We start from the raw sequence: 55879 nt of genomic DNA, 5'->3' as shown, positions 1-55879 counted from the left end.
TTCATCATCAACAACTCCATCGGCCTGGTGACGCCGCCGGTCGGCACGGTGCTCAACGTCGTGGCGGGCGTGGGCCGGATGAAGATGGACGACGTCACGCGCGGCGTGATGCCCTTCATGGCCGTGCAGTTCGTCGTGATGTTCCTGATGGTGCTGTTCCCCCAAATTGTGATGTGGCCGGCCCGCCTGCTGTACTGAACCTGCCAACTCTGCTGAACCTGTTTTTCGAGGCGGGGCGTGTGTGGTACGCCATGTCCTGCATCCCATCAATTTGCGTACTGTGTCATTTCAGGAGACAACCATGAAACGTTTGATGATCAAGACTCTGTTGGCCGCTGCCGCGCTGGCCGCCTTCGGCATGGCCGGCGCACAGGACATCAAGGAGCACGCGTTCAAGTTCGCGCTCAACGGACCGGAAGGCCACCCAGCCGTCGCCGGCATGAAGAAATTCGCCGAAGTCGTCGCGGCCAAGTCTGGCGGCAAGATCAAGGTCAACCTGTTTTACAGCGGCACGCTGGGCAGCGACCAGGCCGTGGTGTCGTCCATGAAGGGCGGCACGATCGAAATGTCGGTCATGAACAGCGGCATCCTGGCCAGCGAAGCCAAGGAACTGGCGATTTTTGACTTCCCCTTCCTGTTCGCCAACGAGAAGGAATCGGACGCCATCGTCGATGGCCCGGTCGGCAAGAAGATGCATGCCCTGCTGGAGCAAAAAGGTCTTGTGGGTCTCGCCTACTGGGAACTTGGCTACCGCCAGATCACCAATAGCAAGCGCCCGCTGAACAAGGTCGAAGACATTGACGGCCTGAAGCTGCGCGTGATTCCGAACCCGATCAACGTCGCATGGGTCAAGGCCCTGGGCGCCAACCCGACACCCATGCCTTTCCCAGAGGTCTATGGCGGCCTGGAGCAAAAAGCCATTGACGGCCAGGAAAACCCGGTCAGCGTGATTGCCGCCAACAAATTCTGGGAAGTGCAAAAGTACATCGCCCTGACCAACCACCAGTACAACCCGCAATCGGTGATCTTCAGCAAAAAGGTCTGGGACACCCTGACACCGGCCGAGAAGAAGATCATCGGCGATGCCGCCAGCGAGGCTGCAGTTGTCCAGCGTGCCGAAGCCCGCGCCGCCGTGGCGAGCAACCTTGAGCTGCTCAAGAAGAACGGCATGACCGTGACGCAGTTCCCGCCCACCGAGGTGGCCAAGCTGCGCGACAAGATGAAACCGGTGATTACCCAGTTCAGCGCCAGCGTCGGCGAAGCCACCGTCAATGAAGTGACGGCCGAGCTGGTCAAGATGCGTAAGTAACTGCACCCCAGGCACGCACTGGCGGTTTTTTGCCGCCAGGGCGAACCCACTCCCGTTTTGATCGATTGATTCCGATGACCGACAGATGACCGACAGATGACCAAAACCCGCATTGCCGTCGCCGGTGCCGGCTACATCGGCCAGGCCCACATGGGTGTGGCGCAAAACAGCCCCACCTGCGCACTCTCCGCCATCGTCGATCCCTCGCCCGCAGCCGTGGAGCTGGCTGCCGGGGCCGGCGTGCCCCTGTATACGTCCATTGAGGAGTTGCTGGCCAGGGACCGGCCCGACGGATTGGTCCTGGCGACACCCAACCAGCTGCACGTACCGCAAGCGCTGCAGTGCATCGCTGCCGGCCTGCCCATTCTGCTGGAAAAGCCGATTGCCACCACCGTGGCGGAGGGCGAACAGCTACTCAAGGTGGTGGATGAAACCGGAGCCAAGGTGCTGATTGGCCACCACCGCGCGCACAGCCCCATCATGGCCAAGGCCAAAGAGGTGGTGGACTCCGGCAAACTGGGCAAGCTGGTGGCGGTGATGGGCAGTGCCACCTTTTTCAAACCCGACCAGTACTATGCCGACGCAACGTGGCGCCGCGAGATCGGCGGCGGCCCCATCCTGCTGAACATGATCCACGAGGTGCACAACCTGCGCATGCTGTGCGGCGACATCGTCGCCGTGCAGGCCTTTGCTTCCAGCGCCACCCGCAGCTTCACGGTGGAAGACACCGTGGCGATCAACCTGCGCTTTGCCAGCGGGGCGCTGGGCACCTTCATGCTGTCCGATACCGCCGCCTGCCCGCGCAGCTGGGAGCAGACCAGCCAGGAAAACAAGGCTTACCCGACCTACGACGACGAGGACTGCTACGTCATTTCCGGCACCAACGGCAGCCTGTCGGTGCCCACGATGCGCCTGAAAACCTACCCGAGGCCGGAAGACCGGTCCTGGTGGAAAGAATTCGAAGTCGGCGTGGTGGGCATGGTGCGAGACGACCCGCTGAAGCACCAGATCGAACACTTCGGTGCCGTGATCCGGCGCGAGGCCGAGCCGCTGGTCAGCGCGCGTGATGGCCTCTTGAACCTGCGCATCACCGAAGCCATTGCCGAAGCGGCCAGGACGGGCCAGATCGTCCATCTGACAAACTAGCAGCCTGACAGTTTCCTAATTTCCTAAATTTTCCAACCACACAAGGATCTCCCATGAAAGTTCTCATGCTTCACGGCATCAATCACAACATGTTCGGCAAACGCGACCCCAAGCAGTACGGCACCATCACGCTCGACGAGATCAATGCCAGCCTGACCACCCTGGGCAAGGAGCTGGGTACGGAAGTGGAGTGCTTTCAGACCAACAGCGAAGGCGAGATGTGCGAGCGCATCCACCAGGGCTACCGGGACGGCGTCGATGCCGTGCTGATCAACGCCGGCGCCTGGACCCACTACAGCTACGGCATCCGCGATGCGCTGGCCATCCTGACCTGCCCGGTGGTCGAGTTGCACATGTCCAACATCCACGCCCGCGAGGCTTTCCGTCACGTGTCGGTGTTTGCCGAGATCGTGAAGGGGCAGATTTGCGGTTTTGGCGTCGACAGCTACCTGCTGGGCCTGCGTGCCGCCGTCTCGGCCGCCCAGTCCGCCCCGAAGGCCTGACCTCCTGACCTTCTGACCTATTCCGCCGAGTTGCCCATGCGCCGTTCCATCGCCACGGTTTCTCTCTCTGGCATGCTGCGCGAGAAGCTGCAGGCTGCGGCTGCGGCGCACTTTGACGGCGTGGAAATCTTCGAGAACGACTTGCTGCAGTTCCCGGGGTCGCCGCGCGAGGTGCGCCTCATGGCCGAAGACGTCGGGCTGAGCATCGACATGTTCCAGCCCTTCCGCGACTTTGACGGCACCACGCCCGCGCAACTGGCGCGCAACCTGGAACGCGCCGAACGCAAGTTCGACGTGATGCAGGAGCTTGGGACCCAGCTGATCCTGGTGTGTTCCAACGTGCAGCCCGACGCACTGAGTGATGTCGACCGGCTTGCCGAGCAGTTCCAGCAGCTGGCCGAACATGCCGGGCGGCGCGGCATGCGCATTGCCTACGAGGCGCTGGCCTGGGGCAGCAAGGTCAGGCTCTGGTCGCAGGCCTGGGCCGTGGTCCAGCGGGTCAACCACCCGCACATGGGCCTGGCGCTTGACAGCTTTCACACGCTGTCGCTGCGCGATGACCCGAGCGGCATTGCGCAACTGCCGGGCGAGAAAATCTTTTTCGTCCAGCTGGCCGATGCCCCCTGGGTCAACACCGACGTGTTGACGCACAGCCGGCATTACCGCTGCTTTCCCGGCCAGGGCGAATTCGAGATGGCGAAGTTCACCGCCGCCGTGCTTGATGCCGGTTACTCCGGCCCACTGTCGCTGGAAATCTTCAACGACGAATTCCGCGCCGCACCGGCCCGGGCGAACGCTGTCGATGCCATGCGTTCGCTGCTGTGGCTGGAGGAGCAGGTACAGCGGGGCCGCGCCGCGGACGCCAAGCCCTACAAGGTGCCCTTGTTCGCGCCGCCGCCTCCGCCAGTACTCACCGGATGGTCGTTCGTCGAGTTCGCCGTCGACCCGGCCGCGGGCGCGCGTCTGGCCGCATGGCTTGAGGCGAGCGGCTTTCAGCGCATCGGCCATCACCGTTCCAAGACCGTTGATTTGTACGGCCAGGGAGAGGTTCGCATCCTTGTCAACCTGGAAGAGGATTCCTTCGCCCGCAGCCATTTCGAGTTGCACGGCACCTCGGCCTGCGCCGTGGCGCTGGCCACGCCGGATGTTGCCGGTGCGCTGGCGCGTGCCGAGGCGCTGCAGTGCCCGCGCGTGCTCGGCCGCGTGGGGCAGCACGAGATGACCATCCCGGCGGTGCGCGCGCCGGACGGCAGCCTCGTTTATTTCTGCGAGACGGCTCAGGGTGGCCGCTACCCGTTCGAGGCCGATTTTGTGATGGATGAAGCCGCGCTGCACGGCGGGGCGCTTGGTGACTCAGCGTGCATCGACCACCTGGTGCAGGCCGTGCCGGCCGGTCAGGTCGAGCCCTGGGTGCTGTTTCACCGCGCCGTGCTGGGCCTGGTGCCGGAGCGCAACGTGGTGCTGCACGACCCCTACGGCGTGATCAGGAGCCGCGAGATTGAATCGGCCGACCGGGCGGTGCGCGTGTCCCTCACTGTCTCCGAGCGCGACAACACCTCGGTGTCTCGCGCCGTGTCCAGCTTTCGGGGCGCTGGCGTGCAGCAGATTGCGCTGGCCGTGGCCGATCTGATTGCCACGGCGCGCGCGCTCAAGGCATCGGGTGCGCCGCTGCTGCCCGTACCGGCCAATTACTACGACGACCTGGCCGCCAAATACGGCATTGACGACATCGACGCCGCAGAGTTGGCCGCGATGCGCGAGCTGGGCATCCTGTACGACCGCGAAGCCGGCGGCGGCGAGTTCCTGCACCTGTACCTCACGCCGTTCGACGACCGTTTCCATTTCGAGCTGGTCGAGCGGCGCAGCGGTTACGCCGGCTACGGTGCGCCCAACGCCCCGGCGCGCCTGGCAGCGATGGCGCTGTGGCGCCAGACACAGGGCGAGTCCCAGGATCGGCCCTGACCACCGCAACACGAACCATCGAACGGTTGTCGCCAACCCAACCCTGACTCCAATTCGACCCCGACCCGACAACGACAACGACGCCAACGGCGTACACCTCATCAGGACATGAACATGATCAACGGCAACACAGAACTCATTGCCCACATCGGCTACCCCACGCATTCGTTCAAGGCGCCGATGATCTACAACCCCTACTTTGACCACATCGGCGTCAACGCCCGGGTGATGCCCATGGGCTGCCAGAGCGCAGACTACCCGGCCTTCCTGCGCGCCGTGTTCACGCTCACCAACATTCGCGGTGCCCTGATCACCATGCCGCACAAGGTCACCACGGTGGGCCTGCTCGACCGCGCCACGCCCACCGTGTCGGTGGCGGGCTCCTGCAACGCCGTGCGGCGCGCCGCCGATGGCAAGCTCGAAGGCGACATGTTCGACGGCGAAGGCTTTGTGCGCGGCGTGCAGCGCAAGGGCTTGACGCTGGACGGCGCCCGCGTGCTGGTGGTCGGCAGCGGCGGCGTGGGGTCGGCCATTGCCGCATCGCTGGCGGCGGCCGGCATTGGTGCCATCAGCCTGCATGACGTGAACACGGCGTCCTGCGAAGGCCTGGGCGCGCGGCTGAGAAAGCACTACCCCAAGCTGCAGGTCAGCACCATGTCCAATGACCCGGCCGGGCACGACCTGGTGGTCAATGCCACACCCATGGGCATGAACGAGGGCGACCCGATGCCCATGGATATTGCGCGCATCGCGCCGACAGCCTTTGTCGGCGAAGTCGTGATGAAAACAGAGATGACCGCATTCCTGAATGCCGCGGAGGCACGCGGCTGCCGCATCCAGGTGGGCTCGGACATGCTGTTCGAGCAGATCCCGGCTTACCTTGAGTTTTTTGGCTTCCCGACCACCACGCCCGAGGTGCTGCGCTCGGTGGCCCGCCTGAGCTACTGATGCTCCGACCCAGCCGGCGACCGCCTCGGCGATCGTGGCAACGGTGGGCGACTTCAGACAGTTCAGTAACGGCGCGCAGTTCGGCGCCTGGATCGGCCTGACGCCACGGCAAAACTCCAGTGATGCCAAAAGCAGTCTGGGCAAGATCACCAAGCGGGGCGACAGCTACTTGCTCACACTGCTGATCCAGGGAGCCAAATCGACTGTGATGACAGCACACAAACGTGACGACCCGATCTCCAGGTGGGTGCATCAGTTACGCGAAAAATCAGTGGTTGGTTTCCTTGCAAGGCGTGAATCCGAAGATGCATTGAACAGTCAGATCGGCGGCGGGCAAGCTCGGCTAACCCTTTGTTGCATTCGATTGGTAGTGACCACGGGATAGGAATGGAGCCCCGCCGAGCGGCTCGTATCTGGGTCCACGCTGAAAAATCAGTGCAACAAGGCCGACAGTAGATGTCTGTTCCTCGTTTCACCGCCGCTTCACTTCACGCCAACGCAGGAAATACCGTTATCAAGGAAAAGCTATCGCGTACCGTTGCTTGACTTCGTGGGAAGTCCCAGTAAAGAGTTAGACGTCATAGCTTACCCAGCTCGACTACCAGCGCTTCTGGTGGGTCATATAGGGTTGAGCGAGAAATTCGGCCTTGAAATCCAAGTTCCACTTTTAGGTGTCGGGAGTACACCTCTACTAGAGATGACGTCGCTCGGGAGTCTATAAGGACGCCTTGCACCATTTCGTGCGGATCGATCTTCAGGTGAACTAGTCCAGCTTTGGCACGGTTGTGTCTGTCTACGACGAGAGCTCTCACCTCCGATTCATGCGAGAAGGAGTTGCGCTTGAACAGGAGACTTTGCGCGGCCGCTGTCTCGGTTTGATCGTCCAGCATTTTCCTTGCCAAGTCTCGCGCCCTGCCCACTATGTCCTTCTGCGGCAGATAAGTCACTCGTCCAACAAACCATTTTGAACGTGGTGTACGCGAAAGCGCTCCGTCGAGCGCCTGCCCGAGGAGCCTTGGTGTTGTTTTGATCCTTACCGCGTTTTTCTCGGGCGAGTAGATGCGCCAGAGAGCATCGGACACGGACTTCCGTGTCCAGCATTGACCGTGAATTACGTGGCGGTGGGCTCTGTCAAGTATGACGTTGCCCCTCTTGAAGTTTGCGCCAATGACATGGGTCTCAAAAGGATCGCCCCACTTGGTAGGGTGCGCCAGAACGAGCTTCTGGGTCCGGAACAGGTCTACAAGTCTCTCGAAAGAGATGATCCGATAGATCGGACGATCGAGTTCGGAGGTCTTAATGTTGAGAAACTGTGATGACATGCAAAGCAGCGTTGTGGGGGAGTCCATATACGACATGTTAGGCTGCGCCGTCACGGCAGTGCCTTTTCGGCGTCGACAAGGAATACGATCGCCGACGCCGTGAGATGCAGGACGTATCCAACGAGAAACCCTGGCACTTCAGTGATCGTTCCCCCCTGACCATGCCCACCAAGACGATTCCGTGCAGTTGGAACACCACTTTCAAGCGTGCTTCGCAGGGCCGAGAAGTGTTGCTCCCAGAACGACGGGATTAGTCCGTTCTGGAAGAGGACTTGGAGCAGTTGTCTACTCGTTGCGTTCGGATCGTGAGTCCATTGGCGCTTGGCACAGATAACCTTTATCACACTCTCAAGTGCCTTGAGCGATTCAGTCAGCGCCTCTTTGGAATTCCCATGTCTGTAGTGCTCATGTGCCTTCAAGAATTCCGCCTGTGCTCCCGCAAAGAGCTTCCCATTCAGGAGACTTAGAGCTGGCTTGACGACCTCCGCATGAATCAGCTGAGAATCGACTCGGATGATCTCGCCGTCGGCAAACTGGAAACCGATTCCGTGCTCCTTAAACCGGTCGTTCAACTCTTCAATCGCATCATCCGCGGTCTTCGAAGCATTCTGTTTGTGCCGGTACTCATGCCTGCGCGTCATTCGATCGATATACCTGAATGAAAGCTCGACCGCATCCAGAACTCTTTCGGCGCCCTCTTCTTGCAGCAGGAAGTTTGCCAACTCTCCTAGATAGTTGCGGTCGCCATAGCTCTTGGAAGTCGTAGGAAGCGCGAAAAGGCCGTACTCACGACAAAGCGTGTCCACAATGAACTTGTATGCTCGCCCGGTTCCAAGGTAACTGTCGCGATACTCGTTCTCATCACCAAGGGCATCCTTCCAAATGTGGATGATCTGCACTTTCAGGGGCTGCGGAATGCTGTCATAGGTATAGACGTCCGGAACCTCGCCACGCAATTGCTTCTGGCGCTTGGAGAAAAGGTCGAAGATGCTCATGTGCGCTCCGTAGCAGCCTAACGTGATACAGAAGTGAAAACCGTACGAACAAGGCCGTCGTGCATCTGGTGTCCCTCCCGTAAAAATTTGTAAGTGCTTGATTTATATCAGAAGGCGCCGTACGGCTACCCGCGCCACTGCCACGAAAATCCCCGCAAGCCCTGCAAACCTGCTGACGAACAAGGTTCGGTCAGCAAAAAGAGTAGAAGCCGTGGTGGCTATTGCGGCCAGCTTAAAAGTGCGAATTGTTGGAATCGCTGTCAAAAAGTAGTCGATTCGGAACATTTGTATACATAATGTGGGATGGACAAACTCAAGCAACTGGAATCTTTTGTGGCGGTGGTGGCGCGCGGCAGCTTGACGGCGGCGGCCAAGGCGGAGGGGGTGGCCCCGGCGATCATGGGGCGACGGCTGGATGCGCTGGAGGAGCGGCTGGGGGTGAAGCTGCTGGTGCGCACCACGCGGCGCATCACGCTCACCCACGAAGGCAGTGCTTTCCTCGAGGATTGCCAGCGCCTGCTGGCCGACCTGGCCAACGCGGAGGCCAGCGTATCGGCGGGTGGCGTCAAGGCCAGCGGCCATTTGCGCATCACGGCGCCTGCCGGTTTTGGCCGGCGCCATGTGGCGCCGCTGGTGACGAAGTTTCGCGAGCAGCATCTGGACGTGACGATTTCGCTGAACCTGAGCGACCGCGTGGTGGACCTGGCGGGCGAGGGCTTTGACTGCGCGGTGCGTGTCGGCGACCTGCCCGATTCCTCGCTGGTCAGCGTGCGCATGGCCGACAACCGGCGCCTGTGCGTGGCAACACCGCGCTACCTCCAGCGCCACGGCACGCCGCAGCACCCCAGTGAGCTGGCCCGGTTTGACTGCCTCACCCTGTCCAGCGATGCATCCCAAACCCGTGGCTGGGCCTTCCAGATCGACGGCGAGCTGGTGCACCTGAAACCCGGTGGGCCATTGGACTGCTCGGACGGGCAGGTGCTGCACGACTGGTGCCTGGCCGCCTACGGCATTGCCTGGCGCAGCACTTGGGAAGTCGAATCGGAAATCGCCAGCGGCCACCTGGTGGCTGTGCTGGAAGCGTTTGCGGCGCCGCCCAACGGCATTTACGCCGTGTTTCCGCAACGCAAGCATTTGCCGCTGCGCGTGCGCCTCTGGATAGACTTCCTGAAGCACCATTACAGCCAGCCGGATTTTTGGCGCTCGGCGGCGGCTTCACCGGCTTAGTCCGCTTGGCCGCTTTATGTTCGCCACCCTAGAGCAGGCCGAGCAGCAGCCAGCCGGCCGTGCCCCACATCGTCAACGCCACCAGGCCATCGAGCGCGCGCCAGATGCGCGATGAGTTGAGTCGCTGGCCCAGCCACCACATCGCCAGGCCGAGCGCCGTGAACCACAGCAGCGAGCCCGCGGCCGCACCCAGGCCAAACAGCGCGTTGTCGGGCTGCGCGTAGGCCAGCGAGGCGGAGCCAATCAATACGGCGGTGTCCAGCCAGGCGTGCGGGTTGAGCCACGACAGGGCAAGCGCCAGCGTGACCGCCCGGCCGCGTGACACACCTTCGCCAGCGGGCAGGCGCGGCAACGGGTCTGGCTTGGCCGTGGTGGCTGCCGGTTCGGGGTGGAGGAAGCGGCGCATGGCCTGGCCTCCGTAGGCCAGCAGCACTGCCGCGCCCGCGCCCACCATGGCGCCCTGCAGTTTGTCTGACAGGCCGCCGAGCTGCGCCAGTCCCAGCACGCCGACCGCAATCAGTGTCACGTCGGTCATGACGCAGACCGCAATGGTCAGCCACAGATGCTGGCGCAGCAGGCCCATGCGCATCACATGCGCGTTTTGCGGGCCGATGGCCATGATCAGCGACAGGCTGAGCGCCAGTCCGGCGGCGAAAGCCGGAGCCGGGAAGATAAGGGTGAGGGTGGGGGTGAGGGTCGGGAAGGCGGGCATGGTGATTTTCTGTTCTCTTCGGGGGAACGATGCACGGAGTGTTCCGGAAAATCGCCTTGAGTTAAATGAATTTAAGTTAAATTGGTGTTGGTCAATAAATACTTGATAAAACGCAATCAAGAAACACCCTGCGATGCTGGATGCCCGCCAACTCGATGCCCTTGCGGCCGTGATCGAACACGGCAGTTTTGGCGCGGCCGCCAAGGTGCTGAGCGTGACGCTGGCCGCCGTGTCGCTGCGCATCAAGTCGCTGGAGGACGCTTTGGGCCAGCGCCTGCTGGTGCGCGGCAAGCAGCTGCATCCCACGCCGGCCGGCCAGGCGCTGCTGGGGCATGTGAAACAGCTCAGGCTGCAGGAGGCGGACCTGCTGGCGAACCTGCAAGGAGGGCGCCGTGCGGGCTCAAAGGCCGTGCCGCTGCAAAGCCTGAGCGTGGCCGTCAATGCCGATTCGCTGACCGGCTGGTTCCTGGCCGGCGTGGCTCCGGCGCTTGAAAAACACCGGCTGCTGCTCGACATCGTGGTGGACGACCAGGACCACACGCACGATGCGCTTAAAAATGGCGATGTGAGCGGCTGCGTGACGACGCTGGCGCAGTCGATGCGGGGCTGTGTGGCCGAGCCGCTGGGCGTCATGCGCTACCACTGTGTGGCGGCCCCGGCGCTGGTGGCCAAGTGGCGCGCCGGCAAGGGCGCCGTGGCAGCGCAGCGCCTGCTGGCCAGCCCGGCCGTCATCTTCAACCGCAAGGATGCGCTGCAGGATGCCTTCCTGGCGCAGCATTTCAATTTGCGCGACGCGCTGTATCCGCGTCACTTTGTACCCGCCGTCGATGCCTTTGAACTGGCGCTGGAGTTGGGCCTGGGCTGGGGCATGGTGCCCGAGCAGCATCTGGCAGCCCGTACGCACCGCCCGCCGCTGGCCGAGGTGATGCCCGGCAAAACGGTAGACGTGGCGCTGTACTGGCAGCACTGGGCTCGCGAGCCCGTGCTGGCCCAGCGCCTCACGCAGGCGGTGAAAGACGCCGCCCGCGCTTTGCTGATCTAGGGCCCGCGCTGGCGCGACGATCTGCGCTATCCCGAATTTTCGATTCGAAACGGATCGTCGCCTGCTGGCCAGCGTTGGCGGAAAATATCTGGCAACGCTGCTGAAGAAGCAACAGCGCATCCGGCAACAGAACACAAGGGGGATGAGACATGGCAAAACAGTTGCGCATCGCCGGTCTGGTGCAGGGCATCGGCTACCGTGCGGCCTTCGCGGAGCAAGCCCACGCACTCAGGCTCTCCGGCTGGGTGCGCAACCGCCTGGATGGCTCCGTGGAGGCCACCGTAGCCGGCGAAGCCCAGGCAGTCCAGAACATCATCGATTGGGCGGGGCGCGGACCGGCCGGCGCGCAGGTGCGCAGCGTGTCGGTGGTCGAAGTGGATGACGCGCTGGTGACGGACGGGAAATTTCACATCCGGCCGACGGCCTAGCAGGCTGCTGCTGATTGGCAGGGCCAGTGGCGCCGTGCGAATTTCAACAGCCTGCCAGTCGCTGGCGCCGCCCGCGCCAATCGGATGGCAGCGAATCCCGCCAACTCGACCGATTTAGCCGATTTAGCCGATTTAGCCGATTTAGCCGATTTATGCCTGTGTTGCGGGCCGGCCCAATGACACCCGTTTGCGCTCAGGCACCTGGCCGGTGAAGGCAAAGTCCACCTGGGGTGCGCGTCCGCTGACGATGTCGGCAATCGCCGCGCCCGACCCGCAGGAGTGCGTCCAGCCCAGCGTGCCGTGGCCGGTGTTGAGGAACAGGTTGCGGGTTTTGGAGGCGCCGATGTAGGGCACGTTGGACGGCGTGGCCGGGCGCAGGCCGGTCCAGTATTGCGCATCGCGCCCGTCGGTCATGTCGGGGAAGAGTTGGCGCACGCGCCGCACAATCGCCTCGCAGCGCACCAGGTTCAAGTCGGTGCTGTAGCCGTTCAATTCAGCCGTTCCCGCAATGCGCAGGCGGTTGCCCAGGCGCGAGAACACCAGCTTGTACTCGTCGTCGGTGAGCGATACGTTGTAGGACGCGGCTTCGTTGATGACCGGCAGCGTCACTGAATAACCCTTGGCCGGGTAAATCCGCAAGGTCTGGCCCAGCAGTTTGGCCCACTGCGGGCTGTAGGCGCCCAGGCACATCACATAGGCGTCGGACTTCAGCTCGCTCACCACCCCTTCGGCGCTGGCAATCTGCACCGCCGTCAGCGTGTCGCCTTCTTTGCGTGCACCCACGATGCGGGTGTTGTACAAAAAATTCACGCCCGCGTCGGCGCACAGGGCTGCCAGCTGGCGGGTGAAGGCATGCGCATCACCCGATTCGTCGCTGGGCGTCATGCTGCCGCCGACGATTTGCGAGCGGCTGCCCGCCAGCGCGGGCTCGATGGCCACGCATTCATCGGGCGTTTTCATGTCCAGTTCGCAGCCGTACTCGCGCATCACCGTGGCCGGGCCCTGCGCATCGGCGTATTCCTGCTCGCTGGTGTAGAAGTGCAGGATGCCTTCGGTCTTTTGCTGGTAATTGATGCCGGTGTCGGCGCGCAGCTTTTGCAGCGTGGCCCGGCTGTACAGGCCCAGGTTGACCATCTGCTTGATGTTGTGCCGGGTGCGGCCCGGCGTGCACTGGCGCAAAAAGTCCAGGCCCCAGAGCCACTGGTTCAGGTCGGGGCGCAGGCGAAACAGCAGCGGCGCGTCTTCCCGCATCAGCCACTTCAGCACCTTCAGGGGCGCGCCCGGGTTGGCCCAGGGTTCGGCATGGCTGACCGAAATCTGCCCGCCGTTGGCAAAGCTGGTTTCCAACCCGGCGCCCGGCTGGCGGTCGACCACGGTGACCTCGTGGCCAGCCTGGCGCAAAAACCAGGCGGAGGTGATGCCGGTCACGCCGGCGCCCAAAACGGTAACTTTCATGATGAAATTCCCAAGGAAAACAAGGCAACAGGCCAGCACGGATGCGCGCAGGCAGCTATGAAATTGATCGTGAATTTCAGGGCGGCAGCGTGCACCAGTGCTGGTGCCGCTCCCACTGTCCTTGGTACCTGAGAGATTCAGCCCGGCATCAGCGGGGCTGACGGCCAGGATTTGCTCCTTCGGTGGCGGCAGCGTTGCGCTGCAGCTCTCTCCAGATTCGGCATGTTTCATTCAATACGGGGACCTGAGCGATCATGGGAGATTGCGCCTTCGGCGGCCGTTGCAGGGCAACAGCGCTCTCTTGAATGAGCCCCGATTCTGCCATGGGCGGTTTGAGCGGGTCAAGTCAGGGAAATATCAGCGCCTTGAGGGCATTTTCCGCTGGGCCGCCCCAAGGAAAATACGGCCCCCTTGGGGGGCAGCGCATTACACGCAGTGAAAAGCGTGGGGGCCACACCTTTAAAATCTCTCCATGCTTCAAATCAAACAAGACTTGCTGGACGCCCTGGGCCAGGCCCTCAAAACCATGGCGCCTGACAATACCGTGGCGGCAGCCTTCGAGTCGCCCAAGGTGGCGGCCCATGGCGATTTTGCCTCCACCGCGGCCATGCAGCTGGCCAAACCGCTCAAGCTCAACCCGCGCCAGGTGGCGGAAAACCTGCGCGGGCTGCTGCTCCAGGCGCCCGCGTTTGCGCGCTGGGTGGACGCAGTTGAAATCGCCGGCCCCGGTTTTCTCAATATCCGGCTCAAGCCCGAAGCCAAGCAGCAGGTGGTGCGGGAAGTGTTGCAGGGTGCAGACCAGTACGGCATGCAGTTGGCCGACAGCCCGCATCGCATGATTGTGGAGTTCGTCTCGGCCAACCCGACCGGGCCGCTGCATGTGGGCCATGGCCGCCAGGCGGCGCTGGGCGATGCGATTTGCAACCTGTTCGACACGCAGGGCTGGGATGTGTGGCGCGAGTTTTATTACAACGACGCCGGCGTGCAGATCCAGACCCTGGCCACCAGCACGCAGGCGCGCGCCAAAGGCCTCAAGCCGGGCGATGCCGGCTGGCCCGAGCCCGCGTACAACGGTGACTACATTGGCGACATCGCCAATGACTTTCTGGCCAAAAAGACCGTCAAGTCCGACGACCGGGAGTTCACCGCCAGCGGTGACGTCGAAGACCTGGACTCGATCCGGCAGTTTGCCGTGGCCTATTTGCGCCATGAGCAGGACCTGGACCTGCGGGCCTTCTCGGTCAGGTTTGACAACTACTACCTCGAGTCCAGCCTGTACAGCTCGGGCCGTGTCGACAGTGCGGTGCAAAAGCTCAAGGACGCCGGCAAAACCTACGAACAGGACGGCGCCCTGTGGCTCAAGTCGACCGATTACGGTGACGACAAAGACCGCGTGATGAAAAAGGGCGACGGCAGCTACACCTACTTTGTGCCTGACGTGGCCTACCACCTGGCCAAATGGGAGCGCGGTTTCAGCAAGGCCATCAACATCCAGGGCATGGACCACCACGGCACGATTGCCCGCGTGCGCGCCGGGCTGCAGGCCGCCAGCGCCGGCATTCCGCAGGGCTACCCCGACTACGTGCTGCACACCATGGTGCGCGTCGTGCGCCATGGCGAAGAGGTGAAGATCTCCAAGCGCGCCGGCAGCTATGTCACGCTGCGCGACCTGATCGAATGGACCAGCGCGGATGCCGTGCGCTTCTTTTTGCTCAGCCGCAAACCCGACACCGAGTACGTCTTTGACATCGACCTGGCCCTGGCCAAGAACAATGAAAACCCGGTGTACTACGTGCAATACGCCCATGCGCGCATATGCTCGATTCTCGGCACTTGGGCCGCGCAGAGCGGCGATCAGAGCCAGCTGAAAAGCGTGGACCTGTCGGCCCTGGTCAGCCCGCAAGCCCAGGCCCTGATGCTGCTGCTGGCCAAGTACCCCGACATGCTTAGCAATGCGGCCGCCGGTTTGGCGCCGCACGACGTGGCCTTTTACCTGCGCGAGCTGGCCGCCTGCTACCACAGCTATTACGACGTCGAGCGGATTCTGGTGGACGACGAAGCCGTGAAGCTGGCGCGCCTGGCGCTGGTCGCCGCGACGGCGCAGGTATTGCACAATGGCCTCAAGGTGCTGGGCGTCAGTGCGCCCCACAAAATGTAGGCAACCATGAAGCACACACAGCGGAATGCAGAGCGAAATTCAGAGCAGGATTCAGAGGCAGGCAAGAAAATTGGGCAAGGTATGAGAAAACAACGAGGCGGAACCCTGCTGGGTCTGGTGATTGGCGCGCTGATCGGCCTGGGCGCTGCGCTGGCCGTGGCGGTCTACATCACCAAGGTGCCGGTGCCTTTCATGAACAAGAGCCAGTCGCGCAATCCCGACAGCGACGCAGCGGAAGCCAAAAAGAACCGGGACTGGAACCCGAATGCCCCGCTGGCGGGAAAAACGCCTGTGAAGCCGCTCCCTTCTGCTTCCAGCGCTTCCGGCGAACCCGGCACTGTGCCGGCCCCCGCCACGGCGACCGCGCCCAAGGCGGCTCCCGCGCCCCCGGCGAAGCCCGCCCCCTCCGCGGATCCGCTGGGCGATCTCGCCAAGGCCAAGGCGGACGCCGCGCCCGCCGTCTCGGGCGTTGACCCGTTCAGTTATTTTGTCCAGGCCGGTGCATTCCGTACGCCAGAAGACGCGGAGCAGCAGCGCGCCAAGCTCATGCTGCTGGGCGTGCAGGCCAAGGTGAGTGAGCGCGAGCAGTCGGGCCGAACGGTGTACCGCGTGCGCGTTGGCCCCTTTGATAAAAAAGAAGACGCCGACAAGGTCAAGGAGCGGCTGGACGGCAACTCGATAGAAACAGCCCTCGTCAGGGTGCAGCGCTAACCGGGGTGAACTTTTATGGGCGGGGGCGTACCAACCCCTGTACGAAACGGCCGGCCGGCTTGTTTTTTTCACTGAATAAGTAAGTGGCCGCTTTGCAAAATACCCCCACACAGACCCACAGACCAGGAAACCAGGAGAAAAATTGATGCAACGACGTGAGTTTTCGCTTTCAGCCGCTACCGTGGCAGCCGCCGCCACTTGGGGAGGCGTTGCGCTGCCCACAGCCGCGCAGGCTCAGGCCCGCGCCTTCAAGGAGGGAACGGATTATTTGACGCTGGGCAAACCCGCTCCCACCGACGTGCCTGCCGGCCAGGTCGAAGTGGTGGAATTCTTCTGGTACAGCTGCCCGCATTGCAACGCCTTTGAGCCGCAACTCGAGGCCTGGATCCAGAAAGCGCCCAAAGACGTGACCGTCAGGCGCGTGCCGGTAGCCTTTCGTCCCGATTTTGAGCCGCAGCAGCGTCTTTTTTATGTGCTGGAAGCCATGGACAAGCTCAATGAGCTGCACAAAAAGGTGTTCAATGCGATCCATATCGAGCGTCAGGCGCTGAACACGGCGGATCAGGTGGCGGCCTGGGCGGAGAAGCAGGGCCTGAACAAGGCCAAGTTTGTCGAGCTGTACAACTCGTTTTCCGTCAGCACCAAGGCGCGCAAGGCCACCCAGTTGCAGGACACCTACGCGGTCGACGGCGTGCCGGCCCTGGGCGTCGGCGGGCGTTACTACACGTCTGGCCAGCTGGCCCAGAACATGGACAGGGCCCTGCAGGTCACCGATTACCTGATCGCGCAATCGCGCAAGGCCAAATAAGCGCGCGGCAAGTCGGCAAGTCACACGCCGGCGCCCGGCGTTGGCCCGAAAACCCGCCCACCCGTGGCGGGTTTTTTTATGGGCCCAATTTGGCCCTGGCCGCCATTCCCGGAGCTGGCATGGCTACAATCACTCAAAACAAGCAGCAAGATTCGTGCCTTTATGAAACACCCCATTTTTCCCTTGATCGTGCTGGCCGCACTGGCGGCCGGGGCCGTGTTTCCCGCCGCGGCCGAGCGGGCTGACCGCGACAAGCCGATGAATGCGGAGGCCGATGCCCTGCGTTACGACGACCTGAAACAAACCAGCGTGTTCACCGGCAATGTGGTGATCACCAAGGGCACCACCATTGTCCGGGGCGAACGGGTGGATGTCAGCCAGGATCCCCAGGGCTACCAGCAGGCCCTGGCCGTGGCGGCGCCGGGCAAGCTGGCCTTTTACCGGAAAAAGCGCGATGGCGTGGACGAGTACATCGAAGGGGAAGGCGAGCGGATCGAATACGACAGCCGTGCCGACACCGTCAAATTCATCAAGCAGGCCGTGGTGCGGCGCTACAACGGCGCGACCCTGGTCGATGAAACGACCGGCTCCCTGATTGTTTATGACAACAACACCGATGTGTTCACTGTGGATGGGGGCGCGCAAAACCGCACGGCCACCAATCCCACGGGGCGGATTCGCGCCATGCTGTCGCCGCGCGGCGCCGCATCGGCACCGCAGCCGCCGGCCGGACCCGCGCTCCGTTTGCGTCCCGGCACCACGCTGGGGCCATGACGGAAAGCCGAAAAATGGACAGAACGGACAATCAACCCGCGGATGCGGTGACTGACACATCGTCGGTCAATACCCCGGCAGCCAATACTCCGGCGGCCAGCACCGCACCGCCGAGCCGTCTGGTGGCCCAGGGGCTGCAGAAATCCTATGGCAGCCGCAAGGTGGTGCAGGATGTCTCGCTGTCCGTGCAAAAAGGCGAGGTGGTGGGCCTGCTGGGCCCCAATGGCGCGGGAAAAACCACGTCGTTTTACATGATCGTGGGGTTGGTGCGTGCCGATGCGGGCGAGATCTCCATCGACGGCCAGTCGGTCGAGCACATGCCGATTCACCTGCGCGCGCGCCTCGGGCTGAGCTACCTGCCGCAGGAAGCGTCGATTTTTCGCAAGCTCACCGTGGAAGAGAATGTGCGCGCCGTGCTGGAGTTGCAGCTGGACGCCAGCGGCAAGCCGCTGGGCCGCGCAGACCTTGAAAAGCGGCTCGAAGCGCTGCTGCAGGATTTGCGGGTCGATCATTTGCGCGACTCGCCGGCGCCGGCGCTGTCGGGCGGTGAGCGCCGCCGCGTCGAGATTGCGCGCGCCCTGGCGACGCAGCCGCGGTTCATCCTGCTCGACGAGCCTTTTGCCGGTATTGATCCGATCGCCGTGATCGAAATCCAGCGCATCATCGGTTTCCTGAAGTCGCGCGGCATTGGCGTGCTGATCACCGACCACAATGTCCGCGAAACGCTGGGCATTTGCGACCATGCCTACATCATCAGTGACGGCCATGTGCTGGCGACCGGCACCCCTTCCGAGATTGTGAACAATGCCGATGTACGCCGCGTTTACCTCGGTGAACACTTCAGAATGTGATGGCTCCCCCCCGTTGTCGCTCACTGCGTGTAGCTCCCTCCCCCCTGCAGGGGGCGGCGCCTGCGCCCCGGCAAAGCCGGTTGCACGGCCCCCGCTTGGTTAATACATCCCAATTCGTTTTGTCGTGCGCTTAGGGATGCCATGAAACAAGGCCTTTCCCTCAGGGTCTCGCAGCATCTGGCGCTCACGCCGCAACTGCAGCAGTCGATCCGCCTGTTGCAGCTGTCCACCCTTGAGCTGAGCCAGGAAGTCGAGCAGATGCTCGATGAAAATCCGTTCCTGGAAGTGTCGGAAGAAGCCGCGCCGCGCGAGGAGTTTGGCCTGGAGAATGCCGATACGCCGGTCAGCCAGGACAGCCGGGAGTTTGAGTTTGCTGGTGATTCAGTAGCAGGAAGCCCTGATGAACCAAGGGTTGCAAGCCAAAACGATGTAGATACAGGGCCCGAGATCAGCTCCGAGGCCAAGCTGGAAGAAAGCTGGGAGGGCGACGGCACGGTGGAGTCGGCGCCGGACGACAGCGAATGGGGCGGCGACGCGCCTGCCCGCAAGAACAATGTGGATGACAGCGAGGCCGAGGCTTCCGACCTGGCCCGCAGCCATGAGTCGCTGCAGGACCATTTGCACCGTCAGTCGCTCGGCCTGCGCCTGTCGGAGGAAGACCAGGCGGCGCTGCATTTCCTGATCGAGTCGCTCAATGACGACGGCTACCTCGAAGACAGTCTCGCGTCACTGGCCGCCGGCCTGGCGGGCGACGACCTTGAGCAGGCGGAAGAGCTGGAGCAGCACTTTGCCATGGCCCTGAAGCTGCTGCAGCACATGGAGCCCGCCGGCGTCGGTGCCCGCAACCTGGCCGAGTGTCTCGGCCTGCAACTGCTCGACTGCAAGGACTGCGACGAGACCCGCGCAGCGATCGCCATGTGCAAGCAGCCCATGGAGCTGCTGGCCAAGCGGGATATGAAGCGCCTGTCCTACCTGTGCGGATTTCCGGAGAGCGTGATCCGGGGCGCCATCGCCGTGATCGGCCGGCTGGACCCCAAGCCCGGGCGGCGGTTTGTCAACGTCGAGCGCAACCTCATCGTGCCCGACGTGATCGTCGTCAAGTCGGGCCGCGGCTTCAAGGTCTCCCTCAACAGCGAGGTCATGCCCCGCCTGCGCGTGCACGACATCTATGCCAATGCGCTGAAGCAGCACAAGGGCCAGAATGGGCAGGCCCTGCAGCAGCGCTTGCAGGAGGCACGCTGGTTCATCAAGAACATCCAGCAGCGCTTTGACACCATCCTGCGCGTGAGCAGTGCGATTGTGGAGCGACAAAAGAATTTCTTCACACACGGCGAGCTGGCCATGCGTCCGCTGGTGCTGCGCGAAATTGCCGACGAACTGGGCCTGCACGAGTCCACCATCTCGCGCGTCACCACGGCCAAGTACATGAGCACGCCGTTCGGCACCTTCGAGCTCAAGTACTTTTTCGGCTCCGCGCTGGGCACCGAGACCGGCGGCAACGCCTCCAGCACGGCGGTGCGCGCCCTCATCAAGCAGTTTGTCTCGTCCGAGAGCCTGAAAAAGCCGCTCAGCGACAACCAGATTTCCGAAATGCTCAAGGAGCAGGGCATTGAATGCGCGCGCCGCACCGTGGCCAAGTACCGCGAGGCTTTGCGCATCGCGCCTGCCAACCTGCGCAAATCGCTTTGAAAGAGCCCCTTGAGGCCCTACTTATGAACCAACTTCAACTCTTTTTACCCTGCGCCGCCGGCGTCGAGGCCTTGCTGGCCAGCGAGGTCAAACGCATCACCGGCATCGAGGGCAAGGCCTGGCGCGCCGGTGTGCAGTTGCAGGGCTCCTGGCGCGATGCCCTGCAGCTCAACCTGCACAGCCGCCTGGCCCAGCGTGTGCTGATCGAGCTGCAGCACAACCAGTACCGCAGCGAGCAGGACCTCTACAACGCGGCAGCCAGCGTCGCATGGGAGATCTGGTTCACGCCCAAGCAGACCTTCAAGGTCGAGATCACCGCGCAGCACAGCCCGCTGACCAGCCTGAACTTTGCAGCGCTCAAGGTCAAGGACGCCATTGCCGACCGCTTCCGTGCCAAGTACGAGGTGCGCCCCGATGTGGACACGCGCTGGCCCGACGTGCGCGTGTATGTGCACCTGACGACCGACACGGCGACCATCTACATCGACACCTCGGGCGAGCCGCTCTTCAAGCGCGGCTGGCGCGAAGACAAGGGAGACGCTCCCCTGAAGGAAACACTGGCCGCCGCCATGATTGCCGCCAGCGGCTGGGACCAGCAGTGCAAAGAGGGTGTGCCACTGTACGACCCGTGCTGCGGCTCCGGCACCATCGTGATTGAGGCGGCGCAGATTGCCTGCAATATCGCGCCCGGCATCAACCGCCGCTTTGCCTTTCAGAAGTATTTGCCCTTCCAGGCCCATGTGTGGGAGGGGCTGCTCGACCAGGCCGAGGCCGCCATCACGGAGCCGACGGCACCGGTGTTTGGCAGCGATGTGTCGTTCCGCATGGTGGATTTTGCCGAGCGCAATGCCGAGCGCGCGGGCGTGGCCAACGCCGTGCAGCTGCGCGGCGGTGATGCGCTGCAGCGCATGCCGCCCGCGCCGTCCGGCGTGATGCTGGTGAACCCCCCCTATGGCGAGCGCATTGACGTGGCCGGCGTGGCCGGCATCACCGGCGTGCAGGGACGCGACCAGCGGCGCCAGCAGGGCCATGGCGTCAGCGGCTCCTGGGACGGCACCCAGGCCATCGACGAGTTTGGCCAGCCGCTGCCGCGTGATGCATCCGAAGCCGGCCAGGCCGACGCTCCGCGCGACCGCTCGGCCAACCCGGGGCGCGAGCAGGCACAGACGGAAACCGGCGAAGAAGCCTCCGACTTCTTTCCCCGGCTGGCCACGCACTGGAAGAAGAACTACGCCGGCTGGACGGCTCATGTGCTCACGCCCGACCTGAAGCTGCCCGGCAAGATGCGCCTGAAGGAGTCGCGCCGCGTGCCCATGTGGAACGGCCCGATCGAATGCCGGCTGTTCCGCTTTGATATGGTGGCCGGCTCGGCGCGCGGCAAGCCCGCACCTGCATCTACATCCACTCCTGGTCTGGCTCCCTCTCCCACCGGGGGAGGGCAGGGGTGAGGGTGGTGCATCACCGGCTTGCCTGCAGGCACGCCATGGCCTTCAGCGCATGAGCACTCAATCCATCGTCCTGGACACCAACATCGTTCTCGATGTGTTTGTCTTCAACGACGCGGCGGCGCTTCCGGTCAGGCAGGCGCTCGAAGCCGGCGAGCTGGACTGGCTGGCCACGCAAGCCATGCGCGACGAGCTGGCGCGTGTGCTGGCCTACCCGCAAATCGTGCCGCGCCTGGCGTTTTACCAATTGAGTGCCGACGACGTGCTCGCCGCCTTTGACCGGCATGCGCGGCTGCAGGAAGTCGCCGGCAAAGCCGGTGTGACCTGCAGCGACCCGGACGACCAGAAATTCATCGACCTCGCGGTGGCCAGCCAGGCCCTGCTGCTGAGCAAGGACCGGGCTGTTATTTCCATGGCAAAAAGGCTTTTGGCCCATGGAGTACGGGCGCAAGCAGCTATTTAATTCATGGTGGGCCGGCCAGCTGCAAGAGACCTGCAAACTCAGGCCAGGCACAACACGGCAGATACACTTTGGGTCACCAGCGCCCATCCCGTTCAGGATTTTTCATGAAGACCCCCTCCGCACCCCCTCCCTCCACAACGCCTGATGCCTCGTCGCCCGCCACGCCCTGGCTGGAAACCGAGGCGTTTGACGAACTCGACACCATCCTGGACGAGCTGCGCACCCGCTATGACGAAACACCGCAGTGGGAGTTTTGTGAAGGTTTCATGGCCGCGGTGATTTGCTCGCGCCGCCCGATTGCCGCCGATGAATACCTGCCGGTGTTGCTGGCCACGCCGGCCGAGGGCGAAGCGCCCGACGCCGAAGGCGGCTCATTTGCCAGCGAGGCGCAACGCGAACGCTTTCTCACGCTCTGGAACCAGCGCTGGAACGAAGTGGCCACGGCGCTTGATTCGGAAGTGGACTCGCTGGAAGACGACAACTGCTACCACCCTGAAGTGATGGACGTTCGGGGTGCCGTGGCTGACATGCCGCCCGAGGAGCGAGCCGCCTTCAAGGGCGAAGACCTGCCCGCTTTTGCCCAGGTGTGGGCGCTGGGTTTCATGTTTGCCGTGGAAAGCTGGCCCGAGGAATGGGCCGCACCGCGCGACAAGGACGCCGCCAAATGGCTGGACGGCGCCCTGCAGGCCGTGGTGGCCATGACCGAAGACGACGAGGCCGCGCCCGAAGTGTCACCCCTGAGCGAAGACGGCGCGCCCAGCACCAGCATTGCCCGGCTCAATGCGTTTGGCGAGGCGATCTGGGCGGTGTATGACCTGCGTGAACTGTGGAAGACCTTGGGCCCCAAGGTGGAGACGGTGCGCAAGGAAGTCACGCCTGGACGCAATGATCTTTGTTATTGCGGCAGTGGCAAGAAATACAAGAAGTGCCACGGGGCGGGGTGAGTGCCGAAGGACCTGGAGATCGGGCCTGATTGCTTCTGATTTGGTAGCGGCTGGCGCCTGTATCTAAAGGGTTGGAGGGCGATTTGATGGGCAAAAGAGCTCTTTCACCTCTACAGCAGGGCAGCTTCGATTAACGGTGAAGTTTAGAGGCCGCAGCAGGCGGTCCAATGGAATAGGTTAGCTCACGGAGCGTTTTTTTATGAGTGCGGCCTTACTAGCGTTTATGAGTAAGGCTGTGCTCATGTCCTCGGTCTTGACGATGATGTCGCGAACGTTTCGTACGACATGCTCACCCAGGCGATAGCCTCTGCCTTCCCAAGCGACAACACCAGGACGCCCGATCACTACGATGGGCAAGCATCCGTTTCTGCAGGTGTAGACGGTCTCGCCCTCGTCTAGCGAAACTGCGGCCTCTGACAGCAGTTGATCCGTCCCGCACGCTGGGCATGCAGTTTTCATGTCACTGTCCTTGATCGGTCTACCGCCCTTTGGCCCGATGCCCTGCTTGGCAAAGACATCTTCGACCCTTACAAGGTCGTAGGTAATGTCGTGAGCCTTGTTGTAGTTGCGCACCTTCTGGATTACGGCGTCGACAATCTTCTCCTCTGTAGTCTTTCGGTAGTCCAAGAAGCCGACGGTATCCAAAATGCCATCGACCGGAGCATCGTCGAGTCGCAACGGAAGGATGTATTCGCTGTTCTCTACGAAAGCGCGCGCCTGGGCTGCCCGGCGTTCATGGTTCGTCCACTGCTTCTTCGCGTAATGCTCTGAAACGAGCATCAAACAATACTTTGCTTCGTCCTTGTATATCTTTGAGAGATGAACGTACAGGTCTTTGCCCCAAAGGTTGGCTTGCTCGTACTCATCGTAGAAAACGTTCAATCCTTTTGTGACAAGGAATGAAGCTAGCTTCTCTGCCACAGGCCGGTCTTCGCCGGCAAACGATATCGCGATGTCATAAGTTGGCATGAACACAATTCCCTCTGTTATGAGCTAACGTTCATTATTAACGCAGGAACCTGTCGAAGCCTTCTTTGATTTGAACGCCATCTACTCAACGAGCATGCCGGGTCTCGCCCCGGCGGGCGACTCACTTTCTCTTGCGTCGCTGTATGGACCGGAGACATGGGAAAGTAAGCAAAGAGAAGGCGACCCGCAGTCTGGGTCCTTACGCTTCGCTTCAGGCAACCTGCGCTGCTCGACTCCGGCGGGGGTCCGCAGAACTCGCTTCGCTTGTATGTTCTGGGTGTCGGGGTGGACAAAAATTCAAAAACCACCGAACACACCGATGCCTTACTCCCTCCCCCGCTGGGGGAGGGTTGGGGTGGGGGCTGACCCCGAACCCATTCCCTTCTGTCTGCGCCGAGGAGCACAGGGCCAGGCGGATCAAGGATCGCGATTGTCTGAGCTGCAGGCGAGTTGAGCGAGACCCCGCCTGGCCCGAGCACCGCAGGCTGCCCGTAGCGCAGCGAAGGGACGCAGACAGCAGGGTCGCCTTTTCTTTTGCTTACTTTTCTTTTGGCGAAGCAAAAGAAAAGTGAGTAGCCGCCGGGCTACCCCCGGCTTGGTCGCGAAGGGCACCCGCTCTTCCTTCAAAAAAAGGCAGGCCCGTTGGCTCTGTCTCTCAGAAGTTCAAGCGGGTTTCATCAGCTAGCAAATCACACGCTGCTAGCCCCCATCCCGGCCTTCCCCCAATGGGTGAAGGGGCAAATCGGGCTAACCGGCTAACCGGGGTAGACCGGCTCGCAGCGCACCTCGGTCTTGACCGAGTTGGCAATGAAGCAGGCCTCGTGCGCCTCGTGGTGCAGCTTGTCCAGTTCTTCGCGCGTGGGCAGGCGCTCGCCCGAAAACGCCACATCGGGCTTCAGCGTGACGACGGTCATGGCCATTTTTCCGTCGGCATTTCTTTCCATGACGCCGGTGGCCGCGTCGAAGTAGCGGTCGACGCAAAACTTTCGTTTCGCGGCAATCGACAAAAACCAGAGCATGTGGCAGCTGGACAGCGACGCCACAAAGGCTTCCTCGGGATCCAGCGCTGACGCATCCGACATCGGCAGCGGCACCACATGCGGCGACGAGGAGCCCGGCACCTGCAGGCCGCCGTCAAACAGCAGCAAATGGCGGCGGCTGTAGTGGTTGCCCAGAAAGTCGCCGTCGTTGCGCAGCCATAAAACTTCTGCGGTGTAGCGAGCCATGTTCAAACCCGATCCAGCTCAGGCAAAGCAAAGAACTCCAGCAGGGCCTGCGCCACCGCCTGGGGCTGCTCTTCGGGAATGAAATGCCCCGCCGGCATGGTATGCCCCGCCACGATGCCGCTGCATTGTTCCTGCCACAGTGCCATCGGGTTGAAGAGCCGGTGCACCACGCCGCGCTCACCGCTGAGCACCAGCATGTCGCAGCCCACCTTGAGGCCATGCGCGCGGCTTTCACGGTCGTGCTCCAGGTCGATGCGGGCGCTCGCGCGGTAGTCTTCGCAGGCCGTGTGCAGTGCTTCGGCATTGCAGAAGCACCGTTCGTACTCGGCCAGCGCCTGCGGCTCTATGTAGCCGAGTCCGGAACTGCCCCAGCCGCCCAGTTTGGCGTGCAGATAGGCTTTGGCCGTCTCCAGGTGGTTGGCGCCCATCATGATTTCCGGCAGCGGGGCCGGCTGCAGCATGTGAAACCAGTGGTAGTAGGCCTGGGCAAACGCCATGTAGGGCTCGGTCATGCCGCGGCCTTCGTACATGTCCAGCGTCGGGGCAACGTCGATAACGCAGAGTTTTATCACGCGGGCTGCATGGTCCAGCGCCAGCCGGTGTGACACCCGCGCGCCGCGGTCGTGGCCGCACAGAAAAAAGCGGTCCACACCGAGGGCGCTCATCACCGCCACCATGTCGTGGGCCATGTTGCGCTTGCTGTAGTTGCTGTGGTCTGGCAGGCCCGGTGATTTGGACGAGTCGCCATAGCCACGCAGGTCGGGCATCACCAGGAAGTAGTGCTGGGCGAGGCGCTCCGCGACCCGGTGCCACATCACATGCGACTGCGGGAAGCCGTGGATCAGCAGCAGGGCCGGGCGCGGCGCGTCGCCGAGCGCCACTTTGGAGAAGCGTGTTTGGATGGAGGCCCCATTGACCTCGAAGCTGCGCGACTCAAAGCCGTCAAACCAGGTCATTATTCAACTCCCGTGTGATGTCAGGTATTTTTGCAGATTTGCCGCCGCCTGCGCCCTGACTTTTTGTCGCAGAAACGGTGTCCAGCCCAGCAGCAGGCCGGGCAGGCCCAGGGCCTGGCGCGACCAGGCCCAGAAATCAAAGCGGTCGCGGTGACGGGTGATCAGGCCCTGCTCATTGAATTCAAATACCCCGTCGATCATGTTGTGCACCATACGCCCCGTTGCGCTGAAACGGTAGTCCGCCTCCCAGTGGGCCTTGCCGCTGCGCGCATCGGCTTCAATGCCACTGTACGCCAGCTTCCAGACATCTGCCCCCTTGGCCCGGGTCACGTCACAGAGCATGCGCCACATGCCGGTGACCTGTGGGTGGCCGCGCAGGGAAAACACTTCGTCGTCAAATTGCGCATCCGGCGCATAACAGGCGGCCATGGCCTCCGCGTCGAGGCGGGCAAAGGCTGCGTAGAAGCTTTCAAGCTGGCGCTGGTTCGGGTGCATGCGACTCCTTGGATGGCTGACGGGTTTTTGGTCGTTCTCTTGGCCGCACCGGGCCTGCACTGGAGCGCGCCCGCCACCGCCTCGGCGTTGCCCGCGAGTTGTGTCCCTCTGCGCCTCGCCTGTCAGGGGGGAGCTTGCAATAATTCCACCAGACGCTGCAGTGCGTGCCGTACCGTGGCTGCCCGCACGGCGGCCCGGTCACCGTCAAAACGCCGGACTTCTGAAACCACCTGGCCCGGCAGCGCAAAACCAAACCATACCGTACCCACGGGTTTGGCCGCACTACCGCCCGTCGGACCGGCCACGCCGGTGACGGCAACCGACACCTGCGCCGGTGAACGGCTCAGCGCCCCCGTGGCCATGGCGCGCACCACTGCCTCGCTGACGGCGCCGTGTTTCTTGATCAGCGCCGCATCCACCCCCAGCAACTCGGTTTTGGACTCGTCCGAATAGGTCACAAAGCCGCGTTCAAACCAGTTGCTGGAGCCGGAAAGATCCGTGCAGGCGGCGGAAATCATGCCGCCGGTGCAGCTTTCGGCGGTGGCCATCATCCATTGTTTTTTCAGCAGTAAATCGGCCACCAGCCCAACAAGTGCCAGGGTAGACGGCTCATCTTTTGATGGCAATTCACTGCTCACAAGATTCTCCAGAGGGCGATCACCAGCAGCGTGCAGAACGCGGCGACGATATCGTCGAACAGAATGCCAAAGCCGCCACGCGCATCGAAGCCCTTGAAGTGCCGGTCGGCCCAGGCCACCGGGCCCGGCTTGACCGCATCAAAAAACCGGAACAGGGCAAAGGCCACCAGCTGGCCCCAGAAACCCGCAGGCATCACCAGCCACAGCACCAGCCAGAAGGCCACCACTTCGTCCCAGACGATGCTGCCGGGGTCCAGCACCCGCATGTTTTTGGCGGTCACGGTACAGGCCCACCAGCCCACCAGCGCAGAGGCGGCAATCAGCCAGCCCATCTCCACCGGCGCCAGCCAGTTCTGCAGCACCAGAAATGACAGCCAGGCCCACAGGGTGCCGGCCGTGCCGGGCGCCACCGGGCTGAGGCCAGAGCCAAAACCCAGGGCGATGAAATGCGCCGGATGCGCCAGCAGAAACCGGGCGTTGGGCCGGGTTCCGGGCGGGTTGAGGGGCTCTGGCGGAGGGGGGGAGTCGCTCATGGTGGTCATGGGGTGGTTCTGGTTTTTTCAAACCATTCGGTCCAGTGGTCGATGCAGGCCCTGATCTTGGGCAGGCGGTGGCGGCTCGTAAGCGTAACCGCGTAAACGGGGCGGGGCTGGTCATCGACGAAGTCCGCCAGCACCGGCACCAGCAGGCCCTGGCGCACCAGCGGCTCGGCCACCAGGGTGGCCATGCGCGAGATACCCAGGCCGTGCAGGGCGAGCTTGGTGGTGATGCCCGTGCTGTCCGAGCGCCAGCAGGCTTCGGCCGCGATCATGCTGGATTGGCCTTTGCTCTGGAACGGCCAGCGGTTGAGCATGGGCACGGCGCTGTTCGTGATCAGCTTGTGGCGGCGCAGCTCGTCGGGATGCCTGGGCGTGCCATGCGCCTGCAGGTAGCCCGGCGTGGCATACAGCCTGCGGCCCAGCGCGCCGATTTGCCGCGCTACCACGGTGTCAGTGGGTGGCACACCGGTGCGGATGGCGATATCGATGCCATCGTGCGCCATGTCCACCAGCCGGTCCTCCACCTGGAATTCCACGCACAGCCGCGGGTGGCACTGGTGCAGGCTTGCGAGGCTGGGCACCAGCAGGTATTCGGCGATCACGGTGCTGGCGGCCACGCGCACCCAGCCGCTGGCTTGCCGGGTCTGCTGGGCAAATTCGCCTTCCAGCTCGTCGAGCGTGCCCATCATGCGGCGGCAGTATTGCAAAAAGGTTTCACCCTCGGCCGTGGGCGCCAGACCGTGGGTGGAGCGGTGGATCAGCCGCGCGCCGCAGGCTTTTTCAATGCGCGCCAAGGTGCGCGAGATCTGGCTGACTGGCACGTCGCGCTCGCGCGCGACGGCCGAGAGCGTGCCCAGCTCGGCCACGCGGGCGAACAGGTGCATGTCGTCGAAGTCGAGGTGGCGCATGGGCCAATGGTAACCAGCACGCCTCCAGCGGCTTTGCAGTGGATGCAAAACCCATTTGCGCCACCTGCCGTTTCCCGGGGGGCAGCCCTTGCCTAGAGTGGCTTCATCCCCATCGCAACGAAAGGAAGCGTCATGAACAGCAAGATCAATCCAGCCGAATACGGCCGCCTGATGGATGCGGCCAAACTTCAGGCTCAGCAGTTGCGGCGCCAGGCGAGCGAGGAATTCTGGAGCGGGACAGGCCGGGTCGCCGTGCGAGTGCTGCAAGCTGCGCGCCGTAGCGCCTGGTGGCTGCTGCGTCGCGTCGCGCCCGAGCACCGGCCAGAGGCCTGAAAGACCGACCGACCAGGCGTGATGCTGGTTGCCCTTTTGTCATACCGGTTTCACACAGACCCGGCACAGTCCAGCCACTAAATGGAGGATGAGCATGTCGGTGTTGAAACAAATGAATGCGTTGACCATTGCGGCCGCCTGTGCACTGTGCCTGGCCTCGGGCGGCAGCCGTGCCGAGCTAGCGCCGGTGCCAGCGGTGGAGGCCGTCCTGGCGGGCCATGCCACCCTCCTCGCCACCGGCGCCGTGAAGGCACCGGGCGATGCCGGTGCTTTTTTTGCGACGGCAGGCAAATTCGCCAATGCCAGGCGCCAGCGCAACGAGCAACTGGGCAGTGAAGCTGCCAACACCTTTGTGGGGGATGCCAAATACCCGCGCGCTTCGGGCGGCACGCTGCCGATGAAAGGCCAGTCGGTGCAGGGCTTTTCCGGCATCGTGTCGGTGGGGAAGGGCGAATTTCTGGTGCTGACCGACAACGGTTTTGGCAACAAGGTCAATTCGCAGGATGCGCTGCTGATGGTGCATCAGATGTCGGTGAACTGGGGCAAGGGTCAAGTGGTGCGCCGCGGCACCATCTTTTTGAGCGACCCTCACAAACGCGTGCCTTTTCACATCCAGAATGAAAACACGCAGCGCCGCTACCTCACCGGCATCGATTTCGATCCCGAGTCGATCCAGGTGGTGGGCAATGAATGGTGGATTGGCGACGAGTTCGGCCCTTACATCCTGCGCACCGACTTTCAGGGCCGCGTGCTGGGCGTGATCGAGACGGTCGTCAATGGCAAGCTGCTGGCCTCCCCTGATCACTACATGCAGGGCCGCCTACCCAACCTGCCCGATCAGCTCGGAATGGCATTGTTTGAAGTGCGTCGCTCCAATGGGTTTGAAGCCATGGCCAAGTCGCCCGATGGCAGCAAGCTCTACCCGATGTTTGAAGGCCCGCTGTTCGATGCGGCGGCCAAAAGCGTGGAGAAGCTGGGCGACAAAACCTATGTACGCATCAATGAAGTCGATGTGGCCTCGCGCCGCTACACCGGCAAGCAGTGGAAATACCTGCTGGAAGAAGTGGGCAACGTCGCCGCTGATTTCCAGATGCTGGACGCCACGACCGGCCTGGTGATTGAGCGCGACGATGCCACCGAAGGCCAGGCGCCGGCTTGCCCCAACGAAGCGCGCGCCGACTGCTTCACCCGCCCGGCGCGTTTCAAGCGTGTTTACAAGATTGATTTGTCGGCTGTGGATGCCGACGGCTTGGTGCGCAAGGTCGCCTACATTGACCTGACCCGTATCGCCAACCCGAATCGGCTTGCCCGCCTGGGTCCGAACGAGGCCAATTTTGTGCTGCCGCACCTGGGCCCCGAAGGGCTGGCGATTGTCGATGCCACGCACATTGTGCTGGTCAACGACAACAACTTCCCGTACTCGTCAGGCCGTGTGATCGGCAAGCCCGATGACAACGAGCTGACCCTGCTGGACATTCGTGCGCTGGTGGATGCGAAGTAATTGCGAGGCGGGGGCGCGGTAGCATTTGCTTGCGGCCCCGGAGAGTCTGGCGGGGCAGCTATTTGGGCGCAAATAATGGCTGCTGCCGTGTCAGGCAAAGTGGTCAAATGACGAGAACCCGCCGGGCATGAGCCGCCCCTGGGCATCGACCAGCCGCAGGCCGGTCTCGCTCTCGATACTGCCAATGCGTATGACCGGCGTTTGCGCCAGCTGCGAGGCGGCCCGCACGGCATCACGGGCGGACATGGGCGCCGTGAAGGCCAGCTCGTAATCGTCGCCGCCCGAGAGCACGAATTCAAGCTGTTTTTCTTGGGAAATAGCGGCCCCCTCCACGGCCAAACGTGAGCCGGCAGCGGCCAAATCCATAGCGAATTCGGTGCGGATGGTGGCGCCGACGCGGGAGGCCGTGAGGATATGGCGCAGGTCGCCCAGCAGCCCGTCGCTCACGTCGATTGCGGCGCTGGCGACGCCGCGCAAGGCCTGGCCCAGCGCCACCCGGGGCGTGGGCTGCTCCAGGCGGGTGCGGGCTTGCGCCAGTGCCTCGGCGGGCAGCTGCAGCGCGCCGCGCAGGGCCTCCAGCGCCAGCCGCGCATCGCCCAGCGTGCCGCTCACATACAGGTCATCGCCCGCCCGCGCGCCCGAGCGCAGCAGGGCCTGGCTTTTGCCGCCCACCACAGGTACCTCGCCGAACACGGTGATGCAGATATTGAGCGGCCCCTGCGTCGTATCGCCGCCGACCAGCTCACAGCCGTGCGCATCGGCCAGGTGCAGCAGGCCGCGCGAGAAGGGCTCCAGCCAGGCCTTGTCGGCGCGCGGCAGGGCGAGCGCCAGCGTGAAGGCCAGCGGTGTCGCGCCGCAGGCGGCCAGGTCGCTCAGGTTGACCGCCAACGCCTTGTGGCCCAGCGCGAAAGGATCGACATCCGGAAAAAAATGCCGTCCCTCGACCAGCATGTCGCTGGAAATGGCCAGCTGCGTGCCCGGCGTCGGCTGCAGCAGCGCGCAGTCGTCGCCCACGCCGAGCACGGCACGGCGTGCAGGACGTGTGAAGTAGCGCGCGATCAGATCAAACTCACCCATGCGCCAAGCATACAGGCAGTGCGCCTGCCCGGTCAGGGCAGCTGGGTATGCGTCACGCCGCCGCGAAAGCGTTGCGCCGCCTGCCGGATGACTTCGGCCAGCAGGCGCTCCTCGCCCTGCTTCTCGCGCAGCCAGCGGGCGTCGTTGTCGCCCCGCTCCACGCTGGTCTGCAGCAGGTGCAGCGAGGCGCCGGCGCCCACCGCGCCCGCATGGCGAGCAATCTGCTCCATGGTCATCAGGATGTGCTCGCGCAGCGGCATGTGGCCGCCGGTGGCCGGGTCCACATAGACGGCGTCGAGGCCGAAGCGGCAGGCCTGGAAGCGGTTGTAGGTGTAGACGAGGTAGTCGTCTTCCGTCGGCATGAAGGGCTGCTCGTTCATGAACCACGAGGCCAGCGACTGCACGAAGCCCGCCAGCGCCGTGGCACGCTCCACCGTGAGCGGTGTGTCGAACACCCGGATCTCGATGGTGCCGAATTCCGGTTTGGGCCGGATGTCCCAGTAAAAGTCCTTCATGCTCTTGACCACACCGGTGCGCGTCATCTTGTCGAAGTACACGGTGAAGTCGTCCCAGGTCAGCGCAAACGGGGCGCGGCCCGACAGCGGGAAGGCAAACACCGAGTTGAGCCGCGCCGAGTCAAATGCCGTGTCCTGGCCCTGCACATAGGGCGACGAGGCCGACAGCGCGATGAAATGGGGGATGTAGCGTGACATGCGGTGCAGCGTGAGCAGTGCGCTGTCTGCATTCGGGCAGCCCACATGCACATGCTGGCCGAAAACCGTGAACTGCTTGGAGAGGTAGCCGTAGAGCTCGGACAGTTCGCGAAAACGCGGCTTGTCGTAAATGCGGCGTTCGTGCCATTGCTGGAACGGGTGCGTGCCGCCGCCGACCACGGCAATATTGAGTTTGTCGGCGCTTTTCACGAGCGCATCGCGAATCTGCGAGAGCTGGCCCAGGACTTCCGACGACGAGTTGCAGACCCCGGTGGAGATTTCAATCATGCTCGAGGTCATCTCGGGCACCACGCTGCCGGGCAGCGGCGTCTTGTGCATCAGGCGCAGCATGTCCTCGGCATAGGGGGCCAGGTCGTAGTCGTGGGTGTTCACGAGTTGCAGCTCAAGCTCCACGCCCAATGACAGGGCGGCAGATTTATGGAAGGTTTCAAGACTCATGCGGGGCTCCTGCAGGGGCGCTGCGCCTGAGCGGCGGCCAAGGGGTAGAGGTTTCACCCGAGCGGTAAATGGCCACGGTGGCCAAAATCGCGCCCAGCACCTCCATCAGCAAAATGGCCGGCAAGGCCACCCCGGCGATCTGCCGCCCCAGCGCGCCAGAAGCGGCCACAAACTGCGACACCAGCAGCAGCGCCACCGATGACATCGGGGACATCGCGCAGCCGACCCACAAGGCCTGCTTCCAGCTGGCACCACTGCCGACATTGCCCAGCGCCACGCCGAGAATCTTGGCCAGCATGCGCGCCACCACCAGTGCCAGCACCAGGCCCGTCACCGGGCCGCTCCAGTCGGCCCGGGCTGCCACCACCGACACCAGCACAAACATCAGCATGGTGAGCATGGATGAGGCCGTGCCCATTTGCCGCGGCCAGGACCAGGGGCGCGGATTGAGCTGCTTGAGCAGCATGCCGCCCAGCAGTGCCGCCAGCGGCGCGGAACCGCCAAAGTTGGCGGCCAGCGCGGCGCCGGCCGCAATCAGCGCGAGCAGCAAGATGGCCGTGTTCTCACTGGTGGGGCTCATCACGCGCAGTGCGGTGCGCAGCGTGAGCGCCAGCACGGCGCCGACCACCACCGACAGCCCGAGCACCACCAACACCGGATAGAGCGAGTTCGTCAGCTCGGCTTCGCCTCGCGGCATCATCCCCGCGCGGGCGCTGCAAAGCGTCAGGGCATACAAGGTGCTGAGGGTGGACAGCACCTGCGCCCGCTCGGTGACCGGGCCCGCCGCCCGCGTGTCGATGGCCACGCGAGCCAGCACGGCGGGCGATGCGGCGATGGCCAGCAGGGCCAGGGATTCGGCGACGACTTCGCGCATGCCCATATAGTCCAGCGCCCAGCGCACCAGGAAGAAGGTCAGCGTGGATTCGGCCAGGCTTTGCACCAGCACCATGGGGTTGTGGCGAAACCAGCGCAGCGGAATGCGGCCGCCCGCCTCAAACAGCACGACCGCGACGCCCAGCTCCAGCAGGAAGAGCCCGATACCCTGCAACGGCCAGGCGGCGCCCGTGAATCCGGCCAGACCGGCAATTGTGCCGAGGGCCGAATAGCCGATGACCTTGGGCAGGCCGGTGTAACGGTTCACCAGATGGCCGGAAGCGGCTGCCAGGGCTAGCAGGATGGACCACTGCACCGTAGGCAACCCTGCCGATGGCTTGATCCACTCGGCCCAGATGGCCAGGATTTCATTCATGCGGGAGGCTCTCCACTCTGGTCAGGACTCTGCAGCCACGCCTGCCGCGGGGGAGGGGCAAAGGCGGGTGCGCTTGGGTTGGCCAGCAGTTATAGCTTGAAGCCCGGCCGTCACTCGGGAAGCGACGATGCGTTGCACTAATTTACAGGTGTCGTGGCGCCCGTCCTGTAGGACAAGAACTGAAACCGCCTGATGTGGCCGCCGGTTCGCCTTGACGGCGCTACGCCGGCATGAAGAAGCTGCGTGCATGGGTGCGCCAGCGGGCCCAGATGGCCGCGCGAATGCGGGCGCGGTCCACCCCGCTGACGTTGTGGGCCTGCAGGGCCAAACGAAACGCGAGGTAAAAACTCACACCCAGGTTCAGCGCGCCAATCAGCGGAATCGCGGCCATGCACCACCAGATCGTCGGGTACCGGAAGGCCTCAAGACCGAGCGAGGCGCCGGCCGCAGCGAGCTGCCCTGTCGACAGCGTGACGTGGCGCGCTTCGAGTTCGACGCCGAAAAAGCCGGTGAACGCCGGGATCAGGCCCAGCATGAAGCCCAGGGCGATGTTGGAGGCAAAGCCGGAAATGTTTTCGCGCATGAAGGCTGACCAGCGCGCCGCCCGTTCACTGCCCAGGGCGCTGGTAAAGCGCGGGTTGTAGCGCATGGCCGAATCAAGGCGGTGCAGCACAAACCAGTTCTCGGCCCACCCGGCGATCATGCTGGCGGAAAACAGCAGAACGCCGGTGAAGGCTGCCCAGAGCAGCGTCGGGCCCAGCAGCGTCAGCGTGGCCAGGATATGGCGGGCTTCCTCGTGGCTGATCATCGGATGGCCCAGCAGCAGCAGGATCAGCGCGTTGATCAGCAGCACGGCCGGCACGACCATGAACACGTTGCCGAACACGGCCGCTACCTGCGAGCGCACCAGGTGCGTCACCTCATCGACAAAATCCTCCACGGCATTCGTGGCCTCGGCCGATCCGATGTCCTTGAGCTTGGCCGCCATGGCGGGCGCCGTCATCGCCGGTTGCTTGGTGGCCAGCGTGAAATGCAGCAGCTGGATCATGACGAAGGTGCCGGCGTAGGCCACGCTGGCCCAGAAGCCGCTCCAGAAAGCCGACAGTCCGATGCCCACCACCATGAATTTGAGCAGCGTGGTGAAGGCCGTGACCGCACCGCCGCCCATGGCCTTGCCCAGCATGTCGCGGTATTCCTCGCGGTTGCGGGTGATGTAGCGCTCGCCGGTTTCAGCGCTGCGCTCGGCCATCTTGGCCGACAGCAGGGTGGAGTTGGCGCTGATCAGCGCGCCGATACTTTTACTATCGTGCCCGATGACCACCCGCCGCACCAGCAGCTTGAGCGCGGCCATGGCCGGTTTGGGTGAGAGCAGGGCGTCCAGCAGTTCCCGCACGCGCATCATGCGCTCGCGCAACTGGCGCAGGCGGAACACCATGCCGACCGAAATGCCGTTTTCCTCGATGTGCGCGTAGACGCTGTTGACCGCCTGGCGACAGGCGTCAAGCCGCCCGCGGTACTGCGTGACGGCGGCCTGAAGCTGCGCCTCGTCACGTTCTGGGTTGAAAAAAATGCTGCGAAGTTCTTCGATGTCGGAAGGCAGGGCGTGAAATGCCCGCGCGTGGGGCGTGGCCCGGTCCATGCGCAGCCGCAACTCGGGCGCGAAACCGGTGGCACGGATTTGGGCCGTGCAGTAGGTCAGTGCGTCCACCAGGCTGTACTGCCAGTGCAGGGTGTCCAGCTGGCCATGGGGTGACAGCAGGCAGGCCAGCTGGTCGATCTGCGGCTCTTCCAGGGCGCCCATCCATTGGGCATCGAAACGCCTCGGCGCCACCAGCGGGAACAACTCCGACGCATCGGTGGTTTCGGGCGTGCCCGGCAGCATCTTGCGACGCAGGCGCTCGCCGAGTTCGCTGACAAAAGCCGTGCGGGGTGCAAAGCCAAAGTCCGCCAGCAAGGTGGTGATGTCGACCGTCTGTATCAGCTGCTGCCACCAGGCCTGCAGGCGCCGCTGAACGTCCGGCTGCGCCTCGGCGGCCTCCAGGAAAGCCTGCACCCGCGCCACGGCGGCCTGGACCGAGGTCTGGTCGCCGCGAATCCAAGCGAACAACCGGATCAGCCAGACGTGGCGCCCGGTCAGGTCGGCATCGGGGTTCAGCGCCCGGAGCAGGGTGGGCAGGTCTTTCATCGGCCGGGTCAATGCAGGACGCGGCCGGCCGGATTGCCCCCCTGGTGCGCCTCGAGCACAAACATCGGGATGGCCACTTCGAAGCGCGTGCCGTCTTCCGCCACACAAAAATAACTGCCGTGCATGGTGCCGGTCGGCGTGCGCAGGCGCGAGCCGCTGGTGTACTGGAAGGACTCGCCCGGCTTGAGCAGCGGCTGGTGGCCCACCACACCCAGCCCCTTGACTTCTTCGGTGTGGCCGTTCGCGTCACTGATGATCCAGTGGCGGGAGATCAGCTGGGCGGCCACATCCCCGGTGTTGGTGAGTGTGACGGTATAGGAAAACCCGTAAATCAGGTCTTCGGGCGCTGACTGGTCAGGCTGGTACTGGGGGACGACTTCGCAGGAAAAATGGTATTTGGACATGGCTGGAAAAACTGTGGGCGTCCATATTAACCGCCTCAACCCGTGCCGGTGTAACGGCCCCCCGGCAGCGGGGGGCGGCTTGCTGCGACAATCGCCCCATGAGTAAAACCACGCCGCCCACCTACCGGATTGCTCCGTCCATTTTGTCCGCCGACTTCGCCCGCCTCGGTGCGGAACTTGAGGCCGTCATAGCGGCGGGGGCCGACTGGATCCACTTTGATGTGATGGACAACCACTACGTGCCCAACCTGACTTTCGGGCCCATGATTTGCCAGGCGCTGAAACCCCACGCCAAAAAAGCCGATGGCTCGGCGGTACCGATTGATGTGCACCTGATGGTGCAGCCGGTCGATGCGCTGGCCGCCGCGTTTGCCGATGCGGGCGCCGACCTGATCAGCTTCCATCCCGAGGCGTCCGGCCACGTGCACCGCAGCGTGCAAGCCATCAAGGCCAAGGGATGCAAGGCCGGGCTGGTGTTCAATCCGGCCTCGTCCATGGAGGTGCTGGACTGGGTCATAGACGACATAGACCTGATCCTGATCATGAGCGTCAACCCCGGCTTTGGCGGGCAGAGCTTCATCGACTCGGCGCTGCGCAAGATCGAGCAGGCGCGAAAACGCATTGACGCCTCGGGCAAGGATATTCGCCTGGAAGTCGACGGCGGCATCAAGACCGACAACATCGCGCGTGTGGCCGCCGCCGGCGCGGATACCTTTGTGGCAGGCAGCGCCATTTTTGGCAAACCCGACTACAAGGCGGTGATTGACGCGATGCGGGCCGCATTGGCGAACTGAGGCGGCGCGCCGGGGCGCAAAAAAGTGCCTCTGGTTTTAATGGAGGAGCCGGACCATGCATAACGTAGCGAGGCCGGGAGCGGGCGAGCTGCTCCATCCGGGTGCTGGTGCCATGACTGCCCCGGTGCAGCCGCACCGGCCCCGCGTTCTGGTGATTGACGATACGGCGGATATCCGCTATTTCCTCGAGGCCTTGCTGCGGGAGCGATACGAGGTGCTGGTGGCTGGCGATGGCGAGGCCGGCCTGCAGCTGGCAAAGGGCGACCCGCGCCCCGGGCTCATCCTGCTGGACGTCATGATGCCCGTCATGGATGGCTATGAGGTCATGCGCCGGCTGGCAAGGGACCCGCGCACCGCCGATATCCCGGTCATTTTCCTCACCGCCCTTGGCAGCGTGGCGGATGAACAAAAAGGGCTGGATCTGGGCGCCACGGACTACATCACCAAGCCGATCAGCCCGCCCATTTTGCTGGCCCGTGTCAGGCTTCATCTGGAACGCAGCGCCAATGCCAAACGCCTGAAGGATTTGTCCGAGCAGCTGTCGCGCTACCTGGCGCCACAGGTCTACCAGTCGCTGTTCGACGGTTCCCGCCACGCCGAAATTCAGACGCAGCGCAAGCGGCTGACCGTGTTTTTCTCCGACATCAAGGATTTCACCGCCTTGACGGCGCAATGGCAACCCGAAGAAGTCACGCTGCTGTTGAACAGCTATTTCGCGGAGATGTCGCAGATCGCGGCGGAATACGGCGCAACGCTGGACAAGTTCATCGGCGACGCCATCGTCATATTTTTCGGCGATCCCCACAGCCTGGGGCCGCGCCAGGATGCCTTGCAGTGCGTGAGGATGGCGATGGCGATGCAAAAGCGCATGCAGGATTTGCAGCGGCGCTGGCGCAGCATGGGCATCAGCAAGACGTTCGAGATACGTGTCGGTATCAATTCCGGCTTCTGCGATGTGGGCAATTTCGGCAGTGCGCTGCGCATGGAATACACCATCATCGGGCGTGAGGTGAATCTCGCTGCCAGGCTTGAGCAGGCAGCCGAGCCCGGCGGGATCCTGATCTCCAGCGAAACCCATGCCCTGGTGCAGGGCGAGATCCTCGCTGATGCGCGGGACCCCCTGCTGGCCAAGGGCTTCTCCGAGCCCATCGCCATCTATGCCGTCCGTAACACGGCCCTCGCCCCGGCAGGCGATGCCGGCATCATCCAGAGTGACAAGCCGGGACTGCGCATGGACATCGACCTGGGCCGGCTGACGGATGCGGAGCGGGCGCAAGCCGCTGCCCAGCTTCGCAAGGCGCTTGAGAGCCTGGAGGCGCCGGCGGCTGCCACCGCCGTGCCTGTCACTGAAGCTGCCGCGGCCTCCGGGGCCGGGGCGGGGGAGGTAGATTCAGTCAATGCTTTATTGCCCGACCACGTGGTGGGTCTGGACCTGGCGTTGGGACTGTCTCGCGCGATGGGGCTCAACCCGCTGTACGTCTCGATGCTCCGCCGCTTCCAGCAAAGCCACCAGGAAACGATCGCGCGCATCCGCCAGGCCCTGGAAGAAGGCGAGCTGAAAACGGCTGAGATGCTGAGCCATTCCTTGCGGGGTATCGCGGGGCAGATTGGTGCAACGCGTGTGCCACATGACGCAGAAACGCTTGAACTGGCCCTCGGTGAAAGCCTGCCGCGTGAGGCCCTTGACGGGCGGCTGGCGGCGCTGGAGGTGTCCCTGGGCGAACTGATGGGCGCGCTGGATGCCGGCTTGCCGCCCGAAGCCGCTGCGTCTCGATCATTCTGACGCCGGGGTCGAGGTAATATGCAGAGGCTGGTACGCCAGAATCTGCGGGTGTATGGGGGGAGTCGCTTGCGAATGAGCCGGCCCTCAACCTCAAGCACCAGAATTTGACAGCACCCAGGCGCATGTCACGCCGCATGTCATGAGAGGAGCCAATACCTTGGACTACACCGATGTTTACGGGGTTACTTCGAACGGTGAACAGGAGTTGCGCGGTTCGGTCACCACCATTTCACCGCTCGAGGTCGAATTGCTGGTGCGACTTGATGGTGTTTTGACGCTGGCGCAGATTCGGCAGAGCATGAGTGCGGCGGCTCTCGAAACATTCGATGAGACGCTCCGGAATCTGGTCTTCAAGAACCTTGCGGCGGTGGTCCATCCGGATTCCTTTGCCGCGTCGCTGCAGTTCAAGTTCAGCGCCATGGCGTTGACCCAGGCCAACGCTGAAGCCGATGCCTGCGCCGCGTCGCTCAAGAACTCCAGCTACTACGTCCGGATTGCGCACAAGCGCGCGGTGCATCCCCCGCGGACTCCGGGGCAGCGCTTATCGGCCATTGTTGTTGATGACGACCCGCTTCTGGCCAGTTTCCTGAGCCAGTATCTGATTTTTGAAGGGTTTGATGTGCGAGTCGCCGGGTCTCGTGCCGAGGTCGTGGCCGAGTTTCGTAAACCCCCGAGGCCCGATCTCGTTCTTCTCGATGTGATGCTTCCCGATGCCGATGGCTTTGACATTCTGCTCAGAATTCGTGCGCACCCGGCACTCAAGGATGTGCCTGTCATCATGCTGACTGCCAAGGCAACCCGGGAGTCTGTGTTGAAAGGCCTGGCGGGGGGCGCCAATGGCTATATCACCAAGCCAGTCGAGATCGATTCCCTGCTGGAGGCAGTGCGGACGGTGGTCGGGCAGCAGTAATGCAGGCCCCGGGCGATGGACGGCCTGCCAACCCGTGTATAAATCACTCGGGCAGGGTATGCCGCGGTGGCGTATCCGGCCTGCACGCACCATCACGGTCCCTGGATGAGCCGGTTCGGGGCATCTGCGGTCACCGACCCCTGGCACATTGAGCCCTAAGACGAGGTCACGAGGTCCAAACCCAAAAAGCCACCATGAAGCTACCCTTTCGCGCCACTGTCAACCTGGCCCTGTGCATGGGGCTGGCCCTGATCGTCCTGAGTACGGCCGCGTCGTACATCACGATCAATGCGCTGATCAGCGATGCACAGCAGGAGACGAAAACCCGGGAAACGGTACTGCTTCTGGAGGAAGTCGTTTCCCAGTTCAAAACCACGGAGTCCCTGCAGCAGCGCTACCTCCTCACCCAGACGGCAAATGACCTGACGGCGTACCGGCAAGGCCGGGAACGGTTGCAACAGGCGCTGCTGCACATCTCCGGCGCGCAAACGCCAACCGACACGTCGCAGGCGTTGCTCGCTCTGAAAGACCTGATCACCCGGCGGGTTGAACTGATGGAGCAGACCGTCGCCGCCCGGCAGCAGGCGGGGCTGGAGGCTGCCGCGGCCCTGGTCGGCAGTGGCCCGAACCGTCAGCTTCACCAGGAGATTGACGCTCTGGCCCATCGCATCAAAAGCGCTGAAACGCTGGCGCTGGAGCGCTCAAAAGAAGAGACCCGGCAGAGCGCCCAGACCGTCAAGCGGCTGATCCTGTCAGGCGGCGTGCTCTCGCTTGCCGTATTGGCATGGGCCCTCCTGATGATCAGCCGCTTTCAGGCCCAGCGCCGCCTTGTGGAGGCGCGGCTTTCCGACAGCGAAGCCATGAGCCGGGCCGTGACCGAGAGCATGGCGGAAGGGGTGGTGACGGCCACCCCGCAAGGCGTTATTGTCGGCGCCAACAGCGCCGCACGGGCTCTCTTCGGCTACACGCTTGAAGACCTGGTCGGCCGCCAGGTGGCTACTTTGTTGCCGGCGCGCTATCGGACGAAGTTCACCGCGTTTTATGAGGCCCTGGCCCGCCGCCCCCGCGATTTCAGGGAGTCCGGCACCGAGGTCCGCGGGGTGCGCCGCGACGGCATCGAATTTCCGGTCCATGTGTCTTTCGGGGACGTCCATGTGGGCGGACAGCGGCTGTTCACGGCCATCATTCGCGACATCACCGAAAGCAAACGGATCAGCCAGGCATTGCGCGACAGCGAAGCACAACTGCGCCAGCTCACGGATACCGTTCCCGCGCTGATTGCCTACGTTGACAAAGACCAGCGCCTCCAGTTCCACAACAAGGCCTATGAAGAGGCGTTTGGCCTGTCGCACGAGCAAATTCACCAGAAAACCCTGCTGGAGGTGATGGGGGCGGATTTTTACGCAGGGGTGAAAGACCACGTCGCGGAAGCGCTTGGAGGCTATTCGGTGCGGTATGAGCGCGCGCAGGTGAGCGCCACCGGCCGGCGCCGCGAATACGTGATGGATTATTTCCCGCGCTATGGCGAGGGCAAGGAGTGGGACCAGGCCATTGGATTCTTCGCGCTGGGCAACGACGTCACCGAGCTCAAGCGCGTTGACCGCATGAAGAGCGAGTTCGTGTCCACCGTCAGCCACGAATTGCGGACTCCCCTCACGTCCATACGCGGCTCGCTGGGACTGGTCTGGGGCGGCGTCACCGGCGAGTTGCCAGAGAAGGCGAAGGCGCTGGTGGGCATTGCCAAAAACAACTGTGAACGGCTCATCCGCCTGATCAACGACATCCTTGACAGCGAAAAAATCGAGTCCGGCAAAATGCGCTTTGAGATGCAGCCGGTGGAGCTGGCGCCCCTGATGGAGCAGGTGCTCGCCGCGAACGAGGGGTTTGCAGCGCAGCACCAGGTGAAGCTGGTGCTGCGTGCCGGCCGCCATCCCGTGAGTGTCTACGCGGACAGCGACCGCCTGATTCAGGTGGTGACGAACCTGCTGTCAAACGCCATCAAATTCTCCCCGGCGGAAGGTACGGTGCAGATTCTGCTGCGCTGCGAGGCGGAGCGCGTGCGCGTCGAGATCCGCGACAAGGGCCCCGGCATACCTGAAGAATTTCGCAAACACATCTTCCAGAAGTTTTCCCAGGCCGACGCGTCTGATACGCGGCAGCGGGGCGGAACAGGCCTGGGCCTCAACATTTCCAAAGCCATTGTGGAGCGCATGGAAGGAAGCATTGGCTTCACGACGGAGCAGAACGTCGGAACGACTTTCTTTTTCGAATTGCCGCAATGGAAGGAGGCTCCCCCCGTGACGGCCCCGATGAGCCTTTATGCGATTGCACGGCCACGGATTCTGGTGTGTGAGGACGATCCGGATGTCGCACAGCTGATTGGCATGATGCTGGACAAAGGCGGTTTTGATGCGGATGTGGCCCATACGGCGGCACAGGCTCGCGACTACCTCAAGATGGAGTCCTATGCGGCCATGACCGTCGACATCAAACTGCCCCATGAAAACGGCCTCGACTTGATCGCCGAGCTGCGCAGGGACAAGCGCACCGCCGGCCTGCCTGTCGTGGTGTTGTCGGTGACACCGGAGGAGGATCAAGTGCGCGCCGAGCGGCTGTCGCTGGAGATTTCCGACTGGCTGGAAAAGCCGCTCGATGAACAGCACATGCTCGACTGCCTGCGCCGGGCCGTCAGGAGCGGGCGTGCCCGCCAATGGAAGGACTCTCATTGATGGTCGACAATTTCCCTCATCTGAACCAGGGCGCCTTTGACGCGGCCATTGTCGATCTGGATGGAACCATGGTGGACACAGTGGGGGACTTCGTGGCCGCGCTCAACCTGATGCTGGCGGATCTTTCCGGGGAGGGCTTCAAGGCTCGTCCGCTGGATGCCGCCACGGTGGGCCGCATGGTCGGGAAGGGCTCGGAGCATTTGGTCCGCTCAGTATTGAATCACGTTCGGGTCCAGGAAAGTCGGGCCTCTCCAGCTATTAATTCAGCAGCCAATTACGATCGGGCCTATGCGGGCTATCAACGGCACTATGACCGCATCAGTGGCCTGCATTCGGTGGTTTATCCGGGCGTTCCGGAAGGGCTGCATGCGTTGCGGCGGGCCGGGCTCAAGCTGGCCTGCGTGACCAACAAGCCGGCGGCCTTTGCGCGCCCGCTGCTCAAGCTCAAGGGGCTGGAGGATTTTTTTGCCGAGGTGTTTGGCGGGGATTCGTTCGAGCGCAAGAAGCCTGACCCGCTGCCGCTGCTGAAAACCTGCGAGGCCCTGGGAACCCGACCGGGCCGCACCTTGATGATTGGCGACTCCAGCAATGATGCCCGGGCTGCCCGCGCGGCTGGTTGTCCCGTGGTGCTGGTCACTTACGGCTACAACCACGGCGAGCCGGTGCGTGCCGTGGATGCTGACGGGTTTATCGACTCGCTGGCGCAGTTGCAATGGCAATAGCAATGGCAGCCATGACGGGTGCGGCCTCGGCGTGAACGGGCGAACGGGCACGCCAACAGCGCGTGCCCCCGGCTGTCCTTTGGGCGGGCTATGCGCCTGAACGGGTGGCACATTCTTGGGCATTCTGCCCCTCGTTGAAGCCTTGCTTGATTGAAGCCTCTCCCGGTGCGCGCCATCGACCCCGGAAAGTGGTCGGGGTGGGTGAAAAGGTTAAAAAACTGTAATCAACGCAATACTTTGTGTTTCGAATATCAGATATTTTTAACATTTTTCCTGTTGCTTCCGACCGCCATCGGGGTATGCCTTCCCGCAATTGGCTCATTTTTCACACTTTATTGTCGAGCTTGCTGCAGCTCGCCTGCTGTAAGTCTCGTCCTACATTCACGGTCTCGTTTCAGCCTTTGCGGTGCAGCGAGGCTTGTAGGAATGCGCCTACAAACAATTTTCTGAAATCCGCAAACTTTGTGGTGCATGGAAGAAGGTTTGTGACGGTAAAACGAGCACGAAAGCTTCAAATGGGCCGTAGGAGTCTTCCTACAGCCTGGCATTTCGCCAATGTCAAACCCACCTTAATGCACGTAGGTGAATTCTTACAAATAGTGTGCGCCAGCACACATAGCTGCCGAGCTTGCGCGAGTCGCTTCACAGTACACCCGCCGCTGTAACAAGCGTGAATTTGCCGACTTGTCCATTTTTGTCAGGCCGGCCCCTGGCGCAGGAAGCGCCCACCTGCAAATTGAAGGATTCCCCATGCAAAGACGTGAATTTTCAAAGGCGGCCGTTGCGGCAGCCGCTCTCGGTGGCTTGGGCGTGGCTTCGGCCGGGCGCCCCATCAAGACGATCCCGGGCGGGACCACCACGCCCCCCCCACCAACGACCACGATTTCGGGCGTGCCCATGGGCACCAATCTTTCCGGCATGGAGTGGGCCAAGCCCGGTTTGCGCTTCGGCATGAGCACGGCACCCAACCTGAACTTCACCGTGCCGCGTGCGCAGGACGTCGCTTACCTGGCGGCCAATGGCTACGCCAAGAACCGCCTGCCCATCCAGTGGGAGTTGTTGCAGCCCATGTTGCCCGGTACCTTTGCCAATGCTGCAGCCATCGCTGCCATCGGCAGCCCGGGCGCATTTCATCCGGGTTACGAGTCTTACATCACCGGCGTCCTCGACGCACATGCGGCGGCCGGCACGAAGTGCATCATCGACAACCACAACTACTGCCGCTACCAGGACTTCAAGTACCAGGCTGACGGCTCCGTGATTGGCCTGACGGTCCCGTCGGATCCGCTGATCAGGCCCTACACGACCGACAACACGCAGGTGCGCACGCGGATTTTTGCACTGGCCGCAGGCGCCACGCTCACGCTAGCCCATTTCACGGATTTCTGGACACGTGTGGCGGCCAAGTGGGGCAGCCACCCCGGTTTTGGCGGCTACGGCCTGATGAACGAACCGCACGATATGCCCCAGCCGGGCGGCATCGTTGCGTGGAATGAAGACGCCGTCAAAACCGCCGAAGACCTGACGATCTGGCCGGCCTATGCGCAGGCCGCCATCAATGCAATTCGCACCATCGACGCTGGCAATCCCATCTATGTTGCCGGGAACCTGTGGGATTCGGCCATGTTCGTCGGAACGAAAAATCCGGGTTTCCCGCTGATGGGCAGCAACCTCATCTACGAAGTCCACATGTACCTGGATGCGTACAGCAATGGCGCGGCCTTTGACTATGACACCGAAGTGGCCAAGAACTACAGCGCGGGCTTTGGCGTGGGCTCCATCACGGAGTCGACCGGCGCCGACCGCATCAAGATTGCCACGGACTGGGCCAAGGCCAACGGTGTCAAGCTGGCGCTGACCGAAACCGGCATGCCGATCGATGACCTGCGGTGGCAGGCCATGTTCTCCAGGGCCGTGAGCTATGCACGCGCAGCCGGTTGCGAAATCTACAGCTGGATGGGTGGCAACCACTGGCCCATCCGCAATTACGCGATCAACCATGTGCCGGGCTGGCACCAGAACAAGACGCTGGAGCCGTCGGTCTCGGGCCCGCTGAAGGCATCCGCCGGGATCGCCAAAGCCGTGCTGTTTGACGACGGGCCGGGTTATGCGCTGGCGGGAACGCCCCTCACCATCACGGTCTACGCCCGCGGGAATCTGGCGGCGCCTGTGAGCATAGGGGTGTCCTCGAACAACGGCGGCACGTTCAGCAAAACGGTGCTGACCATTCCTGCTGGCGCGAACGGCCAGGACACCTTCACCTACGTGCCCGAGGCCAACCGCATCGCGACGCTGACCTATACCAGCGATGGCCAGCTGTCAGGCCAGGTTCCGCCACAGCGCAAGATCTATTCGCTCAATGACCCGGTCGCCTATGCGGCCACCAGCCTGCCGGGCGCCGCGATGGCGATCCTGGCGAAATACAACGCCGCCAAATGGGATCTCGCCGACGGGTACACCGACTACCTGCAGGGCGCTCCCGCCGCCGCCGGCGAGCCGGTGCGCGCCATCTCCGACTCCGGCTTTGGCTCCAGCGCCGGCAACGCCCTGGAAATGATCAACTGGGTCAACAAGGCCAATGGTGGAATGGGGGCGATGTCGGTGCCGGTGATGCGCGTGACCAACGGCAAAAAGAACTCGGACCATGCGGTCTACAACACCTGGGGCTTCTGGTGCAAGAAGTCGCTCAAGATGCCCGGCATACAGCCCAATCCCAGGAACCGGGTGCCGTACAACCTGGAGGATTCGCACTTTGCCATCGCGGCGGTGAGCGTGCCCGGCCAGTACAACACCGGTGTGCTGTTTCAGGCGTCACAGGCCGAGGCCCGTTTCACGTCAGAGCTCAATTTCACCAACAGCTGCCCTGGCGCGAAATGGGTGGATGCCAACGGCCAGACCGTGCAACTGGCCAGCTCCACCAAGCTGCCCGTCAATGTGCCGTCCGTGGTGTCGTTCACCTGTGCGCCAGGGTCGCAAAAGCTGCGCGTGAACTCCGCCCTGGTGGCGGGCGCGAGCGCAAGTTTTTCGCCAAGCGCCTTCAACCAGATGCTGATCGGCTGGGGTTACCTCAGTTACTACCCGCGCGACGGCTTCCGGGGGAACATCTATGCCGTCATCAGCGGCAAAGGCGCGCCCACGGCGGAAGAGCTGGGCGTGCTGGAGAAATACCTGGCGAGCACCGCGGGCGTCGCGATATAAGCGCAGTGCCTCCAGCTGGGGGAGGGGGGCTGCCGCCGGCAGGCAGGTGGTCTGGCGGCCCGCCCCTGGTGTGCGCAGTCCGATGCACCCTTCAACCGCTTGAGCTTTAGCTTTTACTCAGCAAGGCGTCCTTGAGCTTCCAGTCTGCGGGCTGCGGGCCCAGCCAGATGCGCATCAGGGCATTGAAAAATTCAATTTCCCTGAACGGCTCGCCCTGCTGCTTGCCCTTGACGGTGAGCACGGTGCCCGTGCCGGGAATCCAGTCAATGGTGAAGTTTTCGCCGGGCAGCAGCTTTTTCTGGTCGGCAAAGATCTGGCCCATCCTGATCAGGCCCGGGATCAGCCTGGACATCTCGCCTTTGGGCGTGTTTTCTTCAAAGCCTTTGGTAAATGCCTTGCCGAGCTCGTTGGAGTCGATTTCGCGCAGCAGCGTGATGCTCAGGCGCTTGGGGCCCGGTGCCGCGTACACCTCTTCGGGCGTGGCGGCCTTCTTGCCCAGGTAGAGGCCCGCCACATACACCTTGAACACCGCCTTGTAGCGGACGCCGGCGCCATTGAGCTGGAGTTTCGTGCCATGCAGCTCCACCGGATCATCCAGTTTGACCCCCGAAATCTCCACCGGCGCAGCTAGCACGCCAAGTGACAGCATCAGCCCGGCCAGACCGGTGATGCACTGCTTATACAAAGACAAAGGCAAAGACAAAGACAAAGTCATGAAAGTCTCCAACGGGTTTAAATAGAACGGTCGTTCTTTTTTTTGTGAGGCTATTTTCAAGCCCGCGACGCGCTGGCGGCTATAGGGTTTGCCAGATGGATGGGGCTACCTGCTGCTGATTAGGGGAGTCTGCCCATTTACCGGAATTTCCCGGACGCCACGAATTGCCACGATGGCCCTTTCGGTCGGGGTCTTCTTTGCTACACTTTGGGCTACATGTTCATTCATCGCATCATTCAAACAGGTTGTGCAGGCCGGGGAGCCTGGCCCTGGCGTACCTGTCATCTCGCGCACGCCTGAGGCGTACACGTGTCAGCTGTACCGCCTGACCGTGCCCTTGCAGCAGTCCCCGCGCCCTCCTGAATTGATGCGCTCGTGCGCCACGCAACGAGCATCCCGGCCCCGGACTTCGGGGCGTTTTGAATGACAGGCGCAGGCGCCCACAACGCGCCCGCCCTGATGAAGGACCCACTGTGATCACTGAACTCGAATTTAAAAGCCTGGCCAGCCAGGGCTACAACCGCATTCCGCTCATGCTGGAGGCGTTTGCCGATCTCGAAACCCCGCTGTCGCTCTACCTCAAGCTCGCCAATGCCAAAGACGGCGGCAAATTCAGCTTCCTGCTGGAGTCGGTGGTAGGGGGCGAGCGTTTTGGCCGCTACAGCTTTATTGGCCTGCCCGCGCGCACGCTGATACGCTGCTCGGGCTTCGGGGCCGACATGCTCACCGAGGTGGTGACGGACGGCCGGGTCATTGAAACCTCGCGGGACAATCCGCTGGACTTCATCAGTGACTACCAAAAACGGTTCAAGGTTGCGCTCAGGCCCGGCTTGCCGCGCTTTTGCGGCGGGCTGGCCGGTTACTTTGGCTATGACACGGTGCGCTACATCGAGAAGAAGCTGGAGGCCACTTGCCCGCCGGACACGCTGGGTTGCCCCGACATCATGCTGCTGCAGTGCGAAGAATTGGCCGTGATCGACAACCTATCGGGCAAGCTCTACCTGATCGTGTACGCGGACCCGGCCCAGCCCGAGGCTTATGCCAACGCCAAGAAGCGCCTGCGCGAACTCAGGGAACAGCTCAAATACTCCGTCAGCGCGCCGGTCGTCAAGCCCTCGCAGGGCTATCCGGCCGAGCGGGATTTTGCCAAGGCCGACTACATTGCCGCGGTGGAGCGCGCCAAGCGGCTGATCGAGGCCGGCGATTTCATGCAGGTGCAGGTCGGCCAGCGCATCAAGAAGCGCTACACCGAGTCGCCGCTGAGCCTGTACCGGGCGCTGCGCGCGCTCAACCCTTCGCCTTACATGTACTACTACCACTTTGGTGATTTCCATGTGGTGGGGGCGTCGCCCGAGATTCTGGTGCGGCAGGAGCAGGTTCCCCTGGCGGCGGCCGCCGCGAAGGGCCGCCCCGAGCAAGGCACGGCCCCCTCGGGGGGCAGCGCAGCACACGCAGTGGCAAGCGTGGGGGCCATGTTCGAGCAGAAAATCACCATCCGTCCGCTGGCCGGCACCCGCCCGCGCGCCTCCTCCCCCGAGGCCGACAAGGCGGTCGAGCAGGAACTGGTCAATGACCCGAAAGAGCGCGCCGAGCACGTGATGCTGATCGACCTGGCGCGCAACGACATCGGCCGCATCGCCAAAACCGGTACCGTCAAGGTGACCGAAGCCTTTGCGGTCGAGCGCTACAGCCATGTGATGCACATCGTGAGCAACGTCGAAGGCGTGCTGCTCGATGGCATGACCAGCATGGATGTGCTCAAGGCGACCTTTCCGGCCGGCACGCTGACCGGCGCGCCCAAGGTGCACGCGATGGAACTGATCGACCAGCTGGAGCCCACCAAGCGCGGCCTGTATGGCGGCGCCTGCGGCTACCTCAGTTATGCGGGCGACATGGACGTGGCCATCGCGATCCGCACCGGCATCATCAAGGACCAGACCCTGTATGTGCAGGCTGCGGCCGGCGTGGTGGCCGACTCGGTGCCCGAGCTGGAATGGAAAGAAACGGAAGCCAAGGCGCGCGCCTTGCTGCGTGCCAGCGAACTGGTTGAGGAGGGTCTGGAATGAGCAAGATAACTGTCCAGCACTGTGACACCATGGCCGACGTGCGCCGGCACATCGATGCGCTCGATGACCGCATCGTGGCCCTGCTGGCCGAGCGCAGCGGCTATGTGGCCCAGGCCGCACGCATCAAGCAGCGCTCAGATCAGGTGTACGACCAGGCGCGCATCGATTTCATCATCGACCGCGTGCGTGCGCAGGCCAGGCAGGCCGGCGCCCCCGAGGACGTCATGGAGGCGACCTACCGCGCCATGATTGCCGCGTTTATCGAGTTTGAGCATGGCGAATTCGCGCGCCTGAAAGAAGGGGCAGGATCATGAAACTCCTGATGATCGACAACTACGACAGCTTCACCTACAACATCGTCCAGTACTTTGGTGAGCTGGGCGCCGAGGTTGAAGTCTTTCGCAACGACGAGATCACGCTGGAGGGCATCGCCGCGCGCGCGCCTGATCTCCTGGTGGTGTCGCCGGGGCCTTGCTCGCCGGCCGAGGCCGGCATTTCGGTGGCGGCGATCCAGCACTTCGCCGGCAAGCTGCCCATCCTGGGCGTCTGCCTGGGTCACCAGGCGATAGGAGCGGCCTTCGGCGGCAAGATCATCCGGGCCCAGCAGCTCATGCACGGCAAGACCAGCCTGATCACCACCACGCAGCAGGGTGTGTTTGCCGCCCTGCCGGAGCAGTTTGTCGTGAACCGCTACCACTCGCTGGCCATTGAAAAGTCGTCCTGCCCGGAGGTGCTGGCCGTCACCGCGTGGACGGATGACGGCGAGATCATGGGCGTGCGCCACAAGGAACTGCCCATTCAAGGCGTGCAGTTCCACCCCGAATCCATCCTGACCGAGCACGGCCATGCGATGCTGAAGAACTTCCTGGTGCAGCGGGCATGACCTCGTCAGCTATATATCTGATAGCTGTTAGTCCCCGTTGTAACTTGGCGAAAGGCCGAAATGACTGTTGATCTTCGCAGTGACACCGTCACCCAGCCCACCCCCGCCATGCGCGCAGCCATGCAGGCCGCGCCGCTGGGCGACGATGTGTTTGGCGACGATCCCAGCGTCAATGCGCTGCAGGAAAAAATTGCCGGCATGCTGGGCTTTGAAGCCGCGCTGTTTGTGCCCACCGGCACGCAGAGCAACCTCTGCGCGATCTTGAGCCACTGCCAGCGCGGCGACGAGTACATCGTCGGCCAGATGGCGCACTGCTACCGCTGGGAAGGTGGCGGGGCCGCGGTGTTTGGCAGCGTGCAGCCACAGCCGCTGAACCACCAGCCTGACGGCACGCTGGCGCTGGCTGACGTCGAAGCCGCCATCAAGCCCGACGACCCGCATTTTGCGCGTACCCGCCTGCTGGCACTGGAAAACACGCTGGGCGGCAAGCTGTTGCCCTTTGACTATCTGCAGCAGGCCACGGGGCTGGCCCACAGCAAAGGCCTGAGCCGGCACCTGGATGGCGCGCGCCTGTTCAATGCCGCCGTGGCACAGGCCGCGCTGACCGGCAGCGACGCCCAAACTGAAGCGCGCCGCATCGCGCGGTGTTTTGACAGCGTGTCGGTCTGCTTCAGCAAGGGGTTGGGCGCGCCCGTGGGCTCCGCGCTGTGCGGCTCGCGCGAGTTCATTGCGCGGGCGCGTCGGGTCCGCAAGATGGCGGGCGGTGCGATGCGCCAAGCCGGCATGCTGGCGGCCGCCGCCAGCTACGCGCTGGACCATCACATTGAACGCCTGGCGCAGGACCATGCGCTGGCCAGGCAACTGGCCGACGGTCTGGCGGGGATTGAGGGCTTGCAGGTGGAAGCGCCCGAGACCAATATCCTGTTTGTGGACTTGACCGGCGCGGCGCGGGACAAATCTGCAGCCCTGCTCAAGCACCTGCTTGATCACGGCATTCAGGCGACGGGCCTGTACCGGCTGCGCTTTGTCACGCATCTCGATGTAGAAGCGGCAGGGGTGGACCGCGCGGTGGCGGCCGTCCGTCAGTTTTTCAACGCATAAGGACGCTTTGCCATGCCTGACTTTCAGCACCTGTTGTTGTTCATCGCGGCCGGCTGGCTGCTGAACCTGACGCCGGGGCCCGATGTGCTCTACATTGTGACGAATTCGCTGCGCTCCGGTGCCCGCGCGGGCGTGGTGGCCGGACTCGGCATCACGGCCGGCTGCTTCGTGCATATCTTCGCGGCGGCCCTCGGCGTGAGCGCACTGCTCGCGACTTCTGCCACCGCGTTTACTGTGCTCAAGTACATCGGGGCGGCTTACCTGCTGTGGATGGGCATCAAGATTCTGCTGGCCAAGGCACCGCAGGCCGCGCCGGACTTGATCGCTGCGGCCGCCGCTGAGAAACCGCGCAGCCTGAAAGCGATTTTCCGGGGCGGCTTTCTGACCAACGTACTCAACCCCAAAGTGGCGATTTTCTTCCTGGCCTTTGTGCCGCAGTTCATTGCGCCGGATGCTGACAACAAGGCCCTGGCCTTTGTGCTGCTGGGCTTGCTGTTCAACCTCAACGCCATCCCGGTCAACTCGGGCTGGGCCCTGGCCGCCGCCTGGATGGCCCGGCGCGATGCCGTGCAGCGCGGCATGCACTGGCTGGACCGGGTCGCTGCCTGCATGTTCATCGGCTTTGGCCTGAAGCTGGCTTTGTCCGACAATCCGAGCAAGTAAGGAGACCCCCATGCCGAACACCCACAAAATCACCCCGCAGGAAGCCCTGCAACGCACCATCGAGCACCGCGAGATCTTTCACGACGAGATGCTGCACATCATGCGGTTGATCATGAGCGGCGAGATGTCGCCGGTCATGATGGCGGCGCTGATCACCGGCCTGCGTGTCAAGAAGGAAACCATCGGTGAGATCACGGCCGCCGCGCAGGTGATGCGCGAGTTTTCGACCAAGGTCAATGTGGCCGACAAGACCCATCTGGTGGACATCGTCGGCACGGGTGGCGACGGCTCGCACACCTTCAACATCTCGACCTGTTCGATGTTTGTGGCGGCGGCGGCGGGCGCCAAGGTCAGCAAGCACGGCGGGCGCAGCGTCAGCAGCAAGTCGGGCAGTGCCGATGTCATGGAATCCCTGGGCATCAACATCAACCTGACGCCCGAGGCGATTGCCCGCTGCATTGAAGAAGCCGGCGTGGGTTTCATGTTTGCTCCCAACCACCACCCGGCCATGAAAAACGTCGCGCCCATCCGCAAGGAGCTGGGCGTGCGCACCATTTTCAACATCCTCGGGCCGCTCACCAACCCGGCCAGCGCCCCGAACATCCTGATGGGCGTGTTCCACCCCGACCTGGTGGGCATCCAGATCCGTGCGCTGCAGCGCCTGGGCGCCGAGCATGCGCTGGTGGTGTATGGCAAGGACGGCATGGACGAGGTCAGCCTGGGTGCCGCCACCATCGTGGGGGAGCTGAAAAACGGCGAGATCACCGAATACGAAATCCACCCCGAGGACTTCGGCATGACCATGGCCAGCAACCGCGCGCTGCGCGTCGAAACGCCGGAGCAGTCCAAAGCCATGCTGCTGGGCGTGCTGGACAACCAGCCGGGCGCGGCGCGCGACATTGTCATTCTCAACGCCGGGGCAGCGCTGTACGCGGCCAATGTGGCTTCCTCGATGCAGGAAGGAATTGTCAAGGCGCGTGGCGCCCTGGAGTCCGGCGCGGCCAAGGCCCGCCTCGCGCAGCTTGTTTCCATCACCCAAACCCTGGCAGCCTGAACACCATGTCCGACATCCTCGACAAGATCATTGCCGTCAAGCGCGAAGAAATCGCGGAGGCCATCAAACGCAAGCCGCTGGCCGTGATGCGTGAAGACGCCGAATCGCGTGTGCTCACGCGGGACTTTGTCGGCGCGCTGCGCGCCAAAATCTCGGCGGGCAAGCCGGCGGTGATTGCCGAAGTCAAAAAGGCCAGTCCGTCCAAGGGCGTGCTGCGTGCCGACTTCATTCCGGCCGACATTGCGCAAAGCTATGCGGAGCATGGCGCGGCCTGCCTGTCCGTGCTCACCGACCGGCAGTTTTTCCAGGGCAGTGTGGACTACCTGAAGCAGGCCCGGGCCTCGTGCGCCCTGCCGGTGCTGCGCAAGGACTTCATGGTCGACGCCTACCAGGTGTATGAGGCGCGTGTGATGGGGGCCGACTGCATTTTGCTGATTGCGGCCTGCCTGGACGACGCGCAGATGAAGGCGCTGGAGGCGCTGGCCTTCTCGCTGGACATGGCGGTGCTGGTCGAAGTGCACGACGAGGCCGAGCTGGAGCGGGCGCTGAAGCTCAGGACGCCGCTGATCGGCATCAACAACCGCAACCTCAAGACTTTTGAGGTCTCGCTGGACACGACCCTCAGCCTGCTCGGCAAGGTGCCGGCAGACCGCCTGCTGGTCACGGAATCCGGCATTTCCACCCCTGCCGACGTCAAGCGCCTGCGTGAGGCCAAGGTCAACGCCTTCCTGGTCGGTGAGGCTTTCATGCGGGCAGACGACCCGGGTGTCGCCCTGGCGCAGCTTTTCGGCGAGGAATAGTTCCGGCCATGAACGACCTGTTCCTGGACAGTGCGTCAGCCGCGGGCGCGGCGGACCACCTGACCAGCGCAGACCCGTCGGCCTGGCCGGTAGCGCCCGGTTGGGAGGCTGCCACGGCGGAGTTTTTTTCCAGCCCGATCGGCCGGAAACTGCTGGATTTTCTGCGTGGCCGGCTGGCGGACGGCGCCGTGATCTTCCCCCCCCGGCCACTGCGCGCGCTGGAACTCACTTCGCCGGAGCAGGTGCGCGTGGTCATCCTCGGCCAGGATCCCTATCACGGCCGCGGCCAGGCGGAAGGGTTGGCCTTTTCCGTGGCGCCGGGCGTGCCCCTGCCGCCGTCATTACGCAATATTTTCAAGGAATTGCAACGCGACCTGGGTACGCCACCGCCTGCGTTTCCGGTGCCCGGCGGCAGCCTGGTGCGTTGGGCGACTGACGGCGTGCTGCTGCTCAACACCTGCCTGACGGTCGAGGAGGGCTTGCCGGCCAGCCATGCCGGGCGTGGCTGGGAGGTCTTGACGGATGCGGTGATCCGGCAGGTTTCGCAGGGCGACCATCCGGTGGTGTTCATGCTGTGGGGGGCGCATGCCCAAAGCAAGCGTGCGCTGATCGACGTCGACCGGCACAAGGTGCTGGTGGCCAACCACCCGTCACCGTTGTCGGCGCTGCGGCCGCCCCTGCCTTTTATCGGCTGCGGGCATTTTTCGCAGGCGCGCGAGTGGCGGGACAAGAGCCCGCAGTCCTGAAAACCGCCCGGCCGGCTACGGCCAGTCGCGGATGGGGTTTTATAAGTTGGTGCACACTGTCTGATGAAGCTTCTGACTTTCGTCAAGCTGCATCGCCGTGGTCGTTTGAAGGCGAGTGGGTGCTGCTGGCCCCGCGACCTGGAGGCGCTTGCGAAGGTGGGGCGGTCTATGCTTTTTAAAGGTTTTTGCAGTCACCCGGCATTCCCGATGACATAAAACCGTGGCATAATCCGAGGTTCGCTTAATGGATGGGTGCCCGAGTGGCTAAAGGGGGCAGACTGTAAATCTGTTGGCTAACGCCTACGCTGGTTCGAATCCAGCCTCATCCACCAGATTTTTGTTGATTTTGGGTAAGCGGCCGATGCAGGGCGGTGCTGTAAAGCGGGCTTTGTGTTGTGGAATTTGTTGCAAGTTGCTTGAGTTGTTGAGTGCGAGTCGATTTGGCAGAGCTGCGCGGGAGTAGTTCAATGGTAGAACCCTAGCCTTCCAAGCTAATGACGCGGGTTCGATTCCCGTCTCCCGCTCCATAAAGCTTTTTATGGTTCTGCAGGTCGGTTTTGCGGCAAGTTGTAGCAAGTTGCAGTGATAGATGGATTGAATTCAGCCCTTTTGGCTCAGTGGTAGAGCACTCCCTTGGTAAGGGAGAGGTCGCGGGTCCGATTCCCGCAAAGGGCACCACATTTTTGAGCTGGCGCGGCGCGCTGTGTGCTGTTGCCGGTCGTAGTAGTAACTGGTTTTGTAACTTTTCGGAGTTGAAAATGGCAAAAGGCAAATTTGAGCGGACCAAGCCGCACGTCAACGTCGGCACGATTGGCCACGTGGACCATGGCAAGACGACCCTGACGGCGGCGATCACGACCGTGCTGGCATCCAAGTTCGGCGGCGAAGCCAAAGGTTACGACCAGATTGACGCGGCACCTGAAGAAAAGGCCCGCGGCATCACCATCAACACCGCCCACGTCGAGTACGAGACGGCGAACCGCCACTATGCCCACGTCGACTGCCCCGGCCACGCCGACTACGTCAAAAACATGATCACCGGCGCGGCCCAGATGGACGGCGCCATTTTGGTGTGCTCCGCCGCTGACGGCCCCATGCCCCAGACCCGCGAGCACATCCTGCTGGCCCGCCAGGTCGGCGTGCCTTACATCATCGTGTTCCTGAACAAGTG

Annotated in this window: 52 protein-coding genes, 3 tRNA genes, 1 pseudogene and 1 riboswitch (1 of these 57 cut by a window edge); of the genes and pseudogenes, 39 read left to right on the top strand and 17 right to left on the bottom strand. The window is 63.1% G+C overall.

Annotation, left to right across the window (positions count from 1 at the left end; all coding sequences use genetic code 11):
• The 7 genes and pseudogenes from AC1DUB_RS15415 to AC1DUB_RS15385 form a co-directional block, all read left to right on the top strand.
• Window positions 1-198, top strand: the 3' end of a protein-coding gene (locus tag AC1DUB_RS15415) for a TRAP transporter large permease subunit (protein ID WP_477730236.1). It extends 1080 nt beyond the left edge of the window; only the last 198 of its 1278 coding nucleotides appear in the window; the start codon falls outside the window, past its left edge; it ends in the stop codon at window positions 196-198.
• 103 nt (window positions 199-301) lie between these two features.
• Window positions 302-1309: a TRAP transporter substrate-binding protein gene (locus AC1DUB_RS15410; RefSeq protein WP_477730235.1), complete on the top strand. Its 1008-nt coding sequence runs from the start codon at window positions 302-304 to the stop codon at window positions 1307-1309.
• A 96-nt stretch (window positions 1310-1405) separates the two neighbouring features.
• Window positions 1406-2455, top strand: coding sequence for a Gfo/Idh/MocA family protein (locus AC1DUB_RS15405; RefSeq protein ID WP_477730234.1), 1050 nt, complete (start codon window positions 1406-1408; stop codon window positions 2453-2455).
• A 53-nt stretch (window positions 2456-2508) separates the two neighbouring features.
• Window positions 2509-2958 (top strand): type II 3-dehydroquinate dehydratase, encoded by a 450-nt coding sequence (gene aroQ, locus AC1DUB_RS15400; protein WP_477716259.1) that lies wholly within the window; start codon window positions 2509-2511, stop codon window positions 2956-2958.
• A gap of 36 nt (window positions 2959-2994) precedes the next feature.
• Window positions 2995-4920: a bifunctional sugar phosphate isomerase/epimerase/4-hydroxyphenylpyruvate dioxygenase family protein gene (locus AC1DUB_RS15395; RefSeq protein WP_477730233.1), complete on the top strand. Its 1926-nt coding sequence runs from the start codon at window positions 2995-2997 to the stop codon at window positions 4918-4920.
• A gap of 114 nt (window positions 4921-5034) precedes the next feature.
• A complete protein-coding gene (locus tag AC1DUB_RS15390) occupies window positions 5035-5868 on the top strand; it encodes a shikimate dehydrogenase family protein (RefSeq protein WP_477730232.1) in 834 nt (277 codons plus the stop codon).
• Between the two features lie 13 nt (window positions 5869-5881).
• Window positions 5882-6139, top strand: a pseudogene (locus tag AC1DUB_RS15385) (transposase); the annotation flags it as partial.
• Window positions 6140-6446: 307 nt separating this feature from the next.
• Here AC1DUB_RS15385 and AC1DUB_RS15380 read toward each other — a convergent pair.
• Together AC1DUB_RS15380 and AC1DUB_RS15375 are read right to left on the bottom strand one after the other, a co-directional pair.
• Window positions 6447-7217 carry a hypothetical protein gene (locus tag AC1DUB_RS15380; RefSeq protein ID WP_477730231.1) on the bottom strand — a complete coding sequence of 257 codons (771 nt, stop codon included), beginning with the start codon at window positions 7215-7217 and terminating at the stop codon, window positions 6447-6449.
• A gap of 23 nt (window positions 7218-7240) precedes the next feature.
• Window positions 7241-8185, bottom strand: coding sequence for an STM4504/CBY_0614 family protein (locus AC1DUB_RS15375; protein ID WP_477730230.1), 945 nt, complete (start codon window positions 8183-8185; stop codon window positions 7241-7243).
• 303 nt (window positions 8186-8488) lie between these two features.
• Between AC1DUB_RS15375 and AC1DUB_RS15370 the strand changes: the two genes are divergently transcribed.
• Entirely contained in the window at window positions 8489-9412 is a 924-nt protein-coding gene (locus AC1DUB_RS15370; RefSeq protein WP_477730229.1) for a LysR family transcriptional regulator, read from the top strand.
• 28 nt (window positions 9413-9440) lie between these two features.
• Here the strand turns inward: AC1DUB_RS15370 and AC1DUB_RS15365 are convergent, their stop codons facing one another.
• Entirely contained in the window at window positions 9441-10124 is a 684-nt protein-coding gene (locus AC1DUB_RS15365; RefSeq protein WP_477730228.1) for a LysE/ArgO family amino acid transporter, read from the bottom strand.
• 133 nt (window positions 10125-10257) lie between these two features.
• On the opposite strand from AC1DUB_RS15365, the gene AC1DUB_RS15360 reads away from it, so the two are divergent.
• Both AC1DUB_RS15360 and AC1DUB_RS15355 read left to right on the top strand, forming a co-directional pair.
• Complete coding sequence (locus tag AC1DUB_RS15360) at window positions 10258-11166, top strand: HTH-type transcriptional regulator ArgP (RefSeq protein ID WP_477730227.1); 909 nt, start codon at window positions 10258-10260, stop codon at window positions 11164-11166.
• 149 nt (window positions 11167-11315) lie between these two features.
• On the top strand, window positions 11316-11594 hold the full coding sequence (locus AC1DUB_RS15355) for an acylphosphatase (RefSeq protein ID WP_477730226.1): 279 nt from the start codon (window positions 11316-11318) through the stop codon (window positions 11592-11594).
• Between the two features lie 150 nt (window positions 11595-11744).
• Here AC1DUB_RS15355 and AC1DUB_RS15350 read toward each other — a convergent pair whose 3' ends face one another.
• Window positions 11745-13049, bottom strand: a complete 1305-nt coding sequence (locus tag AC1DUB_RS15350) for a D-amino acid dehydrogenase (RefSeq protein WP_477730225.1) — start codon at window positions 13047-13049, stop codon at window positions 11745-11747.
• Window positions 13050-13271: 222 nt separating this feature from the next.
• A riboswitch (glycine riboswitch) is annotated at window positions 13272-13363 on the bottom strand.
• A gap of 158 nt (window positions 13364-13521) precedes the next feature.
• Between AC1DUB_RS15350 and argS the strand changes: the two genes are divergently transcribed.
• The 9 genes from argS to AC1DUB_RS15305 all read left to right on the top strand — a co-directional run bounded on the left by argS (window position 13522) and on the right by AC1DUB_RS15305 (window position 22892).
• Window positions 13522-15207 carry an arginine--tRNA ligase gene (gene argS, locus AC1DUB_RS15345; RefSeq protein WP_477730224.1) on the top strand — a complete coding sequence of 562 codons (1686 nt, stop codon included), beginning with the start codon at window positions 13522-13524 and terminating at the stop codon, window positions 15205-15207.
• An 81-nt stretch (window positions 15208-15288) separates the two neighbouring features.
• Window positions 15289-15918 (top strand): SPOR domain-containing protein, encoded by a 630-nt coding sequence (locus tag AC1DUB_RS15340; protein ID WP_477730223.1) that lies wholly within the window; start codon window positions 15289-15291, stop codon window positions 15916-15918.
• 145 nt (window positions 15919-16063) lie between these two features.
• Entirely contained in the window at window positions 16064-16726 is a 663-nt protein-coding gene (locus AC1DUB_RS15335) for a thiol:disulfide interchange protein DsbA/DsbL (RefSeq protein ID WP_477716244.1), read from the top strand.
• A 162-nt stretch (window positions 16727-16888) separates the two neighbouring features.
• Window positions 16889-17500, top strand: a complete 612-nt coding sequence (lptA, locus tag AC1DUB_RS15330) for a lipopolysaccharide transport periplasmic protein LptA (RefSeq protein WP_477716243.1) — start codon at window positions 16889-16891, stop codon at window positions 17498-17500.
• Window positions 17501-17514: 14 nt separating this feature from the next.
• Window positions 17515-18351, top strand: a complete 837-nt coding sequence (lptB, locus tag AC1DUB_RS15325) for an LPS export ABC transporter ATP-binding protein (protein WP_477730222.1) — start codon at window positions 17515-17517, stop codon at window positions 18349-18351.
• Between the two features lie 141 nt (window positions 18352-18492).
• The gene (locus AC1DUB_RS15320; RefSeq protein ID WP_477730221.1) at window positions 18493-20040 is read left to right on the top strand and encodes an RNA polymerase factor sigma-54; all 1548 of its coding nucleotides are present in this window, start codon (window positions 18493-18495) and stop codon (window positions 20038-20040) included.
• Between the two features lie 23 nt (window positions 20041-20063).
• Window positions 20064-21488, top strand: coding sequence for a THUMP domain-containing class I SAM-dependent RNA methyltransferase (locus AC1DUB_RS15315; RefSeq protein WP_477730220.1), 1425 nt, complete (start codon window positions 20064-20066; stop codon window positions 21486-21488).
• A gap of 49 nt (window positions 21489-21537) precedes the next feature.
• On the top strand, window positions 21538-21948 hold the full coding sequence (locus AC1DUB_RS15310; RefSeq protein WP_477730219.1) for a putative toxin-antitoxin system toxin component, PIN family: 411 nt from the start codon (window positions 21538-21540) through the stop codon (window positions 21946-21948).
• A gap of 104 nt (window positions 21949-22052) precedes the next feature.
• Complete coding sequence (locus tag AC1DUB_RS15305; protein WP_477730218.1) at window positions 22053-22892, top strand: UPF0149 family protein; 840 nt, start codon at window positions 22053-22055, stop codon at window positions 22890-22892.
• A gap of 177 nt (window positions 22893-23069) precedes the next feature.
• On the opposite strand, the gene AC1DUB_RS15300 is transcribed toward AC1DUB_RS15305, so the two are convergent.
• From AC1DUB_RS15300 to AC1DUB_RS15270, 7 genes are all read right to left on the bottom strand, one after another.
• Window positions 23070-23861, bottom strand: coding sequence for a toll/interleukin-1 receptor domain-containing protein (locus tag AC1DUB_RS15300; RefSeq protein WP_477730217.1), 792 nt, complete (start codon window positions 23859-23861; stop codon window positions 23070-23072).
• Window positions 23862-24616: 755 nt separating this feature from the next.
• Entirely contained in the window at window positions 24617-25087 is a 471-nt protein-coding gene (locus AC1DUB_RS15295) for an OsmC family protein (RefSeq protein WP_477716235.1), read from the bottom strand.
• A 2-nt stretch (window positions 25088-25089) separates the two neighbouring features.
• Window positions 25090-26043 carry an alpha/beta fold hydrolase gene (locus AC1DUB_RS15290; RefSeq protein ID WP_477730216.1) on the bottom strand — a complete coding sequence of 318 codons (954 nt, stop codon included), beginning with the start codon at window positions 26041-26043 and terminating at the stop codon, window positions 25090-25092.
• Between the two features lie 3 nt (window positions 26044-26046).
• Window positions 26047-26538 (bottom strand): nuclear transport factor 2 family protein, encoded by a 492-nt coding sequence (locus AC1DUB_RS15285; protein ID WP_477730215.1) that lies wholly within the window; start codon window positions 26536-26538, stop codon window positions 26047-26049.
• Window positions 26539-26660: 122 nt separating this feature from the next.
• A complete protein-coding gene (locus tag AC1DUB_RS15280) occupies window positions 26661-27176 on the bottom strand; it encodes a CinA family protein (protein WP_477730214.1) in 516 nt (171 codons plus the stop codon).
• Window positions 27173-27718, bottom strand: coding sequence for a phosphatidylglycerophosphatase A family protein (locus tag AC1DUB_RS15275; protein WP_477730213.1), 546 nt, complete (start codon window positions 27716-27718; stop codon window positions 27173-27175). Before AC1DUB_RS15275 ends, AC1DUB_RS15280 begins: the two co-directional genes overlap by 4 nt.
• Window positions 27715-28623: a LysR family transcriptional regulator gene (locus AC1DUB_RS15270; RefSeq protein WP_477730212.1), complete on the bottom strand. Its 909-nt coding sequence runs from the start codon at window positions 28621-28623 to the stop codon at window positions 27715-27717. Before AC1DUB_RS15270 ends, AC1DUB_RS15275 begins: the two co-directional genes overlap by 4 nt.
• A gap of 132 nt (window positions 28624-28755) precedes the next feature.
• On the opposite strand from AC1DUB_RS15270, the gene AC1DUB_RS15265 reads away from it, so the two are divergent.
• Together AC1DUB_RS15265 and AC1DUB_RS15260 are read left to right on the top strand one after the other, a co-directional pair.
• On the top strand, window positions 28756-28956 hold the full coding sequence (locus AC1DUB_RS15265) for a hypothetical protein (protein WP_477730211.1): 201 nt from the start codon (window positions 28756-28758) through the stop codon (window positions 28954-28956).
• A 94-nt stretch (window positions 28957-29050) separates the two neighbouring features.
• Window positions 29051-30457: an esterase-like activity of phytase family protein gene (locus tag AC1DUB_RS15260; RefSeq protein WP_477730210.1), complete on the top strand. Its 1407-nt coding sequence runs from the start codon at window positions 29051-29053 to the stop codon at window positions 30455-30457.
• 90 nt (window positions 30458-30547) lie between these two features.
• Here AC1DUB_RS15260 and thiL read toward each other — a convergent pair whose 3' ends face one another.
• The 5 genes from thiL to apaG form a co-directional block, all read right to left on the bottom strand.
• A complete protein-coding gene (gene thiL / locus AC1DUB_RS15255; protein WP_477730209.1) occupies window positions 30548-31534 on the bottom strand; it encodes a thiamine-phosphate kinase in 987 nt (328 codons plus the stop codon).
• Between the two features lie 32 nt (window positions 31535-31566).
• Window positions 31567-32706 carry a YbdK family carboxylate-amine ligase gene (locus AC1DUB_RS15250; RefSeq protein WP_477730208.1) on the bottom strand — a complete coding sequence of 380 codons (1140 nt, stop codon included), beginning with the start codon at window positions 32704-32706 and terminating at the stop codon, window positions 31567-31569.
• Window positions 32696-33955: a cation:proton antiporter gene (locus tag AC1DUB_RS15245; protein ID WP_477730207.1), complete on the bottom strand. Its 1260-nt coding sequence runs from the start codon at window positions 33953-33955 to the stop codon at window positions 32696-32698. The genes AC1DUB_RS15250 and AC1DUB_RS15245 overlap by 11 nt, the downstream gene beginning before the upstream one ends.
• 220 nt (window positions 33956-34175) lie before the next feature.
• Window positions 34176-36140, bottom strand: coding sequence for a site-specific recombinase (locus AC1DUB_RS15240; protein WP_477730206.1), 1965 nt, complete (start codon window positions 36138-36140; stop codon window positions 34176-34178).
• Between the two features lie 8 nt (window positions 36141-36148).
• Window positions 36149-36544 (bottom strand): Co2+/Mg2+ efflux protein ApaG, encoded by a 396-nt coding sequence (gene apaG, locus AC1DUB_RS15235; RefSeq protein ID WP_477716224.1) that lies wholly within the window; start codon window positions 36542-36544, stop codon window positions 36149-36151.
• A 98-nt stretch (window positions 36545-36642) separates the two neighbouring features.
• Between apaG and rpe the strand changes: the two genes are divergently transcribed.
• The 6 genes from rpe to AC1DUB_RS15205 all read left to right on the top strand — a co-directional run bounded on the left by rpe (window position 36643) and on the right by AC1DUB_RS15205 (window position 46680).
• Window positions 36643-37338: a ribulose-phosphate 3-epimerase gene (gene rpe, locus AC1DUB_RS15230; protein ID WP_477730205.1), complete on the top strand. Its 696-nt coding sequence runs from the start codon at window positions 36643-36645 to the stop codon at window positions 37336-37338.
• Between the two features lie 55 nt (window positions 37339-37393).
• Entirely contained in the window at window positions 37394-39121 is a 1728-nt protein-coding gene (locus AC1DUB_RS15225) for an adenylate/guanylate cyclase domain-containing protein (protein ID WP_477730204.1), read from the top strand.
• A 157-nt stretch (window positions 39122-39278) separates the two neighbouring features.
• Window positions 39279-40031 carry a response regulator transcription factor gene (locus AC1DUB_RS15220; protein ID WP_477730203.1) on the top strand — a complete coding sequence of 251 codons (753 nt, stop codon included), beginning with the start codon at window positions 39279-39281 and terminating at the stop codon, window positions 40029-40031.
• A 194-nt stretch (window positions 40032-40225) separates the two neighbouring features.
• A complete protein-coding gene (locus AC1DUB_RS15215) occupies window positions 40226-42760 on the top strand; it encodes a PAS domain S-box protein (protein ID WP_477730202.1) in 2535 nt (844 codons plus the stop codon).
• Complete coding sequence (gene gph / locus AC1DUB_RS15210) at window positions 42760-43482, top strand: phosphoglycolate phosphatase (protein WP_477730201.1); 723 nt, start codon at window positions 42760-42762, stop codon at window positions 43480-43482. The genes AC1DUB_RS15215 and gph overlap by 1 nt, the downstream gene beginning before the upstream one ends.
• Window positions 43483-44232: 750 nt before the next feature.
• Complete coding sequence (locus tag AC1DUB_RS15205) at window positions 44233-46680, top strand: cellulase family glycosylhydrolase (RefSeq protein WP_477730200.1); 2448 nt, start codon at window positions 44233-44235, stop codon at window positions 46678-46680.
• Window positions 46681-46786: 106 nt separating this feature from the next.
• On the opposite strand, the gene AC1DUB_RS15200 is transcribed toward AC1DUB_RS15205, so the two are convergent.
• A complete protein-coding gene (locus AC1DUB_RS15200; RefSeq protein WP_477730199.1) occupies window positions 46787-47395 on the bottom strand; it encodes a chalcone isomerase family protein in 609 nt (202 codons plus the stop codon).
• Window positions 47396-47868: 473 nt separating this feature from the next.
• Between AC1DUB_RS15200 and AC1DUB_RS15195 the strand changes: the two genes are divergently transcribed.
• The 12 genes from AC1DUB_RS15195 to AC1DUB_RS15140 all read left to right on the top strand — a co-directional run.
• Window positions 47869-49461 carry an anthranilate synthase component I family protein gene (locus AC1DUB_RS15195; RefSeq protein ID WP_477730198.1) on the top strand — a complete coding sequence of 531 codons (1593 nt, stop codon included), beginning with the start codon at window positions 47869-47871 and terminating at the stop codon, window positions 49459-49461.
• Window positions 49458-49775 carry a chorismate mutase gene (locus tag AC1DUB_RS15190; protein WP_477730197.1) on the top strand — a complete coding sequence of 106 codons (318 nt, stop codon included), beginning with the start codon at window positions 49458-49460 and terminating at the stop codon, window positions 49773-49775. Before AC1DUB_RS15195 ends, AC1DUB_RS15190 begins: the two co-directional genes overlap by 4 nt.
• Window positions 49772-50344: an aminodeoxychorismate/anthranilate synthase component II gene (locus tag AC1DUB_RS15185; protein WP_477730196.1), complete on the top strand. Its 573-nt coding sequence runs from the start codon at window positions 49772-49774 to the stop codon at window positions 50342-50344. The genes AC1DUB_RS15190 and AC1DUB_RS15185 overlap by 4 nt, the downstream gene beginning before the upstream one ends.
• 60 nt (window positions 50345-50404) lie before the next feature.
• Window positions 50405-51445 (top strand): low-specificity L-threonine aldolase, encoded by a 1041-nt coding sequence (ltaE, locus tag AC1DUB_RS15180; RefSeq protein ID WP_477730195.1) that lies wholly within the window; start codon window positions 50405-50407, stop codon window positions 51443-51445.
• 12 nt (window positions 51446-51457) lie between these two features.
• Complete coding sequence (locus AC1DUB_RS15175) at window positions 51458-52108, top strand: LysE family translocator (protein WP_477730194.1); 651 nt, start codon at window positions 51458-51460, stop codon at window positions 52106-52108.
• A gap of 10 nt (window positions 52109-52118) precedes the next feature.
• Window positions 52119-53162, top strand: a complete 1044-nt coding sequence (gene trpD / locus AC1DUB_RS15170) for an anthranilate phosphoribosyltransferase (protein ID WP_477730193.1) — start codon at window positions 52119-52121, stop codon at window positions 53160-53162.
• A 5-nt stretch (window positions 53163-53167) separates the two neighbouring features.
• Window positions 53168-53962, top strand: coding sequence for an indole-3-glycerol phosphate synthase TrpC (trpC, locus tag AC1DUB_RS15165; protein WP_477730192.1), 795 nt, complete (start codon window positions 53168-53170; stop codon window positions 53960-53962).
• Window positions 53963-53970: 8 nt separating this feature from the next.
• Entirely contained in the window at window positions 53971-54708 is a 738-nt protein-coding gene (locus AC1DUB_RS15160; protein ID WP_477730191.1) for a uracil-DNA glycosylase, read from the top strand.
• 246 nt (window positions 54709-54954) lie between these two features.
• Window positions 54955-55040, top strand: a tRNA-Tyr gene (locus AC1DUB_RS15155).
• A gap of 121 nt (window positions 55041-55161) precedes the next feature.
• Window positions 55162-55235 (top strand) — tRNA-Gly (locus AC1DUB_RS15150).
• A 76-nt stretch (window positions 55236-55311) separates the two neighbouring features.
• Window positions 55312-55386, top strand: a tRNA-Thr gene (locus AC1DUB_RS15145).
• A gap of 80 nt (window positions 55387-55466) precedes the next feature.
• The coding region (locus AC1DUB_RS15140; protein WP_477730190.1) for a GTP-binding protein at window positions 55467-55879 on the top strand (413 nt) is incomplete at its 3' end.

The organism is Polaromonas sp. P4_F9, assembly GCF_056401235.1.
The sequence above is the reverse complement of the archived record's forward strand: the minus strand, read 5'-3'. Positions and strand labels throughout refer to the sequence as shown.

What these genes read in the sequence shown, in the direction of transcription:
- AC1DUB_RS15365 (WP_477730228.1), bottom strand. Translation starts at nt 10,124, where the DNA reads ATGCCCGCCTTCCCGACCCTCACCCCCACCCTCACCCTTATCTTCCCG.
- aroQ (WP_477716259.1), top strand. Translation starts at nt 2,509, where the DNA reads ATGAAAGTTCTCATGCTTCACGGCATCAATCACAACATGTTCGGCAAA.
- trpD (WP_477730193.1), top strand. Translation starts at nt 52,119, where the DNA reads ATGCCGAACACCCACAAAATCACCCCGCAGGAAGCCCTGCAACGCACC.
- lptB (WP_477730222.1), top strand. Translation starts at nt 17,515, where the DNA reads ATGGACAGAACGGACAATCAACCCGCGGATGCGGTGACTGACACATCG.
- AC1DUB_RS15395 (WP_477730233.1), top strand. Translation starts at nt 2,995, where the DNA reads ATGCGCCGTTCCATCGCCACGGTTTCTCTCTCTGGCATGCTGCGCGAG.
- AC1DUB_RS15315 (WP_477730220.1), top strand. Translation starts at nt 20,064, where the DNA reads ATGAACCAACTTCAACTCTTTTTACCCTGCGCCGCCGGCGTCGAGGCC.
- AC1DUB_RS15200 (WP_477730199.1), bottom strand. Translation starts at nt 47,395, where the DNA reads ATGACTTTGTCTTTGTCTTTGCCTTTGTCTTTGTATAAGCAGTGCATC.
- lptA (WP_477716243.1), top strand. Translation starts at nt 16,889, where the DNA reads ATGAAACACCCCATTTTTCCCTTGATCGTGCTGGCCGCACTGGCGGCC.
- AC1DUB_RS15270 (WP_477730212.1), bottom strand. Translation starts at nt 28,623, where the DNA reads ATGCGCCACCTCGACTTCGACGACATGCACCTGTTCGCCCGCGTGGCC.
- AC1DUB_RS15225 (WP_477730204.1), top strand. Translation starts at nt 37,394, where the DNA reads ATGCATAACGTAGCGAGGCCGGGAGCGGGCGAGCTGCTCCATCCGGGT.
- AC1DUB_RS15335 (WP_477716244.1), top strand. Translation starts at nt 16,064, where the DNA reads ATGCAACGACGTGAGTTTTCGCTTTCAGCCGCTACCGTGGCAGCCGCC.
- AC1DUB_RS15340 (WP_477730223.1), top strand. Translation starts at nt 15,289, where the DNA reads ATGAGAAAACAACGAGGCGGAACCCTGCTGGGTCTGGTGATTGGCGCG.
- AC1DUB_RS15370 (WP_477730229.1), top strand. Translation starts at nt 8,489, where the DNA reads ATGGACAAACTCAAGCAACTGGAATCTTTTGTGGCGGTGGTGGCGCGC.
- gph (WP_477730201.1), top strand. Translation starts at nt 42,760, where the DNA reads ATGGTCGACAATTTCCCTCATCTGAACCAGGGCGCCTTTGACGCGGCC.
- trpC (WP_477730192.1), top strand. Translation starts at nt 53,168, where the DNA reads ATGTCCGACATCCTCGACAAGATCATTGCCGTCAAGCGCGAAGAAATC.
- AC1DUB_RS15300 (WP_477730217.1), bottom strand. Translation starts at nt 23,861, where the DNA reads ATGCCAACTTATGACATCGCGATATCGTTTGCCGGCGAAGACCGGCCT.
- AC1DUB_RS15275 (WP_477730213.1), bottom strand. Translation starts at nt 27,718, where the DNA reads ATGACCACCATGAGCGACTCCCCCCCTCCGCCAGAGCCCCTCAACCCG.
- AC1DUB_RS15290 (WP_477730216.1), bottom strand. Translation starts at nt 26,043, where the DNA reads ATGACCTGGTTTGACGGCTTTGAGTCGCGCAGCTTCGAGGTCAATGGG.
- AC1DUB_RS15260 (WP_477730210.1), top strand. Translation starts at nt 29,051, where the DNA reads ATGTCGGTGTTGAAACAAATGAATGCGTTGACCATTGCGGCCGCCTGT.
- ltaE (WP_477730195.1), top strand. Translation starts at nt 50,405, where the DNA reads ATGACTGTTGATCTTCGCAGTGACACCGTCACCCAGCCCACCCCCGCC.
- argS (WP_477730224.1), top strand. Translation starts at nt 13,522, where the DNA reads ATGCTTCAAATCAAACAAGACTTGCTGGACGCCCTGGGCCAGGCCCTC.
- thiL (WP_477730209.1), bottom strand. Translation starts at nt 31,534, where the DNA reads ATGGGTGAGTTTGATCTGATCGCGCGCTACTTCACACGTCCTGCACGC.
- AC1DUB_RS15305 (WP_477730218.1), top strand. Translation starts at nt 22,053, where the DNA reads ATGAAGACCCCCTCCGCACCCCCTCCCTCCACAACGCCTGATGCCTCG.
- AC1DUB_RS15190 (WP_477730197.1), top strand. Translation starts at nt 49,458, where the DNA reads ATGAGCAAGATAACTGTCCAGCACTGTGACACCATGGCCGACGTGCGC.
- AC1DUB_RS15250 (WP_477730208.1), bottom strand. Translation starts at nt 32,706, where the DNA reads ATGAGTCTTGAAACCTTCCATAAATCTGCCGCCCTGTCATTGGGCGTG.
- rpe (WP_477730205.1), top strand. Translation starts at nt 36,643, where the DNA reads ATGAGTAAAACCACGCCGCCCACCTACCGGATTGCTCCGTCCATTTTG.
- AC1DUB_RS15265 (WP_477730211.1), top strand. Translation starts at nt 28,756, where the DNA reads ATGAACAGCAAGATCAATCCAGCCGAATACGGCCGCCTGATGGATGCG.
- AC1DUB_RS15360 (WP_477730227.1), top strand. Translation starts at nt 10,258, where the DNA reads ATGCTGGATGCCCGCCAACTCGATGCCCTTGCGGCCGTGATCGAACAC.
- AC1DUB_RS15175 (WP_477730194.1), top strand. Translation starts at nt 51,458, where the DNA reads ATGCCTGACTTTCAGCACCTGTTGTTGTTCATCGCGGCCGGCTGGCTG.
- AC1DUB_RS15355 (WP_477730226.1), top strand. Translation starts at nt 11,316, where the DNA reads ATGGCAAAACAGTTGCGCATCGCCGGTCTGGTGCAGGGCATCGGCTAC.
- AC1DUB_RS15185 (WP_477730196.1), top strand. Translation starts at nt 49,772, where the DNA reads ATGAAACTCCTGATGATCGACAACTACGACAGCTTCACCTACAACATC.
- AC1DUB_RS15205 (WP_477730200.1), top strand. Translation starts at nt 44,233, where the DNA reads ATGCAAAGACGTGAATTTTCAAAGGCGGCCGTTGCGGCAGCCGCTCTC.
- AC1DUB_RS15410 (WP_477730235.1), top strand. Translation starts at nt 302, where the DNA reads ATGAAACGTTTGATGATCAAGACTCTGTTGGCCGCTGCCGCGCTGGCC.
- AC1DUB_RS15310 (WP_477730219.1), top strand. Translation starts at nt 21,538, where the DNA reads ATGAGCACTCAATCCATCGTCCTGGACACCAACATCGTTCTCGATGTG.
- apaG (WP_477716224.1), bottom strand. Translation starts at nt 36,544, where the DNA reads ATGTCCAAATACCATTTTTCCTGCGAAGTCGTCCCCCAGTACCAGCCT.
- AC1DUB_RS15405 (WP_477730234.1), top strand. Translation starts at nt 1,406, where the DNA reads ATGACCAAAACCCGCATTGCCGTCGCCGGTGCCGGCTACATCGGCCAG.
- AC1DUB_RS15295 (WP_477716235.1), bottom strand. Translation starts at nt 25,087, where the DNA reads ATGGCTCGCTACACCGCAGAAGTTTTATGGCTGCGCAACGACGGCGAC.
- AC1DUB_RS15240 (WP_477730206.1), bottom strand. Translation starts at nt 36,140, where the DNA reads ATGAAAGACCTGCCCACCCTGCTCCGGGCGCTGAACCCCGATGCCGAC.
- AC1DUB_RS15375 (WP_477730230.1), bottom strand. Translation starts at nt 8,185, where the DNA reads ATGAGCATCTTCGACCTTTTCTCCAAGCGCCAGAAGCAATTGCGTGGC.
- AC1DUB_RS15320 (WP_477730221.1), top strand. Translation starts at nt 18,493, where the DNA reads ATGAAACAAGGCCTTTCCCTCAGGGTCTCGCAGCATCTGGCGCTCACG.
- AC1DUB_RS15245 (WP_477730207.1), bottom strand. Translation starts at nt 33,955, where the DNA reads ATGAATGAAATCCTGGCCATCTGGGCCGAGTGGATCAAGCCATCGGCA.
- AC1DUB_RS15380 (WP_477730231.1), bottom strand. Translation starts at nt 7,217, where the DNA reads ATGGACTCCCCCACAACGCTGCTTTGCATGTCATCACAGTTTCTCAAC.
- AC1DUB_RS15390 (WP_477730232.1), top strand. Translation starts at nt 5,035, where the DNA reads ATGATCAACGGCAACACAGAACTCATTGCCCACATCGGCTACCCCACG.
- AC1DUB_RS15285 (WP_477730215.1), bottom strand. Translation starts at nt 26,538, where the DNA reads ATGCACCCGAACCAGCGCCAGCTTGAAAGCTTCTACGCAGCCTTTGCC.
- AC1DUB_RS15160 (WP_477730191.1), top strand. Translation starts at nt 53,971, where the DNA reads ATGAACGACCTGTTCCTGGACAGTGCGTCAGCCGCGGGCGCGGCGGAC.
- AC1DUB_RS15215 (WP_477730202.1), top strand. Translation starts at nt 40,226, where the DNA reads ATGAAGCTACCCTTTCGCGCCACTGTCAACCTGGCCCTGTGCATGGGG.
- AC1DUB_RS15350 (WP_477730225.1), bottom strand. Translation starts at nt 13,049, where the DNA reads ATGAAAGTTACCGTTTTGGGCGCCGGCGTGACCGGCATCACCTCCGCC.